The following is a 57078-nucleotide window of genomic DNA, read 5'->3' as shown; positions in this document are numbered from 1 at the left end:
TACTGCTGAGCAGCCCACGTCTCCTTCCCGCCCCACCGTCTCCCCCCGACGCCCCTCCCCCCCGACCCCCTCCCCCCCCCCCGCGCTCGTGTCGGGGCAGGACGCTCGTCGGGCGCGGTGAGCGGAAAGACCGCTGTGTCGGTATCGATGGTCCAGGCGTCGTGGTCGCACGCGATGATCATGCCCGATGTGCGGAGGCTCGGCTGGTGGGGTTCGACGCATCCGGCGGGTCGCTGACGTCGTCAGATGCTGTACGCGCCCGGCGACATCGTGGTCGATACGCCCGGGATCTGGGCCAGTACCCCGATTCCACGTACGACGGCGTCGCTGCGCCGGACACCCCCGACGATGTCGATGCTCAGCTCCGCGGCAACCGTACGGGCCGTGCAACTGGCCGAGAACTCGTCGAACGCTTCCTCCATGTCGTCACCGTGCAGTTCTTCGGGGCTACCGGAAAATCCCAGAGCATCCAGATGGCGACGCTCGATCGGTAACGGCTGCCCGATCGCCAAAGCCGGTGAGTCCTCGCTGTACCGCCGGATGGTCCGGCCCTTGTCCGCGATCAACCAGGCCGAATGGTCGGAGTATTCGGTGAGAAAGTACGCGTGTGCCTGCCCGTACCTGCTGCTGAGGTCCTCGACGATCTGCCGTACCTGCTCGGCTCGTTGGTCGTGGCTCGGGTCACACCACCGACCCGCAACGACGGTCCACCCGTTCAGTTCGGGGGTGACGAACACCAGCCCGTCAGGGTCGTCGAGGTGGTCGGAGACGACGCTGGAGGCGAGGGCGAACGTCGCCGGCCGCCTCACGGTCAACCCCAGAGCGGCGATGACTCCTCGCTGATCGCCACCTCGCACACACATCCACGCATCCCAGCACAGCATGAGGTTCAAGAAGGGTTCCAGTGGGGCTTTCACGCGCACCAGACGCTCCGCCGCGGCAAGGTCCGCCGGGTGCAGACCGGCCTCGCCCACAACGTTGACGAGGATCTCAAGCGCGGCAGCGCGCAGGCGGCCGGGGCCGTGCCGTCGGATGTGCTGCAACTGGGGAACGATCGTCTGCCCGAGGTCGACCAACCGCCACACGAGGCGACGACGTTCGGCCCACGGGCACCGCCGCAGCCGGTCCAGCTCGATTTCCAACTCGGCGCGGTTCTCGCTCATACAGTGAAGTTCTACCCTGCCTGTCGCAGAGCGGTTCGGCTGCCGCCCCGTCCGGTGCGGCACAGCCCACAGCCGGGCAACCGTCTGGCCGCGACCCGGTGTGGGGACTGCGGTCTCGGCGGCAGGCGGTTGGCGCACGGTCGTGCCACCTCCGCCATACGCCCGCACGTGCGGGTGGGGTCGACGAGGTGCTGCCCAACCGCACAGAATGATCTGTGCAAGAACGGCCAGACGAACAATCATCGATCCGTGTCGCGGTGGTCACCGGGACCTCGGGTCGGGTAGGCGCGGCGATAGCGGCAGCTCTTCATGCGGATGGTTGGTTCGTTCGTGGGATCGACCGAGTACCAGGCCGATGGACCAGCATCACCGGGGATCTCCGAAGCACCGACGTGCGCGGTGCCGCACTACCGCAGTCGGACGTCCTGATCCACGCCGCTGCCCTGCACGCACCACACGTCGGCCGAGTCGACGACCGGGAGTTCCGGGCCGTCAACGTCGACGCCACCGACGCGCTGCTCGAGGAAGCCGACCGGCTGGGTGTCCGGCGCATTCTTTACATCAGCAGCACCAGCGTCTACGGACACGCCCTGGTGCCCGTCGATGAGGCGGTATGGGTCGACGAGGCGCTGGAGCCGCGTCCGCGTGACATCTACGACGAGACGAAGCTGGCCGCCGAGCGGCTCGTCGCCTCGGCCGCCACGCCGTCAGTCACCTTGCGCATTGCCCGCTGCTTCCCGGAACCACCACCCGTACTGGCCACGCACTTCCTGCACCGGGCGGTAGCGTTGGACGACGTCGCGACGGCCGCTGTGCGCCTCACCGGACAACACGCCGCGACCGGAACCTTCAACATCGCCGGACCGTACCCCTTCACCCGCGCTGACTGCCCCGCCCTGCACCACGACGCGGCTGGCCTGATCGCAACGCGGCTTCCTGAGGTCGCGTCCGCCTTCCGCGCGCGGAACTGGCCGCTGCCCCGCAGGCTCGACCGGGTCTACGACTCCCACGCCGCTACCGAAGCCTTCGGCTACAGCCCCGCGCACGGAATCCATCAGCTCCTCGGCTTGCGCTGAGGCGGACGCATCGCCAGCACTCGTCTGCCGCTGACTTCCTGTGTCCGAGGGACACCGAACGACCTGGGCCGAGCGTGTCGTCCTGGTCCCCAGGATGAGGCGCGGCTGATCACGTGGATGCGGATGCCTCAGCGGAAGAGCGGTGAATCGGGAGGCTGAACGCGGTGAACAGGTCCGGCCGGTGGAAGGCGAGTACTGCGGAGACGCCCGCGGTGGTCAAGGTCAGTACCTGGATCGAGTGCGCGTGGAAGGCGCTGTCGTGGCCGCGGACGTACCACGCGAACGCCGGTTGCCCGTTCGCGGACGTCTCCACGATGATCCGTACGCCCTGCTCCGGCAACAGTTTCGCCCGGAGCAGGCGCAGGACGTTGTCGCGGCCGTTGAACCAGGTCGGGATCGGTGGCATCTCCCATCGAACGTCCTGAGTCAGCAGTTTCTCCAGCGCGGCCAGGTCCGCCTGCTCGAAGGCTCGGGCGTACTGGTCGAGCAGTGCCCGGCGCACCTGCTCGGGCGGTTCACTGAACTGGTCCTCGGCTGGTGCGAGCTTGGCCAGATCGGCGCGGGCCCGCTGGAGTGAGCTGTTGACGGCGGCCGTGGTGGTGTCAAGCAGATCGGCTACCTCGGACGCGGGCCAGGCGAGCACATCCCGCAGGATCAGCACAGCGCGTTGCCGGGGAGACAGGTGCTGCAGCGCAGCGACCATCGCCAGCCTGAGGCTCTGGCGGCCGCTCACCACCAGCGCCGGGTCGGCGCTCGGCAACCGGTCTGGCAGCGGTTCCAGCCAGCCGAGTTCCGGCGCACGCGCCTGCAGGTTGTCGGGGTCGGTGCCCGGAGCGCCCAGTGCTGAAGGCACCATCCGGCGGCTGCTGTGCCGCAGGGCGTTCAGGCAGGTCCGGGTCGCGATCCGGTAGAGCCAGGTCTTCACCGACGAGCGCTGCTCGAACTCCGCGTACCCTCGCCACGCGCGCAGGTAGGTCTCCTGCACCGCGTCTTCCGCGTCGTGCAGCGATCCGAGCATCCGGTAGCAGTGGCCGACCAGCCCCGCACGGAATTGGGCGAACTCGTTCTCCAGACTCATGCCTGCTCCCGCACCAGCGCCGGTTGGACGACCACCACACTCTGGCGGGAACCGCGCCGGGTGATGCCAAGTCCGGCAAGCGCGCCGAGCAACGACAGTACGCCGCAGCCGGCCAGCGCCCGGGCGAACCCCGTCTCGAACGACCCGTAGCCGCCGGCGGCCGCGAACATCGCACCCAGTACGGCGACACCGACCACCCCGCCGAGCTGACGCATCATGCTGTAAACGCCGGAGGCGATCCCGACGGCATCGCGGGGGAGTGCCCCGACGCTCGCGCTCTGCGTCGCCGGCATCGCCATCGAAACACCGCAACCGGCCACCATGAGCGGCGCGACCAGTTCGGAGTAGCCGACCGCGCCGCGGCTCACCACACTGATCCAGAACATGCCGGCCGCCTGCAGGGCAAGCCCGATCACCACCAGCGGACGTTCACCGATCCGATCCACGAGCCGGCCAGCGACCGGCGCCACCACGAACAACGTGGCCGTCCACGGCAGGAGCTGCAACCCCGCCTTCAACGGGCCTGATCCGAAAGCGACCTGCATGAACTGTGCGTTGAAGAACACCGCACCGTAGAGCGCCGCAGTCAGGAAGAAACCGGCTGCATTGCCCGCGGTGAACGCTCTCGACCGGAAGAACGCCGGCGGCACCATCGGCTGCCGCGCCCGCCGTTCCCACGCCGGGAAGCCCACCAGAGCGAGCCCGCCCAGCAGGTAAGACCCGATCACTTCCAGGCTGCCCCAGCCCGACGCGGCCCCGCGGACGGTGCCCCAGACGATGCCGAGCACGGCAGCGGTGATCAGCGTCGCGCCGCCGGGATCGAGCCGCCGGGCCGGGCCGGTGCTCTCCGGGATGAACCGCAGGACAAGGACGATTGCCAGGGCGCCGACCGGGACGTTGATCCAGAAGATCCACTGCCAGGCCAGGCCCTCGGTCACGGCACCGCCGACCACCGGGCCGCCCAGCACGGCCAGACCGGTCAAGGCGCTGAAGAGACCGATTGCCCAGCCGCGACGCTCGGGCGGGAACGCGGCACCGAGCAGGCCCATCGCCATCGGCATCACGGCCGCCGCGCCGATGCCCTGGACGGCTCGGGCGGCAATCAGCGCCGGCATCGACGGGGCCAGCGCACAAGCGATCGATGCGATACAGAACAGCGCCACGCCGGACGCGAACGTCCGGCGCCGACCCCACCGGTCGCCGATCGCCGCCGCGGTCACCAGCAACATCGCGAAGGTGATGCTGTAGGCGTTCACCGTCCACTCCAACTGCTCGACCGAGGCACCGAGATCCCGCCGGACACTGGTCAGTGCCGCCGCGACCACCAGCGCGTCCAGCGCCACCATCACCGCGCCGACTGAGGTCAGCCCCAGCACCCAACGTTGCTCGACGGTCGTCCGTTGCTTGCCGCTCACGCCGGTCCTCCAGAAGGTAGCTGTCATCGTTGTTGACAGCGGCGGAGCACCGAACTCATCGCGGACTCGTCCTGGCGATGAGTTCGTGACGGCAGCGCTGTCAGTAGAAGTGACAGCCAACGACTCGAGGAGTGCCGTGATGACCGCAGCAATGATCCGGTACCAGACGAAACCCGACGCCGCCGACGAGAACCAACGCCTGATCGAAGATGTCTTCGCCGAACTGGCCCACACCGCGCCGCCCGGCCTGCACTACAGCTCCTTCCGGCTGGCCGACGGCGTCACGTTCGTCCACGTGGTGGACGGCAACGGCCTGACCGAACTCGCCGCCTTCCAGGAGTTTCAACGCACCCTCGTCGACCGGCTGGCCGTGGGTTCAGCCCGCGACAGCGCCACCCTTGTCGGCTCGTACTCATCGGAAGGTGTCATCCGCGACCGTTACGGTAAATAGCGCGACGGCAGGCACGAAGGGTGCCCATCACCGCCAAACAGCAGCGGCCCGCGCCGGTCGAAAAGCCTGCACATGCGGGACAAGTTGATCGCTGCGCATATCTTTGCCGCAGATCGTGCAGGTCGGCCGCGACGACGGAGCCGGGTTCGACGGCCAGGCAGGGTGTGGGGGAGCGTCCTCGGCGGCCAGCATCGGCGTGTCGCACGGCGTGGTGCAGCCGTCAGCGGCTCAGGTAGAACCGTCCTCGTCGGGATCCGTGGGCGGCTGGAGTACGCAGAACTCGTTGCCGTCGGGGTCGGCAAACACATGCCAGGTCCAGCCGTACTCCTGGATGGGTTCGGCTGTGACCCGGCGGGCGCCCAGGGCCGTCACCCGGGCGGTCTCAGCGTCCAGGTCGGGTACCCGCAGGTCCAGATGCACCCGGTTCTTGGCGTTCTTGGGCTCCGCCACCCGTTGCAGGAGCACCTCGACGCCGTTTCCGTCGCCGGGTAGCAACTGCTGATAGCGACCCGGCGAGCTGGGCTCAGCACGATACCCGAGCACGCCGCACCAGAAGGTCGCCGACCGGTCCAGGTCGAGACAGTCCAGGACCACCGCCAGGACCACATCGTCTCGCCCGCCGAAGCGGGCCGGCCCGTTACTCATGGCAGCACGCTACGGCGCCCGGTCAGGGCAGCGCTCAGTGGCCCACCGCGGCCATCCACCCGGATCCGCCACTGCCGGTTCGAGGTGGTGGGATAACCGTTGGATGTCGTCCGGCCGGTCGGGGAGTATCGGGAGCGTGCTGCTTCTCGTTCCTGGCGATCCGCTTCGGCCGCGTCGCCCGGATGAGCATTTCGGGCCGGAGGCACAAGCGGCTCGGGAAGCTGGCTTGAGTGTTGCGGTGGTTGACCACGACGCGCTGGCCCGAGGCGACGTGGAACGGGCGGTTGGGTCCGTACCGGCTGGTGACCGGGCCGTCTACCGGGGCTGGATGCTGCGTAGCGATCGGTACGGGGGTTTCGTCGAGGCGTTGGCCCGGCGCGGTGTGGCCGTCCGTTCGACTGCTCAGGATTATCGGCGGGCGCATGAGTTGCCTGGTTGGTATCCGGCCCTGGCGGCCGTCAGCCCACGATCGGTCTGGACCGTAGGTGTGGATCGGGCCGGGTTCGACCGAGCGCGGCGGACGCTCGGTGCGGGTCCGGCAGTCGTACGGGATTACGTCAAGTCGGCGAAGCACTACTGGAACGAGGCCGCCTATGTTCCGGATGTCGGCGACGGGGACACCGCGTGGCGGATTGCGAGCCGTTTGCGGCAGTTACGCGAGGATGACTTCGTGGGCGGGTTCGTCCTGCGGGAGTTCGAGTCGTTCGTCTCGGCTGAGGTGCGTACCTGGTGGGTGGATGGCCGGTGCAGGTTGGTCGGATCGCACCCTGATACCCCGAATGACTCGCCACCGGAGGGGCTTGGCCTGGACTGGCTTGCTCCGTTGATCGGCGCGTTGGGTCTGCCATTCGTGACGGTGGACCTGGCGCTGCGCGCCGACGGCGTGTGGCGGGTCGTGGAGGTTGGTGACGGGCAGGTCAGCGACCGGCCGATCACCATCGAGCCGTCCACGTTCATCGCAGCGTTGCTCGGTGCGTCGAGCTGAGCCTGTTCTGTTACGGCGGCGGTACTGAGATGGTGGTCGTCCAGCGGGAGATTCGTGACGCCACCTGGGACTGGCTGACCATCTTCCGCGATGCTGACCGTCGTCGGATCCAGAGACCAGTCATCAACGCCAGACACCGAACGGAACAGGTACGTCATGGAAGACAGGGTTCTCGTCTACACCCGAACACCGCTCGACGAGTACACGGACTCGCTGAGCAGCAGCATCCACCTCGCGTTGAGCGAGGACGGGGCACCGTTCGAGCCGCTCAACCAGAACTACGGGATCTTGTTTCCCGATGCCACGGTGAGCGAGCACAACACGATCCTGGAGAAGGGCGCCAAGAACCCCTTCCTGTTCCGCACGAGGGAAGGCGGGTTCGGGCTGGTCGCCGTCCGCGTCGCACCCCGGGGAGCACCGGACGAGGAAAGCCGTGGCTGTGTCCTGGTGTGGACGTCGACCGATCTGACGGAGTTCCGATCCCGAGGGCTCCTTCGGTTGCACAACTCGCTGCACGTCGATGCCGTCGCGTGTCAGTACGACGAGGCGGTCGGCGCGTACGAGTTTCTGTGGCGAGACACCGACGGAAACACGTACGTGAACCAGGCTGTCGACCTCGCGGGAGGAGGATCGAAGGGACCCCGGCCGGCATCCCAGTTCCCACAGGTGGCGGACCCCGGCAACCTGACGCACATCAACCCGGGAAACGTGCTCGCGGTGGAACCGTCGATCGCGCAAGCCGTTCGGGACCGGTGGACGCCCTTGGTGCATACGGAAACCCGCCTCCCCAAGACTGTCGTCGCGTCCTCCCGGTCGGAACTGGCCGCGGTGAAGGCGACAGCCGTCTACTCCGACGGCTCCACGGCCGACAAGTCGGTCGCCTGGGACACCGGTGCGGTGGACTTCTCGGCGCCGGGAACCTACCGAGTCTCCGGCACGGTGCAGACTCCCGTTCACCCCTTCCCATTGGCGCGCGGATACGCGGACCCGGTGATTCTGCCCTGCGAAGGGAAGTACTACTACCTCGCGACCAACGACAACGTGGACGACATCGGCCTCCACGTCCGGGAGTCCGAGACGATCAACGGGTTGTTCGACGACGGGTTCCGCGAGCAGGTGATCCTCGACGCGGACGAGAGCAAGGGCTTCGTGCAGACCTTCTGGGCCCCTGAGTTCCACCAGATCGGCGACGACCTCTACATCTTGTTCGCCGTCAGCGGCACGGAGTGGGGGCCACAGTGCCACATGATGCGACTCAAGAAGGGTCACGACATCATGCGCGCCGACAGCTGGGAAACCCCCGTACGGGTCCGGAAGGCCGACGGCTCCTACCTGGCCGAGAGCGGCAGCATCACCTTGGACATGACCTACTTCAAGGCCGACGAGAGATGCTTCCTCGTCTGGTCATTCCGGACGGGTCTGGGCTCGCCGATGGACTCGGGCAGCATGGTCTACATCGCGGAGACGACCGTGGCTGACCCCACCCGTCTCATCAGCGCACCGGTGTTGCTGACGCGCCCGCTGTACGGCTGGGAGAACGTGCAGGGAACGATCAACAACGAAGGCCCGTACCCGTTCCTGACCGACGAGACCGTGTACATCGCGTACTCCGGTGGAGCGGCCAGAGGCTACACCTACTCCATCGGGATGCTGAGCATTCCCCGAGGCGGTGACTACCTGGATGCCTCCGCATGGTCCAAGGCGATCACGCCGGTCCTGAACTACCAGTCGGTGGAAGGGCTCTACGGTGCCGGGCACAACTCCTTCTTCACCGACTACGACGGCAACACCTGGATCTGTTACCACGCGGTCGCCTCGCCCGTGGGCCACGATGTGGTCTCGTCCGCGATGCACCGGGTCCACTTCGGCAGGGACGGGGTTCCCGTCTTCAACCTCAGCCCGGCCCGCGACCTGCGAGAGGAACTGACCGATGTTCGCCTCGAAGTGGTGGTGCCTGATGTCGGTCGGAGGACCGGCCCCACCTCGGGCTGACGGCATCGGCGAACGCCCTGGGCGGCACCCGGCGCTGGCGGGGAATCAGGCCATCGCCTCCCGGCGGGCCGCCGGATCGACCGGGAGAATCCGCTGTCGCTCATCGTGGGTTCGGTGCAGCGCAGCGGAATCTCCCGGTCGTCCGAAGGGGTTTCGGGTCAGGAGGCGGGCCGGGACACGAAGTCGGTCAGCGAGACGGTGATCTCCTGCCGGTTGGCCCGGTACGAGATGCAGTAGCTGGTCGGGTACCAACCGGCCTCCTGCCAGGCCGCCGGGAGCTTCAGCGGCTGGCAGGACGGGGCGACCCGCCCGGCGGCGAGGTCCGTCAGCCACGCCTGCCGGACCATCGGCTCGTAGAAGGTCACCTTGCCCGAGTAGGCGCCGTAGATGAAGGTGTGGGTGAACGGCTGGCCGTTGAACTCCGGGGAGTTCGGATCGCCGAGGTGGTTGCCCATGCCCGGCAGCACCGAGTCGATGTCCACGTAGTCGGCCGGGCGGTAGCGGTCCGGGACGGGCATGCGCCCCTCGGCGTAGTCGGCGCAGTCGACGAGGAAGGCACCGCACGGACCACTGTCGATAGCCTCCGCCTCCGCCCGGTCCTGGACGTAGAAGTGCAGGTCGAAGTGGGGTACCCCGTAGACCGCCTCGGGGGCGTGCCCACGCGGGTCCCAGTTCAGCATGGCCCACTGGAACGGGCCGCCCACCACCTGCCGGAACCGCTGCGGCAGGTCGAGCTGGTACGCGTGTTCGTGGAGGCACTCGGTGGCCGGGTCGGTGACGCCGTCGCCGTTGGCGTCGTAGCAGTGCATGCCGTCGGTCGGCTCCACCGGCAGACCGCCGAGCGCCTGCCGGTCCAGGACGAAGCCGAGGCTCACCGGGCGTTCCCCGACCAGCTGGGAGTAGATGCGCACGGTGCCGTCGCCGAGCGGCTTCGCGGGGCCGTAGTCGGCGCACGGGCCCGGATAGGAGCGGGTGTTCCGGTAGAGCGCCTCGGCCACGGCGGCGGGCAGTCGTACCGTGCGTTCCTGCTCGGGGTGCCCGATGACCAGGCACGCGTCGACCAACCCGTCCCGACCCACGGTCGACTGCGGACCGACAACGTACGCGACGGGCACGGTGGCCGGGTCCAGCGGCGGCGGGGCGACGGTCGTGTGGGCCGGGTCGCCGTGGCGGTGCCCGGCGGACGCCGCCGTCGGGGCGACGGACGCACCACCGGGGAGCTGGGCGGCCAGGGTGATCAGGCCGGCGATGGCGGCGGTCGCCGCGATCGCCCGGCGGGCGTAGGGCGCGGAGTTGAGGGGCACAGTGACGATTCCTCTCGTGGGGGTGTGGTGCGGGCGGGCGGCCGGGTCAGGCCCGGCAGGTCGGCAACCGGCCGTCGTGGTAGGCGACCATTTCGCCGAAGACGCCGATTACGTCGAGGGGGCGGCCCGGTTCGCCGCCGACGATCTCGGCGTACGCGCTAGGCCACCAGCGGCACGTAGTCCAGGTCGCATTCCGGGTCGGTCTTGTGCAGGTTCGCCGTGGGCGGCACGGCGCCGTGCTCGATGGCGAGCAGGGAGGCGGCGATCTCGACGGAGCCGATCGCGCTGATGACGGCCTCGCTTGGCCCCACCCGGACGGGGCGGATTCAGGCGGTCGTCGCAACAATGCTGGTGAACGAAACTGGTGAACGACTACACCGCTGAGCCTAGCGAATGCGGCAACAGTGCCATCAGCGACGGCCCGCCCCGGCTTGCCGGGCGCGCGAATCGCGGTATGAGCGGATACCGTATTGCTGGATTTCTGGTCCTGGTTGATGATCGACGTCGTGATCGATCCGACCCGGCTGTCAACGTTGTGAGATCAACGGTGGCCGGGATGCTCCAAGCTGCCCTATGATCTGCGGGAGATCCGGGACCGGTGGGTGCGGTTCCACACCTTGCCGGGCTTGAAGCGCTACCCCGACACAGAAGCTGAGTACGGCATCGTTCTGGAGCGACACAACGTCGTCTTGGCGGACTTGGTGACTGGTCTCGCCGTGCTGGTGATAACCGCCGGCTATTCGGACCAGCCCGACCCGCAGGGACCCGACCGCTCAGCCGAACCATCGCAGCACATCCGTCCGGATCATATTGGACGAGCGTCTGTGTCGGGGACGAGCCGGATCTCGAAAGCTGGATGCATCTCTATGCCAGCGAAAGTCCCTGGTCACGGGGCTGCCTTGACCCCTTGCTGCGCCGCGTGGCCGACGATGTCATCGGGAATGTCCTTGTCGCTGACGTAGCTCTGAGCTGGCTCTACCAAGGATTGCAGTCGTCGCGGCATGAGCGGATGCACCGGCTCAACCACTACCGTCCCGGCTGTGGCAGCCAAAGCAGCGGGAGCGTTTCGCCGGACGCCGATCGAGCGATCAGACCAACGGGTCGCGTGGGAACGCACGGATCAAGCCTTCTTCGCTGCCGGAGCTTGTCACATTCTCGCCTGGGTCCGCCGGGACTCCTGTCCAGACCGGCCGATCAAGATAACCGCGGTGCACCATCCCGGTGAGCAGCAGATCTTCCACACCTACGCGGCCTGGGACGGCTGGGTGTTCGACCACTCCGGCTGGATTCCCGAGCCGGAACTGCTGGCGGTCAACGTAGCCTTCTCCTCGATGGAAGCGATGCGCGCCCTGAAACGACGCCTGTCCGACATTGTCTACCGCACCGTGATCAACGACGCGGTCGCCGCGGCGGCGGGCCGGGGGAGGACAACGAGGAACGGCAACTGAGTCCAGCGTGACCGGCTCACATCCCCCAGCCGGCTCTTCGGAGAAGTCACATCCCGAACCCGCCGAAACCCAGAATAGAACCCTCCTCCCGGCGGTGTCTTGACACCGAGGGGAGCCAGAATGGCGACCGCCTGATGTGGGCCGCTCTTCACGACCGATGCTCAGCTGTCGGACTGGTTCTTGGCCCACCACGTCAGCAGCAGGACGGGTATCGCCAGCGCGATGGCCGCGCCGACGACCGCCATGATCGGGTAGAGCACGTTCGGCCGCCCCCGGTCGGTAGACCACCCGGCCTGACCGAAGGCCAGGCTGAGCACCGCGATGGCGGTGGCCAGCACGGCCAGCGCGAAGTCGACGGTCGGGTTGAAGCCGCTGAATGCTGGCGCGAGGATGTGGACGGCCGGGTCCCGGAGCAGCAAGTCGTACAACCCGAGCGGCGACGGCACCGCCCGGAGCACCGGGGTCGCCAGCCAATCGATGAGGAATTCGGTCCGGTAGTGCGGGTCGATGACCGTCGCGGTCAGTGGCATCGAGAGCGCGACGCCCAGCCCGGCTGCGGTGTCCAAGCACTCCGCCTCTTTCCGCCCGGCGCTCCCGGCCGACGCGAACGGCAGGACGATCGTCCGGCCGACGTGCCCGAACAGTGCGACCACGGCGCCAAGCGCGATCAGCACGATCGCGAGGAGGAAGACGAGCGAGACAATCACGGCGATGACCGGTCCGACGTAGGTGGCGATCCATCCCGTGATCACCTCGGCTATCCGGTGCAGCAGGGCGAACAAGCCGTCGAACACACCGAGGCGCCAGGCCAGGCCGAGAGCCGCGACCACGGCCACCATGACGGCTGCGGTCGGCCAGCGGCGACCGCGGTGGATGGCGGCGATCGCCGCCACCAGCCCGGCGATCGCTGCGATCCCGACCAGCACGAGAAGGATGATCGCGAGCACCGGACTGATCCAGGCGATGAAGCGCCCCACCTCGTGGAAGAGCCAGCGGGCCACCCGGAACAGCGCCACCGCGAGCTCGGCCGCCCAGGTCAGCGCCGGCAACGCGATCAGTCCGGCGAGCACCGCCCCGACGCTCACCACGAACGGCCGCCAGGTGCGGGCCCGCGCCGAGCGGACCAGCGCCGCGCACCAGAGCACCGGCCCGGCCAGCAGCGCGGCCATCGTGAGGTACTTGGTGAGGACGCACACCTCGGGCCGCCGAAACCACGGCTCTGTGCCGTCGGCGAGCTTTTTCAACTCGGCCAGCACGGCGTGGCCGACTGACGGGCCCACGTTCATGCGGGCCGCGGCGTCAAAGAGCTCGGGCAGCGTCATCACCAGGTACGCCAGTCCGATCAGGACGATGATCGGCAGCCACCCGAGTTCGAATCCAAGCCACCGGCTGACGGTACGACGAACCGATGGTGCACTGGTCGACACGTATCCGATGCTGCCGGGTGGTTTGCGGTGTCACCAGCGGGCGTTCAGGTGCTTCACTCAACCGTCGGTCGACCAGTTACTGACCGAGACGCGCAGGACCTGCCGCGTCGGCGGGGGCACCGGTGTCGAGATGGTCAAGCAGGGCGGCCTGGACGCGGCGGCGGCCGAACGCGGCGATGGCGGGTTTGACCAGTTGCCGGTTGAAGCTTGGATTCGGCTCGTATACCGCGGCTCGGATCAGCGGGTCGAACCATTCGTCGGGCATTCCGGGAGCGCCGGTGGGTGCTTGGCCCGGTGTGCGACGGTCTCACCGATCATCCGCCGGGCACGATGATGCCAGAACAGACCGTCGTCGGGCGCGTCGACGTCCGGAGGTTCGGCGCCGACGAGGTCGAGGAGTTCCCGTAGCGAGTGGTGATAGACCGCCGAACGATCAACCGTACGACCGGGTAACGACTGGAACGTAGCGGGCGTCTCGTTCGTCGATGCCACGGGCGACCATGGTGACCATCGTTCCTCAACCCGACCTCACGCAAGCTTCCCAGCTCCTGGCCAGGTGATTACCGTGACGCAGAGCGACGCTCGGAAGCGGCATGAGGATGCATCTGGTCAAGCGGCCCTGGCGACACTCGGCGCGCGATCGGTGGCAGACGAGGGGATCCTCGGCGATCCTGATTGGGTGGATGTGAACGAACTGGTCGGTTGTTTTGTCGTGGAGGTCGGCGTGCTGCGCGGGTGGTCGAGTCTGCGGTAACGCCCGGACATCGCCGATCCGCTGGGCCAGCGACCCTACCTGACCACAGTGGCCGGGCTGCCCGACACCTTCCGGTGCTTGATCGAGCATCCGCACATCGCATGTCCGGATGTCCGGGGCGATGCCCAGCGCGAGCGCGGGGATCCGGTGGCCCCGCCAGCGCCGCGGGCCGGCCAGCAGCGGTTTCGGGCACGGTGACATCCGGTGCGCTGGCCACAGACGAGATCGGCGATGCTGACCGGGCGGGCACGGTTCACTTCGGACGATCAACGGGGTGTAGCGGAAGTCGAGGATCATCTGAACTGTCCTGCCCGTCCTGCTGCCACCGGTCCCGGCCGGGTTCGGCGAGCGTGCGCTGCTGGGTTGGTCGGTGGCGGAGCCTCGGCGGTCCGGCGCCTGCTGACGGTGACCAGCCACGTCCCCGGGGCGGCTGGCGCACCGTCGTGAACGATCCCGCGATGCAGGCGACGACCCACCCGGCCAGGCCGGTCCGACCTACGCCGGGAGGCGGGCTCCTGCGGGTCGCCCTCTGTCGTGAGGGCTGAGGAAGTCGGTGATGAGGGTGGCGATTTCCTGTGGGCGTTCGGCAACCATCGCGTGACTGGCGCCGGCGAGATGCCGCACCCGCAGCGACGGGTTGTCCACGGCGGCAAGCCGTTCGGCGGTGGCCCTGCGGTAAGCCTCGTACAGGCGGTGGAACGGCTGTTGTTCGGGCAGGTCCTCGGTGGCGAGAACGAGCAGCAGCGGGCAGCGGACGGCGCGGTAGGCGGGTATCAGGTCGAGGGAGTTCATGGCGTCCCGGAGCTGCCGGGTGAGGTCCGGGGCGGGCCGCAGCCGGCTGCGGCCGTCCTCGCTGGGCACGAGGTTGCGCTCGAAGGCCGTCGCCCAATCGTCGGGTGCGGCGCCGTAGCGCTGGGCCATGGCTCGTTGCCCCGCAAGCATGGTGGCCACCTGCTCGGCGGTTAGCGGCTCGGCCAGCATCGCGGCCATCCCGTCGAAGACGGCTCGCAGCTTGGCCAGCTCGGTCTCGGCCTGCTCCGGGTCCAGCCCGGCGAGCTGGTCCGGACGGTTCACTGGCGGATTGCCGTCGAAGCTGACGGCACCGGGGCACTCCGGGTGACGCTGCGCCCAGAGGGTGGCGAGCATGCCGCCGAGGGAGACGCCGACCACCGCTGGGGAGGCGAGGTCAAGGTGGTCGGTGACGGCGGCCAGGTCGGCCAGTACGTCGTCCCAGTGCCACGGGCCGTCTCCGGACCGGCCGTGACCGCGCAGGTCGACGGTGACCACCCGGTGGGTCGGGCGCAGGTGCTCGGCGAGGGTGGCCATCTGGGCGAGGTTTCCGCCGGCGCCGTGCAGGAGCAGCAGCGGTTGCCCGGGTCCGCCGAAGTCGCGGATCGCGATGGGCACGGTCCCGGAGTGGACGATGGTCTCAGGCACGTCGGGTTCCTTCCTTGAGCAGTCGGTCGCGTACGGAGGCGCAGCGCACGCCGCCGTCGGGGTGGCGGGCGAGCCTGTCGCGGGAGACCAGGTCGTGGACGCCCTGGCGGGTGATGCCGAGCATGGCGCCGGCCACCGCGTACGACACGGATTCGGCGGTCGGGTGGCCGACCCGTCGCGCGACGGCCTGGCCGAGCGGGGTACGCCACCAGTCGACGGGTGGGTCGAACGGTCCGTCCCCCGGGTAGAGGGTGGAGATCGCGCGCATGATCACGCCGACGGCTGCTCGGTCGTCGCCGCTGACGATTGTGGTGGCCCAGGATCGGGCCCGTTCCCGGATGACGGCGCGCAGCGGGTCGATGGCGCCGTGGTCGTCGGCCAGGATTTCGAGGGGGTCGAGCAGGCGGACGTCGATCAACCGGATGAGATGCTCGGTCAGTTCCTCGTGGGTTGGCCCCATGCTGCCTCCTCCGCTACTTGACGCCAATCGTCAAGTACTTGACGTCGAGTGTCAAGTGCGATGGCGCGAGCACGGCGGTACGGTCGACCGGCGCCCGGGCAACAACGGCGCCACCGCTATGCGGGGACCGCCGATGATCGCGGCGGCGACGCGCGCCGTCGTGGACCGGTTGATCAGATCGGCGGACGGGTTCCACACCTGGATCGGCTCGGTGGGCGCGCGGGAGCTGGCGGAACGGTTCACCGCGGGCTCGCCTCACTGTGGACAGATCAACGGGCGTAGGAACCTCGATGGGCGGAAGTCCACGTCCGGTCGCGAGACACCACAAAGCGGACGCCAGCACCGGCTCTGAACAGGCGGTGCCACAGCCTGGTCGCCGCCCCGCAGGCCCCGGACCTGCGGTCGCCAGCTCCGGCGACGGCTCGGCCGGTTACCGTTGCCGGTGTGCGGGCGGAGGCAGAGGCGGGTGAGACGATCGGTTTCTCGGTGCTCGGTTCGATCAGGGTCGTCCGCGCCGGTGCCGAGCTTCGGCTCGGCGCCCGCCAGCAGCGCCTGGTGCTCGCGCTGCTGCTGGCCCGGGCCGGTTCACCGGTCTCCCTGGCCGAGCTGGTCGACCTGCTCTGGGACCAGGCGGCCCCGGCCAGCGCCGCGAATGTCGTGCACCGGCACGTTGGGGAGCTGCGGCGGCTGCTCGAGCCCGGTCTGCCCACCCGGTCGGCGGGCCGGCACATCCTCCGCGAGCTGTCGGGCTATCGGCTGCGTGCCGACGAGGAGTCCCTCGACCTGCTGAAGTTCCGATCGCTGAGCCGGTTGGCCAGCCGGTGCCTGCAGGACGACGACGCTGAGTCGGCGCTGCGGCACTCCCTCGACGGCCTGCGGCTGTGGCGCGGCCCGTGCGCCGCGGGCCTGGAACCGGCCTCCCGCCTGCATCCGACGTTCCTCGCCGTGGAGGCCGAACGCGCCCAGGCCGTACGCGAGGCCGCCGACGCCGCCGAGCGCTGCGGCCGGCTGAGCGCGGTGCTGGCGCCGTTGCGGCAGGCCGCGGGGCAACACCCGCTCGACGAGTCGCTGCAGAGCCGGTTGCTGTTGGCACTCGCCGCCGACGGCCGCCAGGCGGAAGCCGTCGAGATGTACCGGGAGGTGCGCCGCCGCCTCGCCGAGGACCTGGGCATCGATCCGGGCGAGGAACTGCGGGAGGCGTACGACCGGCTGCTGCACCAGCGCACCCACCCGACGCGTACCCGGTCGTCGTCGCCATTTCCCCGGCCCGCGCAGCTGCCGCCGGAGCTGCCCTTCTTCAGCGGCCGGGACGACCTCGTCGCCGAGGCCCGGACGGCGGTCGGGCGGCCGGGTGGGCCGGTGGTGCTGGCGATCGACGGCATGCCCGGCATCGGCAAGACCGCTCTCGCCGTCCACCTCGCCCACGAGTTCGCCCCCGACTATCCGGACGGGCAGCTGTACGTCGACCTGCGGGGATACGACGGGCGGGAGCCGGCGATGAGCCCGGCCGAGGCGCTGCGTGGCTTCCTCGGCTCGCTCGGGGTGCCCCAGGACCGCATTCCCGCCGAGCTGCACGCCCAGGCTGGCATGTACCGCAGCAGCCTCGCGGGCCGGCGCCTGCTGATCGTGCTCGACAACTGCCGGGACGCCGAGCAGATCCGGCACCTGCTGCCGGGCGCCCCCGGCTGCCTGGTGATCGTCACGAGTCGCAGCCGGCTGAGCACCCTGCTGACCACGGCCGGCGCCCACCCGCTGCGGGTCGGCGTACCGAGCGTCGACGAGGCCCGCGCGGTGCTCCTGGGGCCGCTCGGCGCCGGCCGGGTCGCGGCGGACCCGGTCGCGATCGACGCCATCATCGCCAGCTGCGGGCGGTTGCCGCTCGCGTTGGCCGTGGTGGCCGCCCGCGCGGCGAGCCTGCCGCGGACACCAACGGCGCAGATCGCCGCCGAGCTGGCCCAGGCGCCCCGCAGCCTGGACGGTTTCGACGGCGACGACTCGCAGACCGGCCTGCGGGCCGTCTTCTCCTGGTCCTACCGGGCGCTGTCCGCCCCGGCCGCCCGACTCTTCCGGCTGCTGCCGATCCACCCCGGCCCCGACATCTCGACCGCCGGGGCGGCGGGCCTGGCGGGCGTCCCGCTGCGGAGCGCGCGGACGCTGCTCGGCGAGTTGAGCCGCGCGCACCTGATCAGCGAGGATCTGCCGGGCCGCTACCGCACCCACGACCTGCTGCTGACCTATGCCACGGAACTCGGCGAGGAGAACGACAGCCCGGCCGAGCGCGCCGCCGCGGAGCTGCGTTGCCTGGGGTTCTACCGGGCCACCGGCTATCAGGCGCACCGTTGGCTGCTGGCCTCCGAGTACCACCCGATGATCGAGCCGGGGCCGGGCGAGACCCCGCTGCACTTCGCCGACGACGCCGACGCCATGCGGTGGTTCACCGCCGAGCGGCAGGTCCTGATCGCGCTGGTCGGCCGGGCCGCCCGGCAGGGCCGGCACACCGAGGCGTGGCAGCTCGCCCTGGGCATGCAGCATTTCTTCGAACGCAGCGGTCGATGGGCCGACTGGACGACGACCGGCGAGGTTGCCCTCGACGCCGCCCGGGCGGGCGGTGACCTGGTCGGGCAGGCCCGGACGCACCGTAGCCTGGCCGGGGCGGCCTACTTCCGGCACGAGCACGAGACCGCGATCGGGCATCTCGACCGGGCCGTCGAGCTGCTCGCCCAGCTCGGCCTGTACGACGAGATGACCCGGGCCGGGATCAACCGGGCGATGATCCTGCGCGCTCAGGGGCGACAGGAGGAGGTCGTCCGGGCGCTTTCCACGGCGCTCGGGGCGGGCGGAGACGACAAACTGCTCGCGGACGTCCTGGTGATCATGGCTGCGAGCTACGCCGAGCTGGGCCGGGAGGACGAGGCCGTGCGCTGCGCCGAGCAGGCGATGGCGCTGTCGCGTGGCGCACAGTACCGGCTCGGCATCGCCGAGGCGTGGGAGGCGCTCGGCCAGGTGCATGTCGCCCGCCGGGAACTCGGCAAGGCGGTCGACTGCTGGCGCGAAGCGGCCGTCGCCTATCAGGAGGCGTCGGCGTCGGCGCCGGCCGCTGAGGTGCTGGCGCTGCTCGGCGACGCCCTCGCCGCCGCCGGGGACCAGGACGCCGCGGTGGGGGCGTGGCGGGAGGCGCTGGCCCTGATCCCGTACGCGCAGACCCGGACCCGACGGCGGCTGGCCGACCTGCTCGCGGCGGCCACGTCGCGTCCGTAACCGACTCCGAACGGCGACGGCACTCGATCCGCACTCGCGCGTCAGTCCATTCGCATCGCGCGTCCCTAGGCTCGCCGCATTCACCGTCACTCCTGATCGTGGGGGAGATCTCGTGCTGGGGGCACCCGACGCATCACCGGCCGGCCGGGCCGAGCGGATGACCGCGCTGCACGCGGACCACGCCCGTGCCGTGCTGCGTCTCCTGCTCGTGCTGACCCGTGGCCAGCCACAGACCGCCGAGGACCTCCTTCAGGAGACGATGTTGCGGGCCTGGCGGCACCTCGACTCGGTGCCGGTCGAGCCGGATGCCGCCCGCCGCTGGCTCCTCACCGTCGCCCGGCGGCTCGTCATCGACGGCGTACGGCTGCGCCGGGGCCGTCCGACCGAGGTCCAGCTCGTCGACATGACCTGGATTCCCGCCGGTGACGACACCACCGGCACCGTCCTGGCGGCGTACGCCATCCGGCACGCGCTCGGTCGGCTGAGCTCGGCGCAGCGCAGTCTGCTCTCCGAGGTGTACGTGGTCGGGCGGTCACCGGAAGAGGTCGCGGGCCGGCTGGGCGTGCCGATCGGCACGGTGAAGTCCCGGACCCACTACGCCCTGCGCGCCCTGCGCACCGGCCTCGACGCGGCCTGAGCACCAGCCTCGACGCGACCTGAGCGCTGGCCCCGATGTGGCCTGAGCGGACGACTCCGCCCGGCCGCCGACGGTCCGGCGGGATCCGTTACCGGCCGCCGCGGCGCCGGTGGCCCTGGACGCGGCGTCGGTGGGCGTCGCGTCCAGGGCTCACCCGCAGTCAGTACCGGTAGGCGCGGATGATGGTCTCCTTGACCGTGTTGCCCCTGGTGTCCCTCGCGGCGGCCCGCAGTGAGACGAAGCCGGTGCCGGCCGGGTTGCGCACCCAGGCGACCGCCCTCTCGCCGGACCGCAGCACGGTCAGCTGCCGCCAGGTCCTGCCGTCGTCGAACGACGCCTCGACGGTCAAGGTCGTGGTCCGACCCCGCTCCGCGCCGACCTGGCGGTCGAGCGAGACCGGGATCGCGAACAGCCGGTCGGCCGGCGCCCGGTTGTCGATGTCGAGTGCCGGGGTGAACCGGATCGCCGTCATCGGCAGTTTCACCAGTTCGCCGTCGCTCACGTGCGCGGATGTGAACGTCCACTCCGCGTCGACGACCGTCGACAGGGTGAAGGCCGGGTCGCTGCGGAAGGTCGCGGCCAGTCGGTAGTCACCCGCCTCCGCGGGCACGTCCCACGACCAGGGCACCTGGTTCGCGTCCCCGACCCTGACCCCGTTGCGGTAGAGATCCACCTGCACGCTGCCGTCGCGAACGAACCGGAAGCCGTCGTGCCCGGCGCCGTCGCCGTGCAGCGGGCCCGGGCCGCCCATCGTGTCGCCCCAGTAGCGGGTGGCCCACTGCTGGGCGAAGTTCGGCTCCGGGAAAACCGGCCCGACCACCGCGTTGGCCCACTTCACGGTGTACGTCCGCCCTGGCCGGAAGCTGGTCCACGCCGACTGGTAGTACGTGTACCTCGGCTGGGCCGAGGTCGACTGCCAGACCGCCTGCTTGTCCTGGTTGTAGTACTCGGTGATGGTGCTCGGCACGTCGTAGGTGAAGCTCGGCGGGATATTGCGCTCGTCCCGGTAGACCGGCGAGTTGCCGGGCGCGTGGGCGACCGCGGTCCGCGCGACCGGTACGCCGGCCACGTCCGCGCTGATCTGGGAGCGGACCGTGGCGAAGTCGCCCGCGCGCAGCCTGCGGGTCAGCCCGGTCATCATCTTCTCCGGCTCGTAGAGGTAGACCCGGTAGACGTACGGGCTGTTGTGCAGGCTGCCGTCCTCGGTCACCCGCCCCCACATGCCGTGGACGTAGGAGACGAAGCCGGGCGTCCTGCCGGCCCCGACCTGCGCGGTCCGCACGTGGTCGAAGGGTACGTTCATCAGCACGCCGTACGGATCGTTGCTGCCCCAGATCTGCGGCTGCTCCGTCCGGATCGTCCAGCCGGACTCCTGCCAGACCGCGGTGGCCTTCGGGTTCGGCACCGACACCACGATCGGCTTCGCCAGCCGGCTGTCCATGGTGAGCGTCTGGTCCGTGGTCAGGCCGAGGCTCGGACGGACCAACGAGGTGATGTCCGGGGAGTACGGGTCGCCCGTCACCAGGTACGTCTGGACCAGGTAGCGGCCGGCCCGGACCCGGTACCTCGTGGCCGTGGGGTCGTCGAGCACCAGGACCGTCTGCCGGTCCAGGTCCATCAGCATGGTCACCCAGCCCTGCTCGGGCGTGGGCGCCCCGCCGTCCGGCCCCACCAGGTTCAGGGTCAGCTGGTGGCGGGTGACGTCGAGCGCGACCGGGGTCTGCACCCGCGCGCCACCGGTGGCGGTGGCGGTCACCTCACCGCCGAAGTAGCGGTCGGGCAGGTCGGTGCCGGCCTGCACGTTGACGGTCACGGTGGCCGTGCCGCCGGCCGGGACCGTCACGGAGGAGGCGCTGAGGCCGAACAGGCCGGCCGGCGCCGGGGCGCCGTCGGCGTCCTTGGCGTCGAGGGAGACAGCCAGGGTGAGGACGGACGAGCCGCTGTTCGCGTACGTGATCGTGCTCCGCTGCGCCGTGGTGGTCCGCTCGAAGGCGACGCTGACCGGGCTCGCCGTGACGCTCTGCTGGATCGCCCGGCCGACGTCGAGGAAGCCCGCGCCCTGCTCGTAGACACCGATGGCGGTGCTCGGCCGCGCGGCCGCCATCAGCGTCGACTTGATCCGCTCTGGCGCCCAGTCCGGGTGCTGCTGGGCCAGGATCGCCGCCGCGCCGGCCACGTGCGGAGTCGCCATCGAGGTGCCGGAAAGGCTGGTGTACTGCGGGTTCTCGTCGCTTGGCCACAGGTCCGAGGTCGAACTGCGGGCGGCGACGATGCCGACGCCGGGCGCGGTGATGTCCGGCTTTATGCCGGCGTCGCCCGTGCGGGGACCCCGGCTCGAGAACTCGGCCAGTTCGCCCGTCTTGGTCACGGCGCCCACGGTCAGCGCCTCGGCCACGTCGCCAGGTGAGTTCACCGTGGACTCGCCGGCCAGGCCGTCGTTGCCGGCGGCGACGACGAAAAGTACGCCGTAGCGGTGGGTGAGGTCGGCCAGGGCCGCCTCGATCGGGTCGGTCCCCGGGCTGTCCGCGCCGCCGAGGCTCATGTTGGCGACCTTGACGCCCTGCTGCGCCGCCCAGGTCATGCCGGCCAGGATCGCCGACTCCGGGCAGCCCGACTCCGTGCAGACCTTGGCGCTGTAGAGGGTGGCGCCGGGCGCCATGCCCTGGTAGCGGCCCTGCGAGGCGGCCGCGCTGCCGGCGATCGTGGAGGCGACGTGGGTACCGTGGCCGACCCGGTCAAGGGCGTCCGGGTCGGAGGTGAAGTTCTCCGCGGCGGCGACGTGGTCGGCGAGATCGGGGTGGGTCTGGTCCACGCCGGTGTCGATCACGCCGACCTTCACCCCCGCTCCGGTCCAGCCGGCCTGCCAGGCCTGCGGCGCGCCGGTCAGCGGGACGCTCACGTCGAGGGTTGGCTGACGCAGCCCGTCCAGCCAGATCTTGTCGAAACCACCCCGCAACCGCCGCTCGGTGCCACCCGCGGCGGACGTGATGTTGTTCCAGAAGGGCACCGCGTCCGCGCGGCTCTCCGCGATGGCGCTCGCTCCGGAGATCTCCCGGGTGGTCCGGGCTCCGGCGAGGTTGGCGGGAACGCCACCGCTGTGCTGGACGATGAGCGGCAGCGTGGTCCGGGTGTCGTCGTAGCCGAAGCGGACCAGCATCGAGATGTCGAAGAGCCGCTCGTCGAGCTTGCCCCGGTTGAGCAGGCCGACCGCGTCGGCGGGGATGACCCGTACGTTCTCGCCGGCGCTGTGGGTGATGAACGGGATCCGCTCCCGCCCCTTGCCCGGTACGACGTCGACAGTCGTCTGGCCGGCCACGCTGCCGAGGTGGACGGTGTCGCCGGTGAGCAGAGTGACCGTCCGGGGCTTCGACGCGACCGTGGGTGTGGTCGCGGGTTTCGCGGCCCGGGGCTGCGCCAACGCCGGCGGGCCGCCCGGAGCCGCCGTCGAGACGCCCAGCACCAGCAGTGCCAGCGCCGATATCTTGCGAACTGAACGCATCGTGCTCCCTACGTGAACGCGAGAGGTATCCGGATGCTCCGGACGTGACCGGCGGGTGAAAGTTCACCCCGAGTGACCTGGATCACTGCTGCTGAACCGGTTGGGCGATGCGACCACAGCTGTCCTGGTGCTTCGAGTGGCACGACGGCGCGGTGCGTCACGCTTGGCGTGGGCGCGACATGGGCGGAACCTCTGCGACGAGGGGGGAGGTCACTCAGTCAGGTCGACCTCGACGGCGACCTCGCCGGGCTGGTCGAGTCGTAGCGTGGTGGTGCGCCCGAGTGCGGACACCTCGTACGTGCCGAGGAAGCCGGCGAAGCGCAGCCGGCCCGCCGCGTCGGTGGCGATCTTCGTCGGCGGCAGCCACCATTCTTCCTTGATGAGCGAGCGCAGTGCCTCGTACGCGGGCTTGACCGTGCCGTCGGCGCGCAGCAGGCCCCCGGGGGCGCCGAGCCACCCGCCGTCGGTGAATCCCCAGTACGTGATCGCCTGGACCGACGGATGCGACAGCAGGGTCCGGTAGTGCCGGGTGATCTCCTCGGCCTGGCGCTGCTCGCCGTCGGTCGTCGTCGGCCACTGCGCGACCTGGTAGTCGTTGAGGTCTTCGATCTCCGGCGGCATGAGGTGGCCCGAGACGATGGTCGTTTCGGTGAAGTGGATGGGCAGACCGAACCGGGAGAACCGCTCGAGGATGCCGAGGGTCTTTTCCTCACCCCAGTAACCCTGGTGCATGTGGCTCTGCAGCCCGAGCGCGTCGACCTGGATGCCCGCTTCCAGCACGCCCTCGATCAGGCACTCGAACGCCGCGGACATGTCGAAGTCGTTCAGCAGCAGGGTCGCCTGGGGATTGGCCGCGCGGGCCGCGTCGAAGACCATGCGAACCATGGGGATGCGGCCCACCTCGCGACACACCCGGGTGATGCCGTTGTCGTACCGGTCGAAGATGGGCATGATGACGGCCTCGTTGATGACGTCCCAGACGTCGATGGCCCCCGCGAAGCCCGCGACCTCGCGGTCGATCCGAGCCGTCAGCGCCCGGGCGATCTCGTCGTTGGACAGGTCCAGCAGCCACTCCGGGGCCACCGTGTGCCAGGCCAGCGGATGGCCCTTGACCACACAGCCGCGCTCGGTGAGCCACCGCGCGGTACGCAGCAGACCGGCCGGGTCGGGCTGACCGGGCACCGGCTCGAAGCGGCCCCAGTAGAACGGCAGGGTCGCGAAGTTGAACAGCTCAAGCCATCGGTCGGCAGGAGTCCCGGCCGCCGACCTGGCAGTCTCGCCGTTGGCCGGGGGCTCGAAGTCGGTGCAGCCGAAGAGGAACCGGTGGCCGGTCTGCTGGACGAGTACCTCCCGGTCGGACAGGGGCGACCCGTTCGCGGTGACGGTCGCGATCACCTGGGCGGTGCGATGGCTGCGGATCGGCTCGGTCACTCCATTCATGCCCGCCATGTTTCCACAGCCGCGCGCCCGGTCCGGATTCGTTCAGACGTCGTGAAGGAACAGCGTCAGGGTCGCCCACGAAGAGGCTGGGCGTATCGCACCACCAGTCGGACAAGTAGCGTGACAACGAGCGACGGCCCTGTCGTCAAAACCGGGTCACCCCAACCCTCCGTGCGACCTGACAGACGCCCTCAGCACGGCGGACGCGGGCGCGGAGCTGACCGCGCCGGTCGGGACCAGGGTCCCGCTCGGCGCCTGGGATGTCCGCGTCCTCGTGGCAGCCGCGTGACGCCACGACGCCGTTCTCGCCATGCCCCAGACGAAGAACGAGGAGGACCGGTGACGCTCCAGCACGACGAGACCGCAGTTCGGCTCGACCTGGCCGGCGGGCATCTCTGCCTGATCCCGTTGACCGACCAGGCGCTGCGCGTGCGCTGGACCCCTGTCCCCGGGCCGGTGCCGCCGAGCTACCTGCTGCGTCCGCCCCTGCGGCACCCGGGGTTTGAGGTACGCGAGGGCGCTGGGCACAGCATGGTGGTGTTGTCTGGCCTCACCGCCCGGGTCGAGCACGCGACCGGGCGAATCGCCTTCTCCGACGCGCGGGGGAACGCACTGGTCGGGGAGGGTTCCCGGCGTATCGAGCAGACCTCCGTCGGCGGGGAACCCGCCTTCGCCGTTGAACAGGGCTTCCGTGGGCCGGCGGGCGAGCGGCTGTTCGGCGGCGGCCAGTTCCAGGACGGCCTGCTGGACCTCAAGGGCGCGACCAGACGTCTGACCCAGGTCAACACCCAGGTGAGCGTGCCGTTCTTCCTGTCGAGCAAGGGCTACGGGTTGCTGTGGCACAACAATGGGTTGACCGAACTCAATCCCTTGGACGAGGCCGTGGAACTGGTCAAGGCGGCCGAGAACAAGCAGGGCACGTCGGTGAGTGTGACCACCACGCATGGCAGCGAGCAACAGGTACGCCATGAGGCTGTCTTCACCGGTGTGCTGCGCGTCCCGCAGGCGGGCACCTTCAGCCTGCTGCTGGACATCGGTCGCCGGATGGCCACCCGGTACCGGCTCGAGATTGATGCGGTCGTGCTGTTCGACCTCGCCAATGGCTGGCTGCCGCCGGCCACCAGCGTGTTGACGCACCTGGAGGCCGGCGAGCACGCGGTGCGCGTGACGTGCGAGCGGGATGACGCGCCGCGGCTGTGGTACGGACAGGCGGGCGGGGAGACCGTCCTGCGTTCCCCGGTGGCCGACGCGGTCGACTACGTCGTCCTCTCCGGGCGCAGCGGCGCGGACGTCATCGCGCAGTACCGTCTGGTGACCGGCGCCGCCCCGCTGCCGCCGCTGTGGGGGTTCGGGTATATCCACTGCAGGGACAGGTTCACCAGCCAGGACGAGCTGCTGACAACCGCTCGCGAGTTCCGCCGCCGCGCCCTGCCGGTCGACGTGATGGTCCAGGACTGGCAGTACTGGGGCAGGCACGGCTGGAACGCGATGCGCTTCGACGAGGAGTTCTATCCCGACCCGGCGCAGATGATCCGTGAGCTTCACGATCTGGACCTGCGCTTGATGCTCTCGGTGTGGCCCAGGATCGACCGGGCCAGTGATATCGGCGCCAGCTTCGCGGAGAAAGGCTATTACCTCGAAGGCACCGACTGGGTCGACTTCTTCGACCAGCGTGCCTGCGACCACTACTGGCAGACGCAGCGGGAAAACCTGCTGAGTCTGGGGGTGGACGCGTTCTGGCAGGATGCGGCCGAGCCCGAGAACGACGACCTGCCGGGGCGGATGACGGCGGCAGGACCGGGTGAGACGGTGCGCGCGGTCTACCCTCTGCAGGTCGCCCGCACGGTCTACCGCGGGCAGCGGTCCGCCGCGCCGCGACGGCGGGTGTTCACCCTCATCCGCAGCACGAACGCGGGAGGGCAGCGCTACGGCGTGGCCGTGTGGTCCGGGGACATCGGCAACGACTGGGAGACGCTGCGCCGCCAGATCACCGCGGGCCTCAACTTCGTGGCGGCGGGCGTGCCCTACTGGACGGTGGACGCCGGCGGATTCTTTCGGCCGGGTGAGGACCAGTACCGCGATCCGGACTATCACGAGCGGTTCGTGCGCTGGTTCCAGTACGCCACGTTCCTGCCGCTGCTGCGGGTGCACGGCTACCAGACCGACACGGAGCCGTGGCGGTTCGGCGAGCTGGTCGAACAGAACGTCCGCCGGTTTCTCGAGGTGCGCTACCGGTTGTTGCCGTACATCTACAGCGAGGCCGCCGCGGTCACGCACCACGGGTCGAGTCTGATGCGGCCCCTGGTGCTGGACTTCGGCCACGATGATCGGGCACTGGAAGAGCGGTACACGTACATGTTCGGCCGATCCCTGCACATCGCCCCCGTGCACGTGTCACGCGCCGAGACCTGGCCGGTTTACCTGCCCCAGGTCCCGGGTGGCTGGCACGACTTCTGGACCGGGCAGCGCCTGCCGGGCGGCGCGACACACACCGTGCCCGCCCCGATAGACCGCATCCCGGTGCATGTGCGGGCCGGAAGCATCCTGCCGCTCGCCCCCGTGGCGCTTTCGACCGCCGCGGTGCGCTGGGACGCGTTGGAGATCCGCGTCTTCGACGGAGCCGATGGATACTTCACCCTGTACGAGGACGACGGGACCAGCTACGACTACGAGCACGGCGCATTCAGTCGGATCGACTTCAGCTGGAGCGAGCGCGATCGTACCCTGTCGATTTCTGCCCCTCGCGGGAGCTTCCCGGGGATGCTCGCCCGGCGGATGTTCACGGTCACCACCCCCGGAGGCCCGCCCGCGACAGTCGAATACGACGGCACCCCGGTAACCGTGACTCTCGCCTGCTGACTAACGACGGCGCGACATCGCTGCGGGTCCTGTGGCGGTGTACCCAGCACGGGGGAGCGGTGCGAAGAGCCACGTTGCGGTGTGGGGGACACGCGCCCTGGCGGGTGCGACACCAACAGTCCGCCGCTGGCCAGCGACCGGGCGCCGGCGGCGCCCGTCGTTCGTGAGATACGATACGGGGCGTGGCGTATCGAAGTGGCAACTCCTCAACGGCCCGCGGCCGACCGCGCGATGCCGAGCTTGAGCGTCGGATCACCGCGGCCGTACTCGAGGTTCTCGCTGAGGACGGGTACGAGGGCGTGTCCTTCGAGGCGGTGGCTCGACGCTGTCAGACGTCGAAGGCCAGCCTGTATCGGCGATGGGGGTCCAGGCGGGACATGGTCATCGCCGCGGTGAAGGCGGGGCCCGCCCAGCACTCGACGTCCCCGGTGCCGCACGGGACCACCTTGCGCGAGGACCTCCTGATCCTGGCTCGGCGGCTGGAGCGCACGATGGCTGCCGCCGACATCGGCACCGCGTTGATGCTGCTCCAGGCCGGGCTCAAAGACCCCGAGCTGTGCGACGCCATCGAGAGCTCCGCGGGTCCCACGGGGGCCAGGCTGCCGCAGGCGGTCATCGACGCCGCGGTCGCCCGTGGCGAACTGCCCACCGGTGCGCGCCCGTTCGCCTTCGAGGAGGTCGTCGGGTCAGTGCTGCTGCTCCGGCACGCGAACGGCCTCGCGGTCGACGACGCCTACCTGTCCGCGCTCGTGGACACCGTGATCATCCCTGCGCTCGTCGCCTCCGCTGCCAGCGTCACCACGTTGCCCGCCGGCATCTTCTCCGGCCATCCCGAAACCCGCGCCACCAACCGACCCCAGGAGAACTCGTGACCACGTCATTCGCGATCGACAACTTCACCTACCGCACGATCGCTGGCGACGCCGGCGTGGATCTCAACGTCGCTGTCGGCGGCCAAGGGCCGGCCGTCGTGCTGCTCCACGGCTTCCCGCAGACCCACTACATGTGGCGGTACGTCGCCGAGAAACTCGCGACCGACCACACCGTCATCGTCCCCGACCTTCGAGGCTACGGAGCCAGCGGCAAGCCCGTCGCCGACGACCCTGGCACCTACTCCAAGCGCACGATGGGCAATGACGTGATCGCCATCGCCCGTCAGCTCGGCTTCGATCGCTTCGGGCTCGTCGGCCACGACCGTGGCGCTCTCGTCGCCGTCCGCACCGGCCTCGACCACCCCGAAGCGGTGTGCTATCTCGGTATCCTGGACGTCCTGCCCACCCTGGACACGTGGGCCGTCCTGCAGGGCGTCAACGCCAAGGTCGCCTGGCACCTGTACCTCATGGCGCAGCCGGCCGGCCTGCCCGAGAAGATGATCGCCGCCGTCGGTCCCGAGTTCTTCGGCTCCTTCCTCGACGCCTGGGATCCCAGCGGCACCACCTTCACCCGCGAAGAGCGCGACTACTACGTCGACAGCTCCGTCGCCGCGATCGACTCGATCGTGGCGGACTACCGCGCGACGGCCAGCATCGACCTCGACATGGACGTCGCCGACCGTGAGCGCGGCGCACAACTCGCGATGCCTGTCGGTGTCATCTCCCAGGACTGGGGCTCCCAGCTCGGCTTCGACGCCTCCGCGCTCTGGCGCGCATGGGCCCCGGATCTCACCTACCAGGCCACCAACAGCGGGCATTTCATGGCCGAGGAGAACCCCGACGAGATCGCCACGTTCATCACCGGGCTGGCCGGGCGAACTCCTGCCGCCCGGCACTGACCCCCACGTACGGAGGTCGCCTTCGGCTGGATCGTCAACCACTCCCGGTGCACGCTCCACGACGCGTCCTCGGCAAACAGGGATACGCACTCGCTCACACGAGGGCCTCACCGAATGCGCCGGTCAACCCGGTCGCGTCGGCTCTGGGCCGTCGGCGCGGAAAAGGATTCCCACGCCGCCGCTGAAGGTGACTCCCGGGAAATTGAATTCCCTGGTCACCTCCCTGAACCCGAGGCGTTCGTGCATCGCGATGGATGGAGCATTCCGCGCGTTGGCGAAATACCATACGGACTTGTCGTAGGCGAACGCTTCCGTCATGCGTATCCGCGTCAGTGCCGTACCGATCCCGAGGCGTCGACACTCCGGAGCGATGACCATTCCCCCGAGATACCACCCCGACGGCGCGTCACGTGGCCCGACCACGGCGGGCCGGTGCAGGCTCAGTCGACCGTACCCGACGACGGCGCCCCGCACCTCGGCAACCCACAGCCACCGATCGTCGCGCCGCAGTTCCACAGCCAGACGGGGGAAGAGTTCACCAGCCGCCTCGCCACTGTGCGAGGCATGCAGGCCCGCCACCGCACAGAGATCGGCTTCGCTCACTGGCCGAATGACGGCCCGCGCCCCGACGGTCTGCATGTCCCGGCCCTCGATTCTCCGTACCAGACATACCCGCTGATCAGGCTGACACAAGCTGAGTGTATGGAAGATTCAGCCAAGGGCGAGCTGACCGACGCCGGGATCCGGCCGCCCTGGCCGACCTGCTCGGCTTCGATGTGTTGGACCAACAGCGTGGCGATCACGAGCGAACCACCGTGGATGGTCGGGCGGGGTGCACCCGCGCTTCCACTGTGCATGGATGAGCGTCAGTCGCGCGTGGTACGTCGATCGGTTCGATCTGCCGCCCATTCGGGCGCTTGCGGAACCATTGGAGCGGCACGCGTTGCAGGTGCAGGGCACCGCATCAGCCTCCGTGGGCGTATGGCGTCCGCGGGTGGGTTGGGTCGGATCAACGCGCGAGGGTTCCCTTTGAGTAATCAGCCGGTGACACTGTGAATTCCCCGGAATGGAGGGGAGGAGGTCGAAGCTGACAGATATTTTGTACCGGGTGAAACCGGACGCATCTGTCGACGCCGTGACCAGCCGGGTGACAGTTCACTGGGTGCTGACCATTTGCCGGTCCCACCTTCCGTCGTTCGTCTTCAGAAGAGGTGCAACATCGTGCGTGCTGGATTCTCCGATCGAACCAACGACGAGTTCCTGCAAGAGGTTCTGAACAAGGTCAACGAGCTGCGGGCCAGGCACGGATCACCGCCACTCACCCTCGATCCCGAGCTGGTCGAGTACGCGAAGTCGCGCGCCTCGTTCATGGCGGAGAAGGACGACCTCACCCACGAGGGCCTTCGCTCGGGCACCGGCGAGAACGCGTCGTGGGCGGGCACCACGTCCGGCCCCACGGCGGGCTCGGGAACCGCCGCCGTCAATAGCTGGTACGCCGAGAACAGCAACTACGACTACGCCACGGGGAAGCAGATCGACCCCGACCCGAACAAGCCCACCGGGCACTTCACCGCACTGGTGTGGAAGAACACCACGAAGATCGGCGTGGGGCGAGTCGCCGGCCAGGGCAATCAGTACTGGGAAACCTACATCGTGGCGAACTTCTCCCCGGCCGGAAACGTCGCTGGCCAGTACGTGATGAACGTGGTACCCCCCAGCTGACGTACGTGCCGGAAGGAGTCGAGGAGGTCCTGCCCACCGGCCGGGGAGACCCGCCGTCCACCCGGCACCACCCGAGGTAGAAGAAGACGATGGCTGCCAGGTCGCTGGCAGCCATCGTTCAACCTCCGCCACCTGCAACACCCGTGGGGCTGTGTGACCGCCCGGGGTGCGGAAGCAACCGTGCCGGGCGGCGAGGTTCGTGCGGAATCCGGATCAGGGGTTGTGCAGGGCGAGGTAGCGCAGGCCGCGTCTTCTGTGACTGGGTGGCCCGCCCCGACCGGAGGCAAAGTCGGTAACATGGTCAGTCCGGAACGAGAGGCGTTGCAGCGGGACCGGATTTCGGATCAGGTTCCGCCACGCTCGTCCGGCCCGCCTGTCGCGATTCCGCGTGGTGGGAGGGAAACCTACCAAGGGCGCCTCCGTTACACCGGAGGTGGTTGGTATGGGTAGCCGCACGACAACCGCTGAGCTGCGACGTCTGCTGAGCGAGCGGGTTCTGGTGCTCGACGGCGGCTGGGGCACGATGCTCCAGACGGCCGAACTCACGCCCGACGACTATCGGGCCGGCGGTGTGGTTCCTCCCGATCATCCGCGGGACGTCACCGGCGATCCGGACCTGCTCAACCTGACCCGGCCCGATCTGATCCTCGACGTCCATCGGCAGTATCTCGCGTCCGGCGCCGACATCACGACGACCAACACGTTCACCGCGACCAGCATCGGCCAGGCCGACTACGGCCTGGAGTCGAAGGTCCGCGCGATGAACATCCGCGGTGCCCAACTGGCCCGGCAGGCGGCCGACGAGGCGGGCGGCCGATTCGTCGCCGGTTCGGTCGGGCCGCTCAACGTCACCCTCTCACTCTCCCCAAAGGTCGACGACCCGGCCTTCCGGGCGGTCACCTTCGACCAGGTCAAGGCGGCGTACGCGGAGCAGGTCGCGGCGCTGGCCGAGGGCGGCGTCGACCTGCTGCTGATCGAGACGATCTTCGACACGCTGAACGCGAAGGCGGCTGTCGCGGCGGCCCGCGAGGTGGCACCCGACCTGCCGCGCTGGATCTCATTGTTCGTCGATCTGTCCGGGCGCACCCTCTCCGGACAGACCGTGGAGGCGTTCTGGCGGTCGATCGAACGGACCGAGCCGCTGGTCGTGGGGGTCAACTGCTCACTCGGGGCGGCGGAACTCCGGCCGCACCTGGCCGAGCTGGCCCGCGTCTCCGACACCTTCGTCGCCGCTCACCCCAACGCGGGCCTCCCGAACGCGTTCGGGAGCTACGACCAGACCCCGGCGGAAACGGCGGAACTGATCGCCGAGTTCGGCCGGGCCGGGCTGGTCAACGTGGTGGGCGGCTGTTGCGGCACCACTCCCGCGCACATCGAACGGATCGCGCGGGCGGTGCGGGACGCCAGGCCGCGCGATGTCCCCTCGCCGGCGGAAACCACCCGGTTCAGCGGCCTCGAACCCTTCGCGATCGGCCCGGACACCGGCTTCGTCATGATCGGCGAGCGGACCAACGTGACCGGCTCGGCCCGCTTCCGCCGGCTCATCGAGGCCGACGACCACCAGGGTGCCGTCGACGTCGCGCTCGACCAGGTACGCGGTGGTGCCAACCTGCTCGACGTGAACATGGACGCCGACCTGCTCGACAGCGAGCGGGCGATGACCACGTTCCTCAACCTGATCGCCACCGAGCCCGAGGTGGCCCGCATCCCGATCATGCTCGACAGTTCGAAGTGGAGCGTGCTCGAGGCCGGGCTGAAGTGCGTGCAGGGCAAGGGGGTGGTCAACTCGATCAGCCTCAAGGAGGGCGAAGAGGTCTTCCTCGACCACGCCCGCCGGATCCGCGACTTCGGCGCCGGCGTGGTGGTGATGGCCTTCGACGAGCAGGGCCAGGCCGACACCCGCGAGCGCAAGGTCGAGATCTGCGGTCGGGCATACGACCTGCTGGTCAACGTGGCCGGTTTCGCTCCCGAGGACATCATCTTCGACCCGAACGTACTCGCCGTCGCCACCGGCATCGCGGAGCACAACGGGTACGCGAAGGCGTTCATCGAGGCCCTTCCCCTGATCAAGGAGCGCTGCCCGGGCGCACGCACCAGCGGTGGCATCTCCAACCTGTCGTTCTCGTTCCGCGGCAACGACGTGGTCCGCGAGGCCATGCACTCGGCCTTCCTGTTCCACGCGGTCAAGGCCGGCCTCGACATGGGCATCGTCAACGCCGGTCAGTTGGCCGTCTACCAGGACATCCCGGCCGAGCTGCTGGAGCTGGTCGAGGACGTACTCTTCGACCGCCGCGACGACGCCACCGACCGACTGGTCAGCTACGCGCAGACCGTCACCGGCAAAGGCCGGCGGCGCGAGGTCGACCTCTCCTGGCGGGCGACGCCGGTCGCCGAGCGGCTGTCGCACGCGCTCGTGCACGGCATCGTCGACTTCATCGAGGCCGACACCGAGGAGGCCCGGCAGCAGTACCCGCGACCACTCGAGGTGATCGAGGGCCCGCTCATGGACGGCATGAAGATCGTCGGTGACCTGTTCGGCTCCGGGCGGATGTTCCTGCCGCAGGTGGTCAAGTCCGCCCGGGTGATGAAGCGCTCGGTGGCCTACCTCGAACCGTTCATGGAGGAGGAGAAGGAGCGGGCGCGCGCCGCCGGCATCCTTCCGACCAGCCGCGGCCAGGGCAAGATCGTGCTGGCCACCGTCAAGGGCGACGTCCACGACATCGGCAAGAACATCGTGGGCGTGGTGCTGGGCTGCAACAACTACGAGGTGATCGACCTCGGCGTGATGGTGCCGGCCGCCAAGATCCTCGACACCGCCGTGGCCGAGGGCGCCGACGTCGTCGGGCTGTCCGGCCTGATCACCCCGTCGCTGGACGAGATGGTCTCGGTCGGCGCCGAGATGGAGCGGCGCGGCCTCAAGGTGCCGCTGCTGATCGGCGGCGCGACCACGTCCAAGCAGCACACGGCGGTGCGTATCGCCCCGGCGTACGGCGGCACCACCGTCCACGTGCTCGACGCGTCCCGGGTCGTCGGCGTGGTCTCCGATCTGTTGGACGCCGATCGCGCCGAGAAGCTCGACGTCGCGAACCGGGCCGACCAGGAACGACTGCGCCACCAGCACGCCAACCGGCGCGCCCAACCGCTGCTCACCCTCGATCAGGCGCGGGCCAACCGGGAGGTGGTCGACTTCAGCGACCTGCCCACTCCCGCCTTCACCGGCGTACGCGTCGTGGAGCCCTCGATCGCCGAACTTCGTGAGCTGGTCGACTGGACCTTCCTCTTCCTCGCCTGGGAACTCAAGGGCAAGTTCCCGCAGATCCTCGACCAACCGGTGGCCCGCGAACTGTGGGACGACGCGAACACCCTGCTCGACAAGATCATCGCGGAGGGCTCGTTCCAGGCGCGCGGCCTGTACGGCTTCTGGGGTGCGCGCTCCGAGGGCGACGACATCGTGCTCGACAACGGCGTGCGGTTCCCCATGCTGCGCCAGCAGACCCAGAAGCCGGCCGGCCGTGCCAACCGCAGCCTGGCCGACTACGTCGCTCCCCGGGCTGGTGATCACCTCGGCGGTTTCGCGGTGGCCATCCATGGGGCCGACGAACTGGCCGCCCGCTACGAGGCCGAGAAGGACGACTACCGCGCCATCATGGCCAAGGCGCTCGCCGACCGGCTGGCCGAGGCATTCGCCGAGCACCTTCACCTCAGGGCCCGCCGCGACTGGTTCGAGCCGGACGCCCAGCCCAGCCTGGCGGAACTGCACGCCGAGCGGTTCCGCGGGATCCGGCCGGCCCTCGGCTACCCGGCCAGCCCCGACCACAGTGCGAAGGCGGACCTGTTCCGGCTGCTCGGCACGGACGCGATCGGCGTGGGGCTCACCGAGTCGTACGCGATGACCCCGGCCGCCGCCGTCAGCGGTCTGATCTTCCAACACCCGACATCGCGCTACTTCACGGTCGGCCGCCTGGGCCGGGACCAGATCACCGACTACGCGACCCGTCGCGGCATGCCGGTCGACGAGGTCGAGCGCTGGCTACGGCCCAACCTCGGCTATGAGGTCTGAGCCGGCCGGGCCGGATCTGCACAACAACCAAACGGTGTAACTCCTGATCAAAGAGGAGCACTCCCGCGGCGGTGCGCGGTCCGAGACCGTACTCACCGATGTCGGCCCGGTCGGGATCGGCGTACCGCGCGACCGCGACGGCTCGTTCGCTCCGCCGATCGTGCGCGAGCGGCAGCACCGGGCACGGCCGCCGGCGATGGACCAGGCGCTGGAAACCCGCCCTGACCGCCTTCGACAGGAGTGGTTGACGCGTCGGTCACCGTCACCACGAACGGGACCTGGCTGGGTGGACATGCCCACGGCGTGTTCCTCGGACAGTTCCGCAGGATTTTGTCGGGCGGGTGTCGAGACTGGGGGAGTGGCTCCGACTGACGGGTGAAGGGGCCGAGAAGGCCGCGTTCGACAAGAGGAGTTCTGTCATGGGCAAGGTCGTTGTTGACATCGCCGCTTCGCTGGACGGGTTCGTCGCCGGGCCGAACCAGAGTGTGGACGCCCCGTTGGGTGAGGGCGCGGAAACCGTTCTGCACCAGTGGATGTTCGACGCGGCGGAGGAGAACGCGCCGGAGCTTGCCGCCATCACCGACGCCGGTGCGTTCGTCATGGGCCGCAACATGTTCGGCCCGATCCGCGGCGAGTGGGATCTCACCTGGCAGGGTTGGTGGGGTGCGGAACCGCCCTACCACGCCCCGGTCTTCGTGCTGACCCACTACGCGCGCCCGCCGTTGGAGATGACCGGGGGCACCACGTTCCACTTCGTGACCGACGGGATCACCGAGGCGCTCAAGCTGGCCCGGGAGGCGGCGGGCGACCGGAATGTCTCCGTCGCCGGGGGTGCCGCGACCGTCAACCAGTTCCTGGCCGCGGGGTTGGTCGACGAACTGCGCCTGCACGTCGCGCCGGTGCTGCTGGGTGAGGGTGAGAGGTTGTTCGACGGCGCCGGCAGGGTCCGGCTGACCCAGATCGGGGCCCGGCAGACCTCGCTCGTCACCCACCTGCGCTACGCGGTACGCCGCGACTGACGGCCCGGGAAGGGACCTGATCGACGGCAGCGTGCAGCCGGGCGTCGGAGCGGTCTTGATCGAGGCGGGACCACCACGGGTCGCCGTCGCGGGATGCGGCGGGCGCGAGGCTGGGCGTTCGCCGGGCTCACGGTGATCGGGGGAGTAGACGTTCCCGGGCCATGATTTCGATGGTGAGGACGATGGCGGTGGCTTCGACGGCGAGGAGGCCGACGAGGACGAACAGCTGGGTGATCCCGGCGGTCAGGGGACTCGCGCCGCCGAGGAGGACGCCGACGAAGGCGCCGGGGAGGGTGACGAGGCCGACGGTGCGGGTCTGGTCGAGGGCGGGGATGAGTGCCTGGCTCGCGGCGGGGCGGCAGACGAGCAGCCGAGCGTCGCGGGGAAGTAGACCCAACGCGAGGGCGGCTTCGACCTCGCCGCCCCGGGCGCGAAGATCGTCGTTGAAGCGCCGCCCGGCGAGGCTGGTGGCGGTCATGGCGCCGCCGGTCAGGATGCCGGCGATCGGGATGATCGCGATGCCGCGCAAAGGCACCAGACCGGCGAGCAGCAGGGCGGTGACGACGGTCAGGCTGGCGGTGGCGATCGGGACCCCCGCCCACCACCCGTACGGCCCACCGGTGATCCGCCGGCCGGAAGTGACCGTGGCGACCACGCACATGAGCAGGACGAACGCCCCGGTGGCCCACAGCGAGCCGACGATCGCGGTGATTACCAGTGACACGGCGCCCAGTTGCAGCGCGGCGCGGACGGCGGCGACGGCGAGCTGTCGGCCGTGTCCGAGCCGTCCGACGGTGGCGATGGCGGCTGCGGCGGCGGTCAGCAGCGCCAACGCGACGGCGAGTTTCGGCCCGGGCACCAGCATCGTCGAGTTCATCCGGCCAGTGTTGCCACAGCGCCGGCGGGTTCGCTCAGTTGCTGCCGGATGCGTCTGCGGACGCCGTCGCGTCGGCGGCCTCGGTGGGGTCGCCACCACTCCGACGACGATCTCGGGGCGGTGCTGTTCACCGTCGGTCATCGATGCCACTCCCGGTAGCCGGGCTCGTTGCCGTTGATCGTCACCCGAAACTGGCGCTAGATGACGGGGAGTTCACCGCCATCGACTGTCAGGCTTACTCCGGTGACCCACTGAGCCCGGTCCGACGCGAGGTAGGCAACGGCCTCGGCGATGTCGCGCGGATCTCCGGGACGCCCCAGCGGGATGCCCGCTGTCGTGGCGGCAAGCGGGACGTCCATCGCGTCGGCGAAGTTCTGGCGGATCGCGTCGGCGCCGGGGGTGAGCACGTTGCCGGGGATGATCGTGGTGACGCGGATTCCGGCTGGCGCGAGTTCGGAAGCGAGCGCTTTGCTGTAGGCGTTGAGGGCGGCCTTGGCGGCACCGTAGTGAGCGAATGGTGGCGTCGGTGTGAGGGCCACTCCCGATGAGATGTTGACGATCACGCTGCCCGACCCGGCCTCGCGCAGCGCCGGCAGCAGCGCGTTGTTGACCCGCACCGCGGACAGGTAGTTGAGGTCGAGTGCGTCGATCCATTCCTCGTCGGGGATGGATGAGATGCCCCCCATGTGGAGGCGGGCCGCCGCCGCGTTGTTGACCACGATGTCGACGCCGCCGAGTTCGTCGAGCGCTGCCGTGGTGAATGCCCGCACGCCCGCGAGCGTGCCGATGTCGCCCTGAATGAAGGTGGCGGCCTTCGGTGTCTCGTCGGAGGCGTTACGCGCCGTGGTGACGACGGTCGCGCCGCCGTCGAGCAGCCGCTGCACGATGGCCGCGCCGATCCCGCGACTACCTCCCGTGACTATCGCCCGCTTTCCATTGAATTCGGTGGCATCCGGAGAAATAAGAGTTTCGTACATAAGGTGCAGAATAGCGAGTGCTGAGGTGCTCGGTGGGCTGATCGTCACCCTGCGGCGCGGGATCGAGACGCTGGCCGAGGGCGGATGGGTCTTCCCACGGTCCCGGGCGGGTCTGCGCTGCATCGCTATCTCCGGACGTGGGTCAGCGACTCGTTGTCAACGCCGTCCCGACCTTGCCGGCCGGGACGATCGTGGACGGTGAACCGCCGCCGGGGTTCGGTGCGGACTCCGGGTCAGGGGTTGCGCTGGGTGAGGTAGCGCAGGCCGCGTTTGAGGTAGGTGCGGGGGTTCGTGTCCAGGTGCGTGGCCCATGGCGGGTCGGTTTCGGCACGCAGCCACGCGTATCGGGCCAGGGCGTAGCCGTACATCGGTTCGGTCAGGTAGCCCAGCCGTGAGGTCCGGTACCTGGCCCTGTCGCGGGTGTACTCGAATGCGGCGTTGGCGGTGAAGATGCCCAGGCCGAAGAAGACGGTCAGCAGGTCGGTCAACGGTTCGTGGTCTTTCCGATCTGCCGAGATCCGGCCGTCGCCCAGGAGCAGCACGTGACCGAGTTCGTGGGCGATGGTCGCCACCAGGGCCATGGGCGTGGCCGCCTGCTCGTCCTTGATGGCGATGACCGAGCGGCCGTCGCGTACCCGGTGGTGACCGGCCGCGCCGACCGACCGCGAGGTGACCGGTACGTGCCGGGACAGCCGCGGGTCGACATCGTCGGCGTAGTGCTCGAGGTCGACCCGGGCCGGGTCGATGCTCAGATGGGCGCAGAGTGTCCCGAGTACCGACCTGATGTCCTCCCGCGAACCGTGATAGGCACCGGGGAAGAAGTCGTCGGTCGGCAGGACCACCGTGTGGTGCAGGCGGTGGTCACCGAATTCGCTCCGCAGCCAGTCCAGTGAGGTGTCGATCCATTCCTGTTCGACCCGCTGGACCGGGCACCTCGTCCGCCCCCACTGCCACATGGGTGCATTGTGCGACGACGCCGCAACGCGGTAAGGCATCATCCGGTGCGCCGTTCATGGCATGGTCGCGCTCCTGTCGTGTCGGCCCTGCCCCTGTCGGCCGTGTCCGCCGCGTGCGTGTCGAGCTTCGACGGGCTATTTGAAGGCGGCGCTGTTACGCGCCGCCCAGTCGGCGAAGGTGCGGGGCGAGCGGCCGAGGATCTGCTCGACATGAGGGCTAACCCGCTGCTCCTCGGGCTTCGGCGTGCCCAGGATGTCAAGGGTGGCCGCTACGGCCGACTCTGGCATGAACCGCAGCATCTGTGCCCGAGCTTCCGCGCGGCTCTGCTCGACGAACCGGACCGGCTCACCCAGCGCGTCGGCGATCGCCATCGCCTGCTGCCGAGGTGAGATCGGTGCCGGCCCGGTCAGCTCGTATGCCTTGCCGACGTGACCGGAATCTTGCAACGCCACGGCGGCAACCTCGGCGATGTCGATCGGGTCGATGGTCGGTAGCGCGACATCTCCGAACGGCGCGGCGATCATCCGTTGCGAACGGACTATCTCGGCCCACATGAGCGCGTTGGAGTGAAAGCCTCCGGGCCGCAGCAGTGTCCAGTCCAGACCCGACCGCCTGACCGGGTCCTCCAGCGTCGCGGGATGGCGTCCTGTGGCAACGCCCTGTGAGGACAGCAGGACTATCCGGCGGATCCCGCGAGCCCGCGCGACATCGAGTACGGCGCTGACGTTGCCGCCGGCCGACACGAAGTCGCCCGAGGTCAGCAGGAACAGCCCTTCGGCACCGTCGAGCGCGGGCGCGAGGCTGCTCGGCTCGGCCAGGTCGGCCTGCTGGTGTCGTACCCCCGATGGCACATCCAGCGCTGAGATCCGTCGCGAGACCGCCGTCACCTGCGCTCCGGCCGCGACGAGCATCCGCACCAGGGGCTGTCCGACGTTGCCCGTCGCTCCAGTCACCACGATCATGTTCACTCCCGGTCGTCGAGTTGTCTGTGGCTCGACGGAAGCCAACCATCGCTGGGATAGTAGGTACCTAGAGGAAAGTAATGAAAAGAGGGGCTCATTGTGACCGACAGCACAGTTCCGGCGGCTCGTGTCGATGTCACCCCGGAGCAGGCGTGTCCGATCGCCCCGGTGGTCGACATCGTCTTCAGTCGCTGGACCACCCCGATTCTCTGGGCGCTCAATGAGTACGGGCGGCATCGGTTCGTGGAGCTGGAGCGCCGCATCGCCACCATCACACCCAAGGTGCTGACCCAACGGCTCCGGCAACTGGAACGCGACGGGCTCGTCGTGCGTACGTACCACCCCGAGGTCCCGCCCCGAGTGGAGTACGAGATCAGCGACCTGGGACGCAGCCTGGCGCCGCTGTTCGCATCACTCGCGCACTGGTCGGTCAACCTGGCCGCGGTCGAGCAGGCCCGGCTGGACTACGACTCCAGGGAACGGATTGGCAACCGTCGAATCTGATCCGACGGTTCATCGGTGGACGTTGCGACAGTCGCGCCCGCGCTCATCATGTCCGCCCGTCCGCCCGTCCGCCCGTCCGCCCGTCCGCGGTGCGCTGGCGGCGGCGCCGCGTACCGGCAAGAGAGCCTGCGTACTGGCCCAGTACTCGACGCGAGGAGGCTTGTGGCGTCGAGCACGGCCGGGTCCAGGATCCTGCACGGCTGTGGCCTCACCGGGGCCGTGGCGTTGACGCAGCGCCCGCTGGTGTGCCGAGGCCGCTTTCAGGAACGTGAATCGACCGCGCCCGGCGACCAGGTCGTCTATGCAGGGGAGATGTTCGTGACGAGTGCATCCGGCGGCGGCGCCGCCGACGCGAGCGGGCGCGGCGTGCCGGACACCGTGATCTGGGAAACCATCGCCGCGTCCCGGGCGTGGCTGGACCAGCACAATGGTGATGCCGAGCCGGAGCTCGGCCTGCGGATCCTCAAGATTGTCGAGGAGGCGGGCGAGGCCGCGGCGGCGTGGATCGGCACCCTGGGTCAGAACCCCCGTAAAGGGGTCAGCCACAGCCGGCAGGACGTGGCCGACGAACTCGGCGATGTCGCTTTCACCGCGCTGGTCGCGGTGGCCAGTCTCGGCTACGACCCGCAGGACATCCTCCGCCGGGTGGCCGACAAGGTCCGTCCGCGCCTCACCGGCCCGCCGCAGACGCCCGTTCCGACGACCCGGCCACCCGACCGCGGATCCACCCGGGAAACCACTGACGGCTGAGTGTCAGGTCGGGATGGACGGCGACTGACTCCACCGCGACCCTCGGCCGCAAGAGTGTGTCGGAACCTGGGGCCCCGCGAGGGCTGATGGTGTCCGATGCCTGCCGGGAGAGTGAACGTGGCCGACGTACCCAGAAAATATCCTAGGAAGCTTAGGGGGAAGGGGATACGTCACTGGGGCAGTGGAGCCCCGTAAAGACTTGCCGACCCGGGACCGGACGGCGACGACCTCGTGTCGGGTTCAGGGCCTGCCTGAAACGGCACCCGTCGGTGTCCGGGCATCGGGGCCGGCCGGGGCCTGCACATAATCGTCAGAGGTGCCGCGTTCATTCATCTATCCACCAGAACCGGCGTGACTACCCCGCAACCGACTACCCGGTCATATCTCAACCTTGCGAAAACCCTGATGCCTGACCAGTCACCCGCCCCATTCCTCCCCCTAAGGAAATTTCTGGCGTCATTTGAAACATGGAAGTTTTGAAATGGGGTAACCGTGGACGTAGTCTTGTGACGTGCCCACCGGCCCTTTCAACCAATGCTTAGTCCGCTGGCAGATACGGGCAGTCCTGGCATGAAAGGAGCGGGTGGTGGCCGACGACGCGTGCGGCCCGAGGACCCAGAGTCAGACGATTTTGATTCCCTCGTCCTACGGCGGGTACTCGGCAGGTTCGCGACCGGCGTAACCGTCGTAACAACCCGAGCCGCAGACGACTCCCCGATCGGCCTGACAGTCAACTCGTTCACCTCCGTCTCACTCGATCCACCAATCGTTCTGTGGTGCCTTGGATCACGGTCGTCGAGCCTCGATGCGTTTCAGCATGCGTCACAATTCGCGGTCAATATCCTCGCGGAGTCGCAAGGGGCCATCGCCAGACGATTCGCCCAGCCCTCGGTCGCACGGTTCCATAACGTGGATTGGCATCCGAACGAGACCGGGCTGCCGGTGCTTGATGGCGCTTCGGCGACCCTGACCTGCAATCTCGTCCGCTTCCTCCCGGTCGGTGATCACTGGATGATCTTTGGCGAAGTGATTCTGGTCAGCCAGGGAACAGATCGCCCGCTCATCTTTCTCGACGGCATCCTTCGGCCTGCATAATCTCTTCCCGGTCTCCGGATCCGGTGCGCCCGTACACCCATTGACAGGAAGCTTGCCACAGGCAACTATGTATGCAGGTTGTCAACCTGGATCCACTGGCCACGGATTCTTGAACACGACTGAAGGGATGCACCATGAAGGAAACGAAGGTGCTCAAGAAAATCACCATCCGGCGGACTGGCGACGTGCGTCTGACCACCGCCCCCTGCGACTGCCCGTACCACATCTCCTGAGGTTCCGACTGATTAACGCCGGGGGACCGTCGCCGAGCAATCGAGGCGGTTCCCCGGCAACTGTTGGCAACGCGTGCGGAGGATGTTGTGGGCGAGGTGCTGTCCCTTCACGAGCTGAGCTTTGTGCCCGAGGGCGACGAGGTGGTTGTTGGGCGTCCGGACGTCGGCGAGTACATCGTACTGCCGGCGGATGGCGCAGAACTGCTGCGCAGACTGTCCGAGGGAATGAGCACCAATAGTGCAGCCCTGTGGTACCAGGAGCGCTTCGGTGAACCGGTGGACCTGGAGGACTTTGTCGAGTCACTCCGTGAACTCGGTTTCGTCCGCACGGACGGGGCGGCTCCCGACGCCGCTCCGACCGGTCCACCCAGTGTCGTGCTACGGACAGCCGGCCGCATCCTGCTCTCGCGTCCGGCACTCGCCAGCTATGGGCTGATTTTCGCGGGTTGGCTCTGGTTGCTCATTGGCCACCCCGAAATACGACCGGCGCCCCGGCACATCTTCTTCGTCGACTCGCTGGTCGTCGTGCAGCTGACGATCCTTGTCGGACAGACCCCGCTGATTTTCGCGCACGAGATGTTTCACCTGCTCAGCGCAGCCCGACTCGGGCTGAAGAGCAGCATCCGGATGAGCAACCGGTTGAACTACATCGTGGTGGAGACCAAGCTCAACTCGTTGTTCAGCGTGCCCCGCGCCAGACGCTACCTGCCGTTCCTGGCCGGCATGATCTGCGATGTCGTGGTGCTGTCGATCGCCGGCTTCATCGCCCAGGCCACCCGCGACGCCGACGGAGGCTTCACCCTGGTCGGACGCATCTGTCTCGCGCTCGCCTTCACCGTGGTGATGCGGATCGCCTGGCAGTTCCAGTTCTATCTGCAGACCGACCTGTATTACGTCTTCGCGACCGCCCTCAACTGCCACGACCTGCACGACGCGAGCATGACGCTCCTTCGCAACCGGCTCTGGCGGCTGCTCGGCCGCACGGCGCGGATCCGCGATGAGGAGCAGTGGACCCCGCATGACCGCAGGGTGGGCGCCTTCTACGGTCCCTTCGCGGTCGTGGGCATCTGCGTGATGGTGCTGATCATGGTCTTCGGCTCGCTTCCGGTCGTGCTCCGGTACTTCTCCATCGCCTGGCACGGCCTGCTGACCGGCGTGGCCGACCAGGCATTCTGGGACGCGGTGGTCTCACTGTCCTTCAACGCCGTGAACGTGTTCCTGCTGATCCGGCTGTCGCTGCGCAAACGCCGGGAGCGCCGGGAGCGCACCGCGTCGGGCCGTCTGACCGAGGGAGTGATGTGACATGTCCACCCATCAGCTCATCATCGGCGAGCGTGCGGTCGACCGCCTGGCGATGATCGCCGGCCAGGCCGAGGCCGTCCTGGTGGCCCGATGCCATCGGCAGCGCCGCGGACCCTACACGGGGATCGACACGGTGCTGAGCGCCGTGCTGCCGGAGGCGATGCGGCACTGGCCCGAGCTGGTGGAGCAGCACCGGGTGGAACTCCTCTACGGCATGCCGGAGTTGGCCGAGCTGATCGGCCCATCCCCGCGTACCCTCGCCGACGAGGCGTCCTTCAAGGAGCGCACCCGGTTCTACGGGGCCAGCATGGTCCGCTGCATGAGTCAGGGGATCGTCACCTTCCTGCGGACGTACGCGGTACGCAGTAGCGACGCCGGCCTACGCCTGCCGCCGCTGGTGTTCGACGAGGTACACGCGGCGGCCGCCACGACCCTGGAGTTTCTGGCGCTGCTGCTGCGGCGGGTACCGGCCGAGCTGTGGCCGATAGCCGTCGGGATGGCCGAAGACACCACGCCGCCGGCCGAGCTGCGGGCTGCCCTGGCGACTCACGCGACCCGGCTGACTGCCCCGGCCGCCTCGGCGACCTCGGTGCCCCGTCCAGGTGAGGAGCTGGCCCGAAGCTTCGTGGAGGGTGACGGCACGAGCGACGACCCGGCCGAGCGGGAAGCCTACGCGGGCCTTTCCGCCGCCGATCGGGCCCGCCTGCACGACCAGCGGGCCGACCGGCTCACGTCGGACGCCACGTGGGGGGTCCGGGTGGGCGCGATCACCTACCACCGGGAGCACGGCAGCGACCCCGGTGGGGCGGGGCGGGCCGCGTTACGGGAGGCCCAGCGCTGGTGCGTACGGATCGGTGTCTCCGACACGATCGTCGACCTCGGCTTCCGTGGCCGCGCACTGCTGGATCCGCAACTCGACGAGCAGGACTACATCGAGTTCACCAACCACCTCGCGGCGGCCCTCGTGCCGCTGGGTCGACTCGATGAGTCGATGCAGCTCTACCTGGAGCTTCGCCGGCTGTACGCGAACCCCAAACTGCACATGACCAGCAGCTACGCGATGGCCATGATGTACACGCGCTTCCTGCGACCACGCGACCACGCGACCGCGTTGTCCTGGCAGAACAACGCGGTCGCCATCGCCAATCTGCTCCCTGACCCCGCCGACCGGCTGACGTACAGCGTCTTCCAGGCCAACGCACTGGCGCTGATCGAGATGCATCGCGGCAACCTTGAGCAGGCGCTCGAGCTCGTCGAAGGGGGGATCAGTCGGCTGGACGCGGCGCTCGGCACGGGCGAGTGGGTCCTGCACCGCTCACAGCTCCGGTACAACCGGGCCCGGCTGAACGCCGCGCTCGGCAAGTGGCAGGAGGCGTACGCGGACTTCACCATCCTCATCGAGCAGGACCCGTACTACACGGACTACCTGTCGGAACGGGCAAAGATCTCCCGCAAGCTCGGAGACCTGCACGCGGCGCTGGCCGACTACGACCGTGCCGTCCAGCTGGCACCGCCGTACCCCGAGTTGTACTACAACCGGGCGACGGCCCGGCTGGCACTGGACGATGTCGACGGGGCGCTCGCCGACCTGAACTACGTCCTGGACATGGAACCGACGGACACCGACAGCAGGCTCGTCCGGGCCGAGATCCTGCTTGCCCAGGACCGGTTGGAAGAAGCTCAAGCCGATGCGGACTCGGGCCTGACACTGCACCCGGACGAGCCGAGGCTGTTGTGCATGTCCGGCAGCATCGCCATGCAGCGGTCCGCGTACACCACAGCCGCCCGGCTGCTGGAGGACGCGCTGAAGAGCGATCCGGCCTACCCTGCCGCACTGGTGAACCTGGCCGTCGTGCGATACAAGTTGGACGAGCCGACCAAGGCGATTCCGCTGCTGGATCGGGCGCTGGAGGAGGTAGGCCCCGACCCGGATCTCCTGTTGAACCGGGGCATCGCCCACCACGCCGCCGGTGCGCCGCAGCGCGCGATCGTCGACTTCGACGCGGCGCTGGAACTCGACGACGCCGACGTCCCGGAGCTGAGGTCATGGCGTGATCGGTGCCTTGCCGAGGCCGAGCGGACGCACGTGGCGGAGGCCCGGGCTTCCTGACCGCCGGACGGGCCGCGACAGTGACGGCGCCCGGACCGAGCCGGAACTGGTTGCTGACGCGGCGAATCAAGACGTGGGTGACACTCCCGGCTGGCCGAGTGGTGACGGCGGCTCGGATGGGCGGTTGTGGGCCCGGGTTGCGTCGGATATGGCGATCCCGATCAGGACGAGGGCGGCAGCGGCGGCGACCACGACCGGCGGCATGGGGAGCATCGCCGGTGCCAGGGCGGCCAGCGCAACGACGCCGACAGGTCGGGATCGGGACACGCGGCCGAATACCGTGTGCTCGAAGCGGGCGCGCCCGACCACGTACAGGGCAGGTCCGCCGATGATGACGGCGATCCAGGCTGGTGGAGTGTGCCCGAGTGGGTGGGCGATGACGAGTTCGTCGCCGACGGCGGCAGCGACCACGCCGGCCACCATGACCAGATGGGCGTATGACGCCGATCCGGCGAGGCGGACCGGGTCGGCGGACACGGCGATGGCTTCCGCCAGGACCTGTCCGGCGCGGTAGATGTAGATCCGCCACAGCAGCACGGTGGTCGCGATCGACACGGCGAACGCGGCGACCCGGTCCGGCGCGAAGCCGCTGCTGCTGAGTGCCAGCCCGGTGACCAGGATCAGCTCACCGAGCGCGATGATGAAGAACTGTCGGTAGCGTTCGGCCAGGTGCTCGCCCGAGATCACCAGGTCCTGGCTGGGCGTACGACCCGCCCGTGGGGTGGGAAAGCCGATCCTGCCGGCCGTGTGGTCAAGAACCACCGCGAGTGCCCACAGTGCGCCGCGCGCCGTACCGGGCACGAACGCCCCCGTCATCCACGGCAGTGCCGACAGGCCGTACCAGAACAGCCCGCGCATGCCGGTGCGCTGCAGTTCGTGGCCACGCAGAGCGGTCACGAGAACGAGTCCGCGGCTGAGCTGGATGGCGACGTAGGCGCCCGCGAAGATCAGGCCCGTGTCACCGAACGCCTCGGGCACCGCGGCCGCCATCACCAGGCTGCCGACCATGGTGGCGATGACCAGCGTCTGGATCACCGGTCGTTGCGGGTCCGTCCTGTCGGTCAGCCAGGCGGTGCTGGACCAGACCCACCACATGGCACCCAACAGCACCAGCGTCCGGAAGGCACCGCTCCAACCGAGATCCTCGGCCAGTCCGCGCGAGAGCTGGGCGAGCGCGAGGACGAACACCAGGTCGAAGAAGAGTTCCAGGAACGTGGCCCGCTGCGGATCCTCGGGGTCCCGCACCAGCTCGGCGGCCCTGCTCGTCGTCATCGGCCCGCCCGTTCTGTCGGATCTGATCCTGCTTTATGGGCATTCTGGCATGCGGTGGTGCCGGTGCACGCGGACGGGCCGCCGTGGGCAGGATCGGAGCGACCCGCATTACCGGAACGGGGCCGGTCGAGGCTGGTGAAGATCGACCGTCAACGTGACGCTTCCGGCAGATGCGCGCACCCGACCGATCTTGGCTGATCGGCGGGTGGAGGTCGGTGCGCTATCGGGCGTGTGTCGATGAGGCTCTTGGCGGTTTGCTCGGGAAGTGCGGTGGCGCGGCGGTCATCGGCGGTGTCCGGCTGCGTCGAGCGCGGGGGCGAGCGGCGCCAGTGTGGCCCGTACGAGATCCGGCAGCGATCCCGTGGGTATCACGAAGCCGTGCATCGACGATGGCGTGCTCACCGAGTCGAGCCACCGCCGCAGCGCGAGCCGGGTGGCTGCGATGACACCGGCGGCGAGCACCTCGGCGGTCTGCCGGTCGACGTCCGGGCGCCGCTCGGCGATCGCGGCGGCCAGTGGTTGCTCGATCGTGGCGGTGGTGTCGACGTAGGAGGCGCGCAGCGCGGGCGTGGACGTGATCAGCAACATCGCCGTCCGCTGGTCGTCGCCTGGATCGGCGTACTGTCCGGCGACGGCGTCGATGACGGCATCCGCGAGCCCGACTTCAGCCGGCCGGTCGGCGATGGTCGCCACGATCCGCGACGCGCGTTCGGCGGTGACCGCTGCGATGATCGCCTGTTCCCGGCTGGAGAAGTAGTTGTTGTAGGTTCTCGGCGACACACCGGCGGCCTCGGCGATGTCGTCGACGCGGACGTTGCCGGGTCCGCGTTCCAGCGCGAGGCGCAGTGCGGCGGCGCTGATCGCCGCTCGGGTCGCCGCCTTCTTCCGTTCACGTAAGCCGGGTTCCTCTGTCATCGGGTGCAGCATCGCAGACAGAGTGCGTGCACGCAAATTTGCGCGCGCGCACATTCTTGCTATGGTCGCTCGTCATGACGAACGACTTCTCCCTCGGCGGTGACCTTCGGGTCCGCCGCCTCGGTCTTGGCGCGATGCGGCTCGCTCTCGGCGGCCGAATCCGCGAGCCCGAGGACGGCATCGCGATCCTGCGCCGCGCCACCGAGATCGGTGTGAACCACATCGACACCGCAGCCTCGTACGGGTCCGGCACCCTCCACGCGCACGACATGATCCGGCAGGCACTCTCGCCGTACCCCGCCGATCTGGTCATCGCCACCAAGGTCGGCGCGATGCTGGAGCACGGCGATCCCGCGACCGCCCAGCGTCGTCTCATCGAACAGGACCTGCGCCGGCTCGGCCGCGACCACCTTGACCTGGTTTACCTACGCACGAACGGCATGGGTGAACCCGCTGGCGAGTCAATCGGCGAACGGTTCGCGGAACTGGCACAACTTCGTCAGGAAGGACTGGTCCGACACCTCGGCGTCAGCCATGTCAACGCGGACCAACTCGGTGAGGCACTGTCCATCGCCCCAGTCGCCGCCGTACAGAACCAGCACAGCGCGGCGCACCAGAACGACGCGGTCCTCGCCCGGTGCGAGCGGGACGGTATCGCGTACGTGCCCTACTTCCCGCTCGGCGGCGGTCGGCCGCGGACCGATCGGGCCATCCTCGCGAACGTCGCCGCCCGGCACGATGCCACCGTCGCACAGGTCGCGCTGGCCTGGCTGCTCACCGCCTCGCCGGTCACTCTCGCGATCCCGGGTACGAGCTCCCTCGACCACCTCGCCGAGAACGTCGCCGCCGTCGGACTGCACCTCACCACCGACGACCTGGCCGAACTGCGCCGCGAGCCGCCCACCAGATGAGCCCCACCAGCACGCCACGGCCGGGTCGGCATGCCTGGCGAATCGGAGTCAGCTCGACCTCGACCGGCCGGGATCGTTCAGACTGTCGGATGCGTTCCGATCAGGACGCCAGGTGTGTCGAAGTCGGTGCCGTCGGCGATAGATTCTGTGCATGCATGACTGCGGAGAGTCCGGGCTCGGCGCTCATCTCCCGCAGGACGAGTGGTATCGGGTGCGACACACCGGAATCCGGGTACGCTTCGAACCCCGTGATGTTCTCCTGCGTCAGGGCGATACCACGCAGCACGTGCATGTGGTCGTGGCTGGCTGCGTCAAAATCGTACGATCGGAGAATGACGGCAGCCGAGCGATTCTGACGTTGCGGGCTGCCGGCGACGTTGTCGGCGATCTGGCCGCGGTCGACCTGCAACCCCGCTCGGCCACCGTCACTGCCCTCACCACCACGGTGACCCGGCTGCTGACCGGCCCGCAGTTCCGGCGTTTCCTGACCCGCCCCGCGTTCGCCGCAGGTTTCGCCACCTACACGGTGGGCCGGCTGCGCACCTCGGACGCCCAGCGTACGGCGTTGGCCGTGCTGCCGGTGCGGGAGCGGCTGGCCCGGGCGCTGATCCAGCTCGACCGGGAGAGCCGACGCACCGCCGAGCGCCCCGCGATCCGGCTGTCCCAGGCGGAACTCGCCGAACTGGTCGGCGCCTCGCGCAACGCGGTCGTCGCCGAGCTGACCGCCCTGCGTGAAGCCGGCATCGTCGCCACCGGACGGCGCGAGGTCGTCGTCATGAACCCGGCGGCGCTGAGCGGCCGGTCACAGGGTTTCCGCCCAGAAGTGGGCAGAGAACGACCTGGTCCCGGTCGACGCTGAGGGGGTCCCGTCCTGGAGAAAGGACCCCCATGGAACACATCCCGTTCGCACAGTCGATCGACTTGCCGCCGTACCGGGCGATCCTGGCGGTGGACGCCAAGGGCTTCACTGCCGAGCCTGGCAGCACGCACGAGACGATCAGCAAGAATTTGCTCGACCTCGCGGGCGACGCCCTCACCGGCGCCGGTCTACGGGCTGAGTGGGAACGCCCGGCGTTCCTCGGCCCGACCGGCGACGGATTCGCCGTCGGGCTCCCGACGCACGTCCTGCCCTATCTGGTCGACCCGTTCCCGCGCCTGCTCCAGGAACGCCTCGCCGAGCACAACCGCCAGGCTCGGGCACGCCTTCAGCTGCGGGTGAGCCTGCACGTCGGGCCGCTGCCGGCGGACCCGGAGAATCCGCACTGGACCGGCAACGGAGACGCCCGCAACGACACCCACCGCCTGCTCGACTCCGCGCCGGTGAAGGCCGTCCTCGCCGGAGCCAGCCCGCAGGTCACATTCGTGGCCTGCATCTTCTCCGACCGTGTTTTCACCGACGTCATCGCCGCCGGCTACGCGGGGATGCGGCCCGAGCGGTGCATTCCGGTCACGGCGGTGGTTGACGGTAAAGCGTTCAACCAGCAGGCGTGGCTCCATCTTCCGGTGGTCTCCGGGAACCTGCTCGGCGTGCTGCCGGCCACGCCGGCATCCTCCTCCCCATCGCAGTCGCAGTCGTCCTCGCCGCGGGCGGAGAAGTCGGCGCGGCCGCGGATCTCCGGCCCTCGGGTGAAGCGCAACGACGGCATGGTCGCCACCACGGTCGAGAGCATGACGATGCACAAGGACGGTGGCCGGTGACTGCCGACCCGATCGAGCCCGTGGACCCGGACATCGACGAGTCCTACGCCGATGACATCGACGACGGCTCGTACGGGGGCGACGGCCCGTACGTCGAGGAGAACAGCGGCCAGGTCGCCGCGCACGTCGGCCGCATGGTGCAGACCGTCCACAACTGGCTCGGGCGGTACCAGGCCGCCCGGGAGCTTTCCGACACCTTCGTACGGGAGACGATCGAGACCTTCGTGGCGCGTGCCTACGGCCCGGGCGGGCTGTCCAGGCAAACGGCGGCCGGGATCCTGCGGGAGCAGCGGCACATTCTGCTGGTGGCCGACCCCGGCACCGGCCGCCGGACCGCCGCGGTCGGGCTGCTCGGCGCCATCCCCTCGCCCCGGCGGGAGATCCCGGTCGACGACGACGAACAGCGGCTACTACCTGTCGACGAGGTGCCATGGTCGTCGTACGGCCGCTGCGCCTACCTGCTCACGGTGCCGCCGGGAAACCGGAACGGGCGACTGCGGGAGCTGCTCATCGCCTATCGGGAAGCCGTGGAGAAGCGGGACTCGTACCTCGTCGTCCTGGTCGATCGGAAGAGCCTCGAAAGTCCCGAGGACGTTCCGGGCTTCACCGTCCTCACGGTCACCACCCCCGTACGCACGGAACTGCTCAGTCGGCTCCTGGACGACCAGCGCCCTCGACTGGACGTGGACGCCCTGCTCCAGACGCCGCCGCTGCCGGCGATGCTGCAAGACGCCACCCCGACCCAGATCGCCAGACTGTCCCGCCGGATCAGAGCCGCAGCGGAAGACCCCCGGGAGCCACTGGCTGAGATCGCCCGCAAGGCGGTCCAGGCCTATCAGAACTGGGACGATGAACTGGTCGCCTGGTTCGAGAACAACGCGGACGCCCGAACCCGGCTCTTCCTCATCACCCTGGCCTTCCTGCAGGGGGGACAGGCCACAAATGTGCTGCACGCCACCGAGAAGCTCGCCGAAAAACTGGCTGAACCGGCGAATGTACGCGGCGGCATCGGCGCCCCCGGAATCCGCCAGCTAGCCAAGACCGTCAACGCCCGGATCGACGACCAGCACCGGATCTTCTTCACCCTTCCGTCCTACGACGTCGCGATCCTGCGCTATGTACACGGCGACCAGTCCAAGGCATTCCGCACCCGACTCTGGAGCTGGGCGTCCGACCTGCCGATGCGCCGCGGTGGTTCCCCGAATGTCCGCGTCGCAGGACAGGTGACGTCGGCCATGCTCGCCGTGACCCTCGCGCTTCCTGGGGCCGACGCGCCCGAGGTGCGTACCCTGACCGAACGGTGGTGGGGTTACCAGACCCTGCGCCCGCTGGTCCTCGACCTGATGACAGCGGTGGCGATGAGTCCCGAGGCCGGACCGGCGATGCGCGGTCGGCTCAACCAATGGGCCGTCCACTCCGGAAGCCTGCCCCTGCTCTGCGCCGTCGCCGCGGTCTGCGGTGGGCCGCTGGCGGACACCTACCCTCAGGTGGCGTTTACCCGGCTGAACAACTTGGCCGGGCGGGGCATTGACGCCGTCACCGACGAGGTCGTGGCGGCCGTACGATCGCTCTGGGAGCGACCGCTGCACCGACCGGCCACGCTGCGCCGGATCGTCCAGTGGGCGGCCGGGCAGGACCAGCGCCACGACGTGGGCCTGCGCGCCCTGGCGGCGATTTCCGAGACCCCGGACCGGGCCCGGCTCATCCTCACCGAACTGACTGGCGACCCGGAACTGCGCACCGACCTGGTAGCCGCCTTCACCCTCGTGTTCACGGGCGAAGGACCACGCAGCGAGTTCCGCGAGTCGCTCCTCCGCTGGCTGGACACGACAGCAACCGAACCCGCCTACGAGGATCTGTTCACCGAGCTGATGATCCGGGCCGGCGGGACCGGCCAGGGCGCCAGCAGCCGGCTCGCCCGCATGTCCGACCTGCTCTACGACTGGCAACCGTTGGCGCGCGACGCTGAGGCGCCGGCCGCTCGCGACCTGCGTGACCGGCTCAACGAGCGGTTCCACCGAGCAAACCCGCTGGAGACCCCATGAGCGACAACTGGCGCGGACGCCTCTCCAACCTGTGGACCAGGCCCGAAGAACCGGCCCAACCAACACGCACCACTTTCTTCGCCGAACTGCGCAGCTGCCACTCGCACATCCCGTTCAACGCGACCTTCCAGCTTTGGCAGCACGGCAACGGCCAGGCGACACTCTGGCCCAGACGGCAGGAGATCACCCAATGGGCCGACCGGGTGACCGCCCGATACTGCGTCACCCAGGCAGGCAACGCCGAAAACGAACTCAACACCCGGATGGGCAACGACGTCCACGTGCAGCTGCTCGTCACCCCGCAAGCCCGCGCCGCCGCCGAGACCATCCTGGAGATTGACCGGCAGACCGCCATCGAACGGTTGAAGCACCAGGCCGAGCTGGATCGGGCCAATTACCTACGAGAAAGCGTCTACTCACGACCCGACGTTGCCCGCAGCTACTGGCTCTACCACCATCCCGACCAACTGAACGCGATGCTGAACATCGACTTCGACGGAATCGCCGCCAAATTCGGTGATGTCGGAGAGTCCCAGTTTCAGCTGACAGCCAAGCTGATCGGTGACTTCCTCGGAAAACTCGACGACGGTCAACGCCGCTATCTCCTCGGACAACTCGGGAAGATCTTCACCTCGTACGACCGATCAGACCTGACAGAACAGCTGGAGGCCTCATGAGGGAGGCAGGACACGCCTCCTTGCAACAAGCGAACGAGATGATCCGCTTCGCCGATGTGAAGGCGGCCGCCGTCCTGGCGGTCGCCGGGGTCCTGACCGGGCAACTTCCGCCAGCGCACGATCCGTGGGCCAAGGGCGTCCTGCTCATCGCCGGCGTCTGCGTCGTACTCAGCGCTCTACTGGCGCTCTACACGCTGGCACCACACCGGCAGGCCACGACCCCGTGGTCACTGCACTACTACGACCACGTCGCCCGTCGGTACGGCGACGACCGGGAAGCCTTCATCGACGCCTGGACGAAGGCGGCAACCGACAACGAGACCTTCGAACGGGCCATAGCCGGACAGCTCTGGGCGGCCCACCTGGTGGCGTACCGAAAATTCACCCGGATCACCTGGTCCATCCGGGCCCTGGTGGTCGGCGTCGTGGCCATTGCGACCGTGGCCCTGACCTGAGACCCACCCCCAACTTCTCCTATCCCCGCGGGGTGATGAGCGGCTCGAGGTGTTGACCCCGTCGAGGCTGATCCCGACCAGGACGTGGACGGGCCGGTTCGCGACCTGCCCGTGGCGGATCTCCGTGACCACGGCGTCGGTGAACACCCTCGCCGTCGAGGTGTGCGCGCTTGTGCAGATGCGCAAAGTCGTCCTTGTGCCGGTGGCGACACGGCGGTGAGGGTGAGCGAATCCCCTGCCGCAAGGAGTCGGCCGGGCGTTGGACCACTTTGCAGGAGCAACAGATGCGCAGACCCAAGGCACCACCTGCCCTCGCCATCCTGGCGACGGCTGCCCTCCTCGGAACCACCGCCCAGGCCGCGAACGCGGCGACCCCGTCACCGACTGGCACGACGACCACCGCGGAGGCTTCCGCTCCGGTCACCGTGGCGCCCGCCACGGACACCCCCACGCTCGTGGACGACCTGGCCGACCCGGTCGAGGCCACGATCGCACCGGACAAGGCCGCCAAGGCACACCTCGCGGGCCACAAGGACCGCTACAAGATCGCCGACCCGGCCGGCACGCTCAGCACAGCGAGCGTCGACACGCGGGACACGCAGGAGACGGTCCGGCTGAACCAGAAGTACAAGGGCCTGCCCGTGTTCGGCGCGCAGTACGTGGTGCGGATGGAGAAGAAGGCCGGCAGGCGCGTGGTGACCGGCACGTCGGGCGCCTACTTCACGGATCTCGACGTCGACACGACCAGCACCTCGATACCCGTGGACGTCGCGACCTCCCGAGCGGTCGAGGACGTGCGCAGGAGCCTGCACCCCGGCGCGGCCGTCGTGGCCGGCGCCCCGCGGCCCGGCACGCCGCCCGACGCCGCCCACGCCGACCTCAGCGGCACCGACCAGGGCCTCGTGGTCATGCCGACCGGCACCGGCGTGCTCGCGCGGCGCGTGCTGGTCAAGGGCAAGGACGCCGTCACGGGTCAGCCCGTGCTCCGCGACGTGTACGTGGGCGCGACGAACGGGGTGACGCTGCTCAGCGTCAGCCGGATCAAGGCCTTCGCCACCGCGCAGCAGGCCGCCGCCCTGGCCGGCGACGGGACCATCGTCGCGCCGCGGCGCGGGACGCAGCCGTCCCGGTCGGGCGACGGCACGACGCCGGTCGTCGGCGAGGGCCGGAGCCTGCACGGCGTCACCGTGCCGGTCCCGCTCGTCCGGACCGGCGACGCGAGTTCCTACCTCATGATCGACCAGACCCACACCCTTCCCGACGGCCGGACGGTGCCGATCACCACCTGGGACGCGCGGGGCCGGGACTACTACGAGCTGCTCGACGGCCAACTGCCCGAGGGCGTGGGACCGTTCGCATCGCCGTCGAGCACGCTCGGCGCGGACCTGACCGACGCCGGTGCCGTGGACGCGGCCTGGGACGCCGCGAAGGTGTTCGAATGGTTCCAGGCGAAGCTCGGGCGCAACAGCCTGGACGACGCCGGCATGCCGATCAACTCGATCGTCGGCATCACCTACGGCGGCTCCCCGTTCGTGAACGCGTACTGGGACGGCACCCGCATGGTGTACGGCAGCGGCGACGACGAGTACCTGCCGCTGGCCGCCGACCCGGACGTCGTGGGCCACGAGATGACGCACGGTGTGGTGGAGAACTCCGCCAGCCTCGTCTACGCCGGCCAGCCGGGCGCGCTCAACGAGGCGATCGCCGACTACTTCGGCAACGCCATCGACCTCGACGCGTCGGGCACGTCGATGTCCGACCCCGAGGCGAGCCTGATCGGCGGCGACCTCTGCCGCACCCTGGCGCCCACCAGGTGCGCCCTGCGCAACCTCGACGACGGCGCCACCACGGCGGACTTCCAGCACCTCATGGACACGCCGCAGATGGACGACGGCGGCGTACACCTCAACTCGACGATCGTGTCCGGGGCGCTGTGGGACCTGCGCCAGGCGTTCGGCGGCCCGGTCGCCGACAAGATCGTCTACCGGGCGCTCACCGACTACCTCACCCCCATGTCGGACTTCGTCGACGCCCGCGACGCGGTGCTCGCCGCCGCCAAGTCAACCGGCCTGAACCCGAAGGACCTCAAGGTGGTCCGGGCGGCGTTCGACTCGCGGGGGATCACCGCGAAGTGGAAGGCGAACCTGTACGGCAGGAACACCGACCTTCTCGTCGACCGGCTCAACACCGGGATGTACGTCGACATGGCGGCGAGCATGGCCGGCGGCTGGTTCACGGTGCCGCGGTCGGACGCGAACCACACCCAGCCGCCGTCGATCTGGGTGGGCCGCACCGACGGCAGGGTCGCGCCGTACCGGATCTCCCCGGACGACGGAAGCGCGCACAGCTTCCCGCACACCGACGGCAGGCGGGTCGTCTGGCTCTCGATCAAGGCGGATCCCGACTCGCCGACCTGGGAGACCAACCGCATTCTGTCGGCGCCCGTCCGCGGCGGGCGCGTCGAGGAGCTGTACAGCTCGCCGTACCGGATCGACGGCCTGGGCTTCGACGGCACCGTCGTCACGTGGAGCCAGTACGACCCGGAGCAGGGCTACCTCGACGTCGTGCGCTACCTGCGGGGCAGCTCGCGGACCGTTCACACCCTCGCGCACCCCGACTGGCTCGGGAACGCGACGGCGCCGAGCGTCAAGGACGGGAAGATCTCCTACGTCCGGTACGAGGACTACGGCAAGCCCGACGCCAACGGCACCTGGTGGTCGCTGGGCGTCGAGGTGTACGACGTCGCGACCGGGAAGACGACCTTCGCGGGCGGTGACCCGGGCGCCGAGACGATGAGCTACCCCCAGGTGTCCGGCACCGGCGTCGCCTGGGTGATCAACCGTGACTACGGAACCTACGTCGACGGCCACTGGAGCCAGGGGACGTTCAACGACTCCGTGCGGCTCTTCGACTTCGCCACCGGCACCAGCCAACTGCTCTTCGAGGAGAACTCGCCGCAGGCGATCCGCGCCGACGTCCTCACACTGTCCGACACGACCCTCACGATCACTGAGGAGGCCCCCGCGGACCTCTGGCTCGAGACCGGGGGCTACCCGGACAACTCGCTCAACCCGAAGCTCAAGCAGTACAACCTCACCGGGACGTACGTCGGTCCGGCGTCGTGCAGCCCGGGCGCGCAGATGTTCGCGACGGCGGGCGTGGGGCGCGAGGTGATCTTCATGGACTCGTCGGCGGGCGGCTTCGGCCTGGCGTACGCGAAGGGGGCCAGGTCCTGCAGGTGAAAGCCTGCTGAGGGAGCGTGAGGCACGACAGCGGGGGGGGGGCGAGAGCCAACGAACACAGAGGCCGGCCTCCTGCCAACACCACCCCCCCCCCCCCCCCCCCCCCCCCCCCCCCCCCCCCCCCCCCCCCCCCCCCCCCCCCCCCCCCCCCCCCCCCCCCCCCCCCCCCCCCCCCCCCCCCCCCCCCCCCCCCCCC

The 57078-nt window shown here is 69.2% G+C and carries 44 protein-coding genes and 3 pseudogenes; 28 read left to right on the top strand and 19 right to left on the bottom strand.

What is annotated here, in order from left to right; all coding sequences use genetic code 11:
- Nucleotides 1-242 precede the first annotated feature (242 nt).
- Nucleotides 243-1301: a hypothetical protein gene (locus tag ACXN5W_RS21150; RefSeq protein WP_473160072.1), complete on the bottom strand. Its 1059-nt coding sequence runs from the start codon at nt 1299-1301 to the stop codon at nt 243-245.
- 77 nt (nt 1302-1378) lie between these two features.
- Here ACXN5W_RS21150 and ACXN5W_RS21145 point away from each other — a divergent pair, with 77 nt between their 5' ends.
- On the top strand, nt 1379-2239 hold the full coding sequence (locus ACXN5W_RS21145) for an NAD-dependent epimerase/dehydratase family protein (protein ID WP_473160071.1): 861 nt from the start codon (nt 1379-1381) through the stop codon (nt 2237-2239).
- A gap of 109 nt (nt 2240-2348) precedes the next feature.
- On the opposite strand, the gene ACXN5W_RS21140 is transcribed toward ACXN5W_RS21145, so the two are convergent.
- Both ACXN5W_RS21140 and ACXN5W_RS21135 read right to left on the bottom strand, forming a co-directional pair.
- A complete protein-coding gene (locus ACXN5W_RS21140) occupies nt 2349-3317 on the bottom strand; it encodes a sigma-70 family RNA polymerase sigma factor (protein WP_473160070.1) in 969 nt (322 codons plus the stop codon).
- On the bottom strand, nt 3314-4732 hold the full coding sequence (locus ACXN5W_RS21135; protein WP_473160069.1) for a DHA2 family efflux MFS transporter permease subunit: 1419 nt from the start codon (nt 4730-4732) through the stop codon (nt 3314-3316). Before ACXN5W_RS21135 ends, ACXN5W_RS21140 begins: the two co-directional genes overlap by 4 nt.
- Nucleotides 4733-4871: 139 nt before the next feature.
- Between ACXN5W_RS21135 and ACXN5W_RS21130 the strand changes: the two genes are divergently transcribed.
- A complete protein-coding gene (locus tag ACXN5W_RS21130) occupies nt 4872-5183 on the top strand; it encodes a hypothetical protein (RefSeq protein WP_473160068.1) in 312 nt (103 codons plus the stop codon).
- A 228-nt stretch (nt 5184-5411) separates the two neighbouring features.
- On the opposite strand, the gene ACXN5W_RS21125 is transcribed toward ACXN5W_RS21130, so the two are convergent.
- The gene (locus tag ACXN5W_RS21125; protein ID WP_473160067.1) at nt 5412-5828 is read right to left on the bottom strand and encodes a VOC family protein; all 417 of its coding nucleotides are present in this window, start codon (nt 5826-5828) and stop codon (nt 5412-5414) included.
- Nucleotides 5829-6054: 226 nt separating this feature from the next.
- Between ACXN5W_RS21125 and ACXN5W_RS21120 the strand changes: the two genes are divergently transcribed.
- Both ACXN5W_RS21120 and ACXN5W_RS21115 read left to right on the top strand, forming a co-directional pair.
- Complete coding sequence (locus tag ACXN5W_RS21120; RefSeq protein ID WP_473160066.1) at nt 6055-6813, top strand: ATP-grasp domain-containing protein; 759 nt, start codon at nt 6055-6057, stop codon at nt 6811-6813.
- Between the two features lie 90 nt (nt 6814-6903).
- Entirely contained in the window at nt 6904-8805 is a 1902-nt protein-coding gene (locus tag ACXN5W_RS21115; protein ID WP_473160065.1) for a family 43 glycosylhydrolase, read from the top strand.
- Between the two features lie 158 nt (nt 8806-8963).
- Here the strand turns inward: ACXN5W_RS21115 and ACXN5W_RS21110 are convergent, their stop codons facing one another.
- Together ACXN5W_RS21110 and ACXN5W_RS21105 are read right to left on the bottom strand one after the other, a co-directional pair.
- The gene (locus ACXN5W_RS21110; protein ID WP_473160064.1) at nt 8964-10109 is read right to left on the bottom strand and encodes a hypothetical protein; all 1146 of its coding nucleotides are present in this window, start codon (nt 10107-10109) and stop codon (nt 8964-8966) included.
- A 161-nt stretch (nt 10110-10270) separates the two neighbouring features.
- A pseudogene (locus ACXN5W_RS21105) lies at nt 10271-10399 on the bottom strand (beta-ACP synthase); the annotation flags it as partial.
- Nucleotides 10400-10675: 276 nt separating this feature from the next.
- Here ACXN5W_RS21105 and ACXN5W_RS21100 point away from each other — a divergent pair.
- Nucleotides 10676-11076, top strand: a pseudogene (locus ACXN5W_RS21100) (DUF3885 domain-containing protein); the annotation flags it as partial.
- A 73-nt stretch (nt 11077-11149) separates the two neighbouring features.
- Complete coding sequence (locus ACXN5W_RS21095) at nt 11150-11557, top strand: hypothetical protein (RefSeq protein ID WP_473160063.1); 408 nt, start codon at nt 11150-11152, stop codon at nt 11555-11557.
- 161 nt (nt 11558-11718) lie between these two features.
- Here the strand turns inward: ACXN5W_RS21095 and ACXN5W_RS21090 are convergent, their stop codons facing one another.
- Together ACXN5W_RS21090 and ACXN5W_RS21085 are read right to left on the bottom strand one after the other, a co-directional pair.
- Nucleotides 11719-12984, bottom strand: coding sequence for a hypothetical protein (locus tag ACXN5W_RS21090; protein WP_473160062.1), 1266 nt, complete (start codon nt 12982-12984; stop codon nt 11719-11721).
- Between the two features lie 76 nt (nt 12985-13060).
- A complete protein-coding gene (locus ACXN5W_RS21085; protein WP_473160061.1) occupies nt 13061-13249 on the bottom strand; it encodes a hypothetical protein in 189 nt (62 codons plus the stop codon).
- 300 nt (nt 13250-13549) lie between these two features.
- Between ACXN5W_RS21085 and ACXN5W_RS21080 the strand changes: the two genes are divergently transcribed.
- The gene (locus tag ACXN5W_RS21080) at nt 13550-13738 is read left to right on the top strand and encodes a hypothetical protein (RefSeq protein ID WP_473160060.1); all 189 of its coding nucleotides are present in this window, start codon (nt 13550-13552) and stop codon (nt 13736-13738) included.
- 495 nt (nt 13739-14233) lie between these two features.
- On the opposite strand, the gene ACXN5W_RS21075 is transcribed toward ACXN5W_RS21080, so the two are convergent.
- Both ACXN5W_RS21075 and ACXN5W_RS21070 read right to left on the bottom strand, forming a co-directional pair.
- Nucleotides 14234-15175, bottom strand: a complete 942-nt coding sequence (locus ACXN5W_RS21075) for an alpha/beta fold hydrolase (protein WP_473160059.1) — start codon at nt 15173-15175, stop codon at nt 14234-14236.
- The gene (locus ACXN5W_RS21070) at nt 15168-15635 is read right to left on the bottom strand and encodes a hypothetical protein (RefSeq protein WP_473160058.1); all 468 of its coding nucleotides are present in this window, start codon (nt 15633-15635) and stop codon (nt 15168-15170) included. Before ACXN5W_RS21070 ends, ACXN5W_RS21075 begins: the two co-directional genes overlap by 8 nt.
- A 444-nt stretch (nt 15636-16079) precedes the next feature.
- Between ACXN5W_RS21070 and ACXN5W_RS21065 the strand changes: the two genes are divergently transcribed.
- Nucleotides 16080-18893 (top strand): AfsR/SARP family transcriptional regulator, encoded by a 2814-nt coding sequence (locus tag ACXN5W_RS21065; RefSeq protein WP_473160057.1) that lies wholly within the window; start codon nt 16080-16082, stop codon nt 18891-18893.
- 112 nt (nt 18894-19005) lie between these two features.
- Nucleotides 19006-19530: a sigma-70 family RNA polymerase sigma factor gene (locus ACXN5W_RS21060; protein ID WP_473160056.1), complete on the top strand. Its 525-nt coding sequence runs from the start codon at nt 19006-19008 to the stop codon at nt 19528-19530.
- Between the two features lie 160 nt (nt 19531-19690).
- Here ACXN5W_RS21060 and ACXN5W_RS21055 read toward each other — a convergent pair whose 3' ends face one another.
- Nucleotides 19691-23029, bottom strand: coding sequence for a S8 family serine peptidase (locus ACXN5W_RS21055; RefSeq protein WP_473160055.1), 3339 nt, complete (start codon nt 23027-23029; stop codon nt 19691-19693).
- Nucleotides 23030-23239: 210 nt separating this feature from the next.
- Nucleotides 23240-24469, bottom strand: coding sequence for an endo-1,4-beta-xylanase (locus ACXN5W_RS21050; RefSeq protein WP_473160054.1), 1230 nt, complete (start codon nt 24467-24469; stop codon nt 23240-23242).
- Between the two features lie 339 nt (nt 24470-24808).
- Here ACXN5W_RS21050 and ACXN5W_RS21045 point away from each other — a divergent pair, with 339 nt between their 5' ends.
- The 3 genes from ACXN5W_RS21045 to ACXN5W_RS21035 all read left to right on the top strand — a co-directional run bounded on the left by ACXN5W_RS21045 (nt 24809) and on the right by ACXN5W_RS21035 (nt 29099).
- Nucleotides 24809-27328, top strand: coding sequence for a glycoside hydrolase family 31 protein (locus ACXN5W_RS21045; RefSeq protein ID WP_473160053.1), 2520 nt, complete (start codon nt 24809-24811; stop codon nt 27326-27328).
- A gap of 182 nt (nt 27329-27510) precedes the next feature.
- Complete coding sequence (locus ACXN5W_RS21040; protein WP_473160052.1) at nt 27511-28200, top strand: TetR/AcrR family transcriptional regulator; 690 nt, start codon at nt 27511-27513, stop codon at nt 28198-28200.
- Nucleotides 28197-29099, top strand: a complete 903-nt coding sequence (locus tag ACXN5W_RS21035; RefSeq protein WP_473160051.1) for an alpha/beta fold hydrolase — start codon at nt 28197-28199, stop codon at nt 29097-29099. Before ACXN5W_RS21040 ends, ACXN5W_RS21035 begins: the two co-directional genes overlap by 4 nt.
- Before the next feature lie 123 nt (nt 29100-29222).
- Here the strand turns inward: ACXN5W_RS21035 and ACXN5W_RS21030 are convergent, their stop codons facing one another.
- Complete coding sequence (locus tag ACXN5W_RS21030) at nt 29223-29702, bottom strand: GNAT family N-acetyltransferase (RefSeq protein WP_473160050.1); 480 nt, start codon at nt 29700-29702, stop codon at nt 29223-29225.
- Nucleotides 29703-30320: 618 nt separating this feature from the next.
- Between ACXN5W_RS21030 and ACXN5W_RS21025 the strand changes: the two genes are divergently transcribed.
- From ACXN5W_RS21025 to ACXN5W_RS21010, 4 genes and pseudogenes are all read left to right on the top strand, one after another.
- Entirely contained in the window at nt 30321-30821 is a 501-nt protein-coding gene (locus ACXN5W_RS21025) for a CAP family protein (protein ID WP_473160049.1), read from the top strand.
- Nucleotides 30822-31263: 442 nt separating this feature from the next.
- Nucleotides 31264-34881, top strand: coding sequence for a methionine synthase (gene metH, locus ACXN5W_RS21020; protein ID WP_473160048.1), 3618 nt, complete (start codon nt 31264-31266; stop codon nt 34879-34881).
- 58 nt (nt 34882-34939) lie between these two features.
- Nucleotides 34940-35062 (top strand): annotated as a pseudogene (locus ACXN5W_RS21015) (transposase); the annotation flags it as partial.
- 238 nt (nt 35063-35300) lie between these two features.
- Nucleotides 35301-35900 carry a dihydrofolate reductase family protein gene (locus ACXN5W_RS21010; RefSeq protein WP_473160047.1) on the top strand — a complete coding sequence of 200 codons (600 nt, stop codon included), beginning with the start codon at nt 35301-35303 and terminating at the stop codon, nt 35898-35900.
- A gap of 127 nt (nt 35901-36027) precedes the next feature.
- Here ACXN5W_RS21010 and ACXN5W_RS21005 read toward each other — a convergent pair whose 3' ends face one another.
- The 4 genes from ACXN5W_RS21005 to ACXN5W_RS20990 form a co-directional block, all read right to left on the bottom strand.
- Nucleotides 36028-36777 (bottom strand): ABC transporter permease, encoded by a 750-nt coding sequence (locus tag ACXN5W_RS21005; protein WP_473160046.1) that lies wholly within the window; start codon nt 36775-36777, stop codon nt 36028-36030.
- Nucleotides 36778-36974: 197 nt separating this feature from the next.
- Nucleotides 36975-37754, bottom strand: coding sequence for an SDR family oxidoreductase (locus tag ACXN5W_RS21000; RefSeq protein ID WP_473160045.1), 780 nt, complete (start codon nt 37752-37754; stop codon nt 36975-36977).
- 233 nt (nt 37755-37987) lie between these two features.
- On the bottom strand, nt 37988-38710 hold the full coding sequence (locus ACXN5W_RS20995) for a hypothetical protein (RefSeq protein ID WP_473160044.1): 723 nt from the start codon (nt 38708-38710) through the stop codon (nt 37988-37990).
- Nucleotides 38711-38845: 135 nt separating this feature from the next.
- Nucleotides 38846-39673 carry an NAD(P)H-binding protein gene (locus ACXN5W_RS20990; protein WP_473160043.1) on the bottom strand — a complete coding sequence of 276 codons (828 nt, stop codon included), beginning with the start codon at nt 39671-39673 and terminating at the stop codon, nt 38846-38848.
- A gap of 99 nt (nt 39674-39772) precedes the next feature.
- On the opposite strand from ACXN5W_RS20990, the gene ACXN5W_RS20985 reads away from it, so the two are divergent.
- The 5 genes from ACXN5W_RS20985 to ACXN5W_RS20965 all read left to right on the top strand — a co-directional run bounded on the left by ACXN5W_RS20985 (nt 39773) and on the right by ACXN5W_RS20965 (nt 45667).
- Nucleotides 39773-40177: a winged helix-turn-helix transcriptional regulator gene (locus ACXN5W_RS20985; protein ID WP_473160042.1), complete on the top strand. Its 405-nt coding sequence runs from the start codon at nt 39773-39775 to the stop codon at nt 40175-40177.
- A gap of 162 nt (nt 40178-40339) precedes the next feature.
- Complete coding sequence (locus ACXN5W_RS20980) at nt 40340-40927, top strand: MazG-like family protein (protein WP_473160041.1); 588 nt, start codon at nt 40340-40342, stop codon at nt 40925-40927.
- A gap of 534 nt (nt 40928-41461) precedes the next feature.
- Nucleotides 41462-42022, top strand: a complete 561-nt coding sequence (locus tag ACXN5W_RS20975) for a flavin reductase family protein (RefSeq protein WP_473160040.1) — start codon at nt 41462-41464, stop codon at nt 42020-42022.
- A gap of 320 nt (nt 42023-42342) precedes the next feature.
- A complete protein-coding gene (locus ACXN5W_RS20970) occupies nt 42343-43557 on the top strand; it encodes a PqqD family protein (RefSeq protein ID WP_473160039.1) in 1215 nt (404 codons plus the stop codon).
- A 1-nt stretch (nt 43558) separates the two neighbouring features.
- Nucleotides 43559-45667: a tetratricopeptide repeat protein gene (locus ACXN5W_RS20965; protein ID WP_473160038.1), complete on the top strand. Its 2109-nt coding sequence runs from the start codon at nt 43559-43561 to the stop codon at nt 45665-45667.
- A gap of 66 nt (nt 45668-45733) precedes the next feature.
- Here ACXN5W_RS20965 and ACXN5W_RS20960 read toward each other — a convergent pair whose 3' ends face one another.
- Entirely contained in the window at nt 45734-46939 is a 1206-nt protein-coding gene (locus ACXN5W_RS20960; RefSeq protein WP_473160037.1) for a low temperature requirement protein A, read from the bottom strand.
- 282 nt (nt 46940-47221) lie between these two features.
- Nucleotides 47222-47854 (bottom strand): TetR/AcrR family transcriptional regulator, encoded by a 633-nt coding sequence (locus tag ACXN5W_RS20955; protein WP_473160036.1) that lies wholly within the window; start codon nt 47852-47854, stop codon nt 47222-47224.
- A 74-nt stretch (nt 47855-47928) separates the two neighbouring features.
- Between ACXN5W_RS20955 and ACXN5W_RS20950 the strand changes: the two genes are divergently transcribed.
- The 7 genes from ACXN5W_RS20950 (at nt 47929) to ACXN5W_RS20920 (ending at nt 56882) form a co-directional block, all read left to right on the top strand.
- A complete protein-coding gene (locus ACXN5W_RS20950; protein WP_473160035.1) occupies nt 47929-48765 on the top strand; it encodes an aldo/keto reductase in 837 nt (278 codons plus the stop codon).
- Nucleotides 48766-48916: 151 nt separating this feature from the next.
- On the top strand, nt 48917-49624 hold the full coding sequence (locus ACXN5W_RS20945; RefSeq protein ID WP_473160034.1) for a Crp/Fnr family transcriptional regulator: 708 nt from the start codon (nt 48917-48919) through the stop codon (nt 49622-49624).
- 29 nt (nt 49625-49653) lie between these two features.
- Nucleotides 49654-50463: a hypothetical protein gene (locus ACXN5W_RS20940; RefSeq protein ID WP_473160033.1), complete on the top strand. Its 810-nt coding sequence runs from the start codon at nt 49654-49656 to the stop codon at nt 50461-50463.
- A complete protein-coding gene (locus tag ACXN5W_RS20935; RefSeq protein WP_473160032.1) occupies nt 50460-52508 on the top strand; it encodes a hypothetical protein in 2049 nt (682 codons plus the stop codon). Before ACXN5W_RS20940 ends, ACXN5W_RS20935 begins: the two co-directional genes overlap by 4 nt.
- The gene (locus tag ACXN5W_RS20930; RefSeq protein WP_473160031.1) at nt 52505-53185 is read left to right on the top strand and encodes a hypothetical protein; all 681 of its coding nucleotides are present in this window, start codon (nt 52505-52507) and stop codon (nt 53183-53185) included. Before ACXN5W_RS20935 ends, ACXN5W_RS20930 begins: the two co-directional genes overlap by 4 nt.
- Complete coding sequence (locus ACXN5W_RS20925) at nt 53182-53640, top strand: Pycsar system effector family protein (RefSeq protein ID WP_473160030.1); 459 nt, start codon at nt 53182-53184, stop codon at nt 53638-53640. The genes ACXN5W_RS20930 and ACXN5W_RS20925 overlap by 4 nt, the downstream gene beginning before the upstream one ends.
- Nucleotides 53641-53924: 284 nt before the next feature.
- Nucleotides 53925-56882 carry a M4 family metallopeptidase gene (locus tag ACXN5W_RS20920; protein ID WP_473160029.1) on the top strand — a complete coding sequence of 986 codons (2958 nt, stop codon included), beginning with the start codon at nt 53925-53927 and terminating at the stop codon, nt 56880-56882.
- Nucleotides 56883-57078 lie beyond the last annotated feature (196 nt).

The sequence above is a fragment of the Plantactinospora sp. A48 genome (genome assembly GCF_055793945.1).
This window is presented reverse-complemented; position numbering and strand designations above follow the sequence as displayed.

What these genes read in the sequence shown, in the direction of transcription:
- ACXN5W_RS21140 (WP_473160070.1), bottom strand. Translation starts at nt 3,317, where the DNA reads ATGAGTCTGGAGAACGAGTTCGCCCAATTCCGTGCGGGGCTGGTCGGC.
- ACXN5W_RS21070 (WP_473160058.1), bottom strand. Translation starts at nt 15,635, where the DNA reads ATGGGGCCAACCCACGAGGAACTGACCGAGCATCTCATCCGGTTGATC.
- ACXN5W_RS20950 (WP_473160035.1), top strand. Translation starts at nt 47,929, where the DNA reads ATGACGAACGACTTCTCCCTCGGCGGTGACCTTCGGGTCCGCCGCCTC.
- ACXN5W_RS20940 (WP_473160033.1), top strand. Translation starts at nt 49,654, where the DNA reads ATGGAACACATCCCGTTCGCACAGTCGATCGACTTGCCGCCGTACCGG.
- ACXN5W_RS20995 (WP_473160044.1), bottom strand. Translation starts at nt 38,710, where the DNA reads ATGTGGCAGTGGGGGCGGACGAGGTGCCCGGTCCAGCGGGTCGAACAG.
- ACXN5W_RS20990 (WP_473160043.1), bottom strand. Translation starts at nt 39,673, where the DNA reads ATGATCGTGGTGACTGGAGCGACGGGCAACGTCGGACAGCCCCTGGTG.
- ACXN5W_RS21055 (WP_473160055.1), bottom strand. Translation starts at nt 23,029, where the DNA reads ATGCGTTCAGTTCGCAAGATATCGGCGCTGGCACTGCTGGTGCTGGGC.
- ACXN5W_RS20945 (WP_473160034.1), top strand. Translation starts at nt 48,917, where the DNA reads ATGCATGACTGCGGAGAGTCCGGGCTCGGCGCTCATCTCCCGCAGGAC.
- ACXN5W_RS21130 (WP_473160068.1), top strand. Translation starts at nt 4,872, where the DNA reads ATGACCGCAGCAATGATCCGGTACCAGACGAAACCCGACGCCGCCGAC.
- ACXN5W_RS21000 (WP_473160045.1), bottom strand. Translation starts at nt 37,754, where the DNA reads ATGTACGAAACTCTTATTTCTCCGGATGCCACCGAATTCAATGGAAAG.
- ACXN5W_RS21085 (WP_473160061.1), bottom strand. Translation starts at nt 13,249, where the DNA reads ATGCCCGACGAATGGTTCGACCCGCTGATCCGAGCCGCGGTATACGAG.
- ACXN5W_RS21005 (WP_473160046.1), bottom strand. Translation starts at nt 36,777, where the DNA reads ATGAACTCGACGATGCTGGTGCCCGGGCCGAAACTCGCCGTCGCGTTG.
- ACXN5W_RS20965 (WP_473160038.1), top strand. Translation starts at nt 43,559, where the DNA reads ATGTCCACCCATCAGCTCATCATCGGCGAGCGTGCGGTCGACCGCCTG.
- ACXN5W_RS20930 (WP_473160031.1), top strand. Translation starts at nt 52,505, where the DNA reads ATGAGCGACAACTGGCGCGGACGCCTCTCCAACCTGTGGACCAGGCCC.
- ACXN5W_RS20960 (WP_473160037.1), bottom strand. Translation starts at nt 46,939, where the DNA reads ATGACGACGAGCAGGGCCGCCGAGCTGGTGCGGGACCCCGAGGATCCG.
- ACXN5W_RS21050 (WP_473160054.1), bottom strand. Translation starts at nt 24,469, where the DNA reads ATGAATGGAGTGACCGAGCCGATCCGCAGCCATCGCACCGCCCAGGTG.
- ACXN5W_RS21115 (WP_473160065.1), top strand. Translation starts at nt 6,904, where the DNA reads ATGCTGACCGTCGTCGGATCCAGAGACCAGTCATCAACGCCAGACACC.
- ACXN5W_RS21125 (WP_473160067.1), bottom strand. Translation starts at nt 5,828, where the DNA reads ATGAGTAACGGGCCGGCCCGCTTCGGCGGGCGAGACGATGTGGTCCTG.
- ACXN5W_RS20955 (WP_473160036.1), bottom strand. Translation starts at nt 47,854, where the DNA reads ATGACAGAGGAACCCGGCTTACGTGAACGGAAGAAGGCGGCGACCCGA.
- ACXN5W_RS21010 (WP_473160047.1), top strand. Translation starts at nt 35,301, where the DNA reads ATGGGCAAGGTCGTTGTTGACATCGCCGCTTCGCTGGACGGGTTCGTC.
- metH (WP_473160048.1), top strand. Translation starts at nt 31,264, where the DNA reads ATGGGTAGCCGCACGACAACCGCTGAGCTGCGACGTCTGCTGAGCGAG.
- ACXN5W_RS20920 (WP_473160029.1), top strand. Translation starts at nt 53,925, where the DNA reads ATGCGCAGACCCAAGGCACCACCTGCCCTCGCCATCCTGGCGACGGCT.
- ACXN5W_RS20925 (WP_473160030.1), top strand. Translation starts at nt 53,182, where the DNA reads ATGAGGGAGGCAGGACACGCCTCCTTGCAACAAGCGAACGAGATGATC.
- ACXN5W_RS20975 (WP_473160040.1), top strand. Translation starts at nt 41,462, where the DNA reads ATGCTTAGTCCGCTGGCAGATACGGGCAGTCCTGGCATGAAAGGAGCG.